Origin of the sequence: Pectobacterium brasiliense, assembly GCF_013449685.1 — a bacterium.
GTDB classification, from domain to species: domain Bacteria; phylum Pseudomonadota; class Gammaproteobacteria; order Enterobacterales; family Enterobacteriaceae; genus Pectobacterium; species Pectobacterium brasiliense_A.
This window is the reverse complement of record NZ_JACDSF010000028.1, coordinates 1-57,229: the sequence shown is the minus strand read 5'-3', so window position 1 is coordinate 57,229 and position 57,229 is coordinate 1. Positions and strand designations below refer to the sequence as shown.

The 57,229-nt window shown below is 52.4% G+C and carries 58 protein-coding genes, 1 tRNA gene and 1 riboswitch; of the genes, 18 read left to right on the top strand and 41 right to left on the bottom strand.

Annotated features, from left to right (window positions below; genetic code table 11):
- Nucleotides 1-172: 172 nt before the first annotated feature.
- The 3 genes from H0248_RS12225 to tesA form a co-directional block, all read right to left on the bottom strand.
- Complete coding sequence (locus tag H0248_RS12225; protein WP_180786136.1) at nt 173-1,033, bottom strand: co-chaperone YbbN; 861 nt, start codon at nt 1,031-1,033, stop codon at nt 173-175.
- Nucleotides 1,034-1,143: 110 nt separating this feature from the next.
- Nucleotides 1,144-1,914, bottom strand: a complete 771-nt coding sequence (locus H0248_RS12220; protein ID WP_180786135.1) for an SDR family oxidoreductase — start codon at nt 1,912-1,914, stop codon at nt 1,144-1,146.
- A 28-nt stretch (nt 1,915-1,942) separates the two neighbouring features.
- Nucleotides 1,943-2,626 (bottom strand): multifunctional acyl-CoA thioesterase I/protease I/lysophospholipase L1, encoded by a 684-nt coding sequence (tesA, locus tag H0248_RS12215; RefSeq protein WP_180786134.1) that lies wholly within the window; start codon nt 2,624-2,626, stop codon nt 1,943-1,945.
- Here tesA and ybbA point away from each other — a divergent pair.
- Both ybbA and ybbP read left to right on the top strand, forming a co-directional pair.
- A complete protein-coding gene (gene ybbA / locus H0248_RS12210; RefSeq protein WP_180786133.1) occupies nt 2,549-3,280 on the top strand; it encodes a putative ABC transporter ATP-binding protein YbbA in 732 nt (243 codons plus the stop codon). The two genes, tesA and ybbA, sit on opposite strands and share 78 nt — an antisense overlap.
- Complete coding sequence (gene ybbP, locus H0248_RS12205; protein ID WP_180786132.1) at nt 3,277-5,706, top strand: putative ABC transporter permease subunit YbbP; 2,430 nt, start codon at nt 3,277-3,279, stop codon at nt 5,704-5,706. Before ybbA ends, ybbP begins: the two co-directional genes overlap by 4 nt.
- A gap of 829 nt (nt 5,707-6,535) precedes the next feature.
- Here the strand turns inward: ybbP and purN are convergent.
- Together purN and purM are read right to left on the bottom strand one after the other, a co-directional pair.
- Nucleotides 6,536-7,174 carry a phosphoribosylglycinamide formyltransferase gene (gene purN / locus H0248_RS12200; RefSeq protein ID WP_180786131.1) on the bottom strand — a complete coding sequence of 213 codons (639 nt, stop codon included), beginning with the start codon at nt 7,172-7,174 and terminating at the stop codon, nt 6,536-6,538.
- The gene (purM, locus tag H0248_RS12195; protein WP_010286490.1) at nt 7,174-8,211 is read right to left on the bottom strand and encodes a phosphoribosylformylglycinamidine cyclo-ligase; all 1,038 of its coding nucleotides are present in this window, start codon (nt 8,209-8,211) and stop codon (nt 7,174-7,176) included. Before purM ends, purN begins: the two co-directional genes overlap by 1 nt.
- Nucleotides 8,212-8,549: 338 nt before the next feature.
- Here purM and upp point away from each other — a divergent pair, with 338 nt between their 5' ends.
- The 3 genes from upp to hda all read left to right on the top strand — a co-directional run bounded on the left by upp (nt 8,550) and on the right by hda (nt 11,503).
- Nucleotides 8,550-9,176, top strand: coding sequence for a uracil phosphoribosyltransferase (gene upp, locus H0248_RS12190; protein WP_010307474.1), 627 nt, complete (start codon nt 8,550-8,552; stop codon nt 9,174-9,176).
- Between the two features lie 229 nt (nt 9,177-9,405).
- Nucleotides 9,406-10,695: a uracil permease gene (gene uraA / locus H0248_RS12185; protein ID WP_039287998.1), complete on the top strand. Its 1,290-nt coding sequence runs from the start codon at nt 9,406-9,408 to the stop codon at nt 10,693-10,695.
- Between the two features lie 100 nt (nt 10,696-10,795).
- Nucleotides 10,796-11,503 carry a DnaA inactivator Hda gene (hda, locus tag H0248_RS12180; RefSeq protein ID WP_180786221.1) on the top strand — a complete coding sequence of 236 codons (708 nt, stop codon included), beginning with the start codon at nt 10,796-10,798 and terminating at the stop codon, nt 11,501-11,503.
- Nucleotides 11,504-11,564: 61 nt separating this feature from the next.
- Here hda and arsC read toward each other — a convergent pair whose 3' ends face one another.
- From arsC to H0248_RS12150, 6 genes are all read right to left on the bottom strand, one after another.
- Nucleotides 11,565-11,936, bottom strand: a complete 372-nt coding sequence (arsC, locus tag H0248_RS12175; RefSeq protein WP_180786130.1) for an arsenate reductase (glutaredoxin) — start codon at nt 11,934-11,936, stop codon at nt 11,565-11,567.
- Between the two features lie 14 nt (nt 11,937-11,950).
- A complete protein-coding gene (locus H0248_RS12170; RefSeq protein ID WP_374705273.1) occupies nt 11,951-13,387 on the bottom strand; it encodes a beta-barrel assembly-enhancing protease in 1,437 nt (478 codons plus the stop codon).
- Between the two features lie 178 nt (nt 13,388-13,565).
- The gene (locus H0248_RS12165) at nt 13,566-14,228 is read right to left on the bottom strand and encodes a DUF4276 family protein (protein ID WP_180786220.1); all 663 of its coding nucleotides are present in this window, start codon (nt 14,226-14,228) and stop codon (nt 13,566-13,568) included.
- A 2-nt stretch (nt 14,229-14,230) separates the two neighbouring features.
- Nucleotides 14,231-15,397, bottom strand: a complete 1,167-nt coding sequence (locus H0248_RS12160; protein ID WP_180786128.1) for an AAA family ATPase — start codon at nt 15,395-15,397, stop codon at nt 14,231-14,233.
- Between the two features lie 199 nt (nt 15,398-15,596).
- Nucleotides 15,597-16,064: a thioredoxin-dependent thiol peroxidase gene (gene bcp / locus H0248_RS12155; RefSeq protein ID WP_010286501.1), complete on the bottom strand. Its 468-nt coding sequence runs from the start codon at nt 16,062-16,064 to the stop codon at nt 15,597-15,599.
- A 91-nt stretch (nt 16,065-16,155) separates the two neighbouring features.
- On the bottom strand, nt 16,156-16,707 hold the full coding sequence (locus tag H0248_RS12150) for a glycine cleavage system transcriptional repressor (protein WP_180786219.1): 552 nt from the start codon (nt 16,705-16,707) through the stop codon (nt 16,156-16,158).
- Between the two features lie 300 nt (nt 16,708-17,007).
- Here H0248_RS12150 and dapA point away from each other — a divergent pair, with 300 nt between their 5' ends.
- The 8 genes from dapA to H0248_RS12110 all read left to right on the top strand — a co-directional run bounded on the left by dapA (nt 17,008) and on the right by H0248_RS12110 (nt 25,531).
- Nucleotides 17,008-17,886 (top strand): 4-hydroxy-tetrahydrodipicolinate synthase, encoded by an 879-nt coding sequence (gene dapA, locus H0248_RS12145; protein ID WP_039516493.1) that lies wholly within the window; start codon nt 17,008-17,010, stop codon nt 17,884-17,886.
- A 16-nt stretch (nt 17,887-17,902) separates the two neighbouring features.
- A complete protein-coding gene (bamC, locus tag H0248_RS12140) occupies nt 17,903-18,940 on the top strand; it encodes an outer membrane protein assembly factor BamC (RefSeq protein WP_180786127.1) in 1,038 nt (345 codons plus the stop codon).
- Nucleotides 18,941-19,087: 147 nt separating this feature from the next.
- A complete protein-coding gene (purC, locus tag H0248_RS12135; RefSeq protein ID WP_010286515.1) occupies nt 19,088-19,801 on the top strand; it encodes a phosphoribosylaminoimidazolesuccinocarboxamide synthase in 714 nt (237 codons plus the stop codon).
- A 219-nt stretch (nt 19,802-20,020) separates the two neighbouring features.
- Nucleotides 20,021-20,473, top strand: coding sequence for a DUF441 domain-containing protein (locus H0248_RS12130; protein WP_039482881.1), 453 nt, complete (start codon nt 20,021-20,023; stop codon nt 20,471-20,473).
- A gap of 17 nt (nt 20,474-20,490) precedes the next feature.
- The gene (locus H0248_RS12125) at nt 20,491-22,533 is read left to right on the top strand and encodes a tRNA(Met) cytidine acetyltransferase TmcA (RefSeq protein WP_180786126.1); all 2,043 of its coding nucleotides are present in this window, start codon (nt 20,491-20,493) and stop codon (nt 22,531-22,533) included.
- A gap of 47 nt (nt 22,534-22,580) precedes the next feature.
- A complete protein-coding gene (locus tag H0248_RS12120; RefSeq protein ID WP_180786125.1) occupies nt 22,581-22,808 on the top strand; it encodes a DUF1272 domain-containing protein in 228 nt (75 codons plus the stop codon).
- Nucleotides 22,809-22,971: 163 nt separating this feature from the next.
- A complete protein-coding gene (ypfH, locus tag H0248_RS12115; RefSeq protein WP_180786124.1) occupies nt 22,972-23,589 on the top strand; it encodes an esterase in 618 nt (205 codons plus the stop codon).
- Nucleotides 23,590-23,860: 271 nt separating this feature from the next.
- The gene (locus H0248_RS12110; RefSeq protein WP_180786123.1) at nt 23,861-25,531 is read left to right on the top strand and encodes a methyl-accepting chemotaxis protein; all 1,671 of its coding nucleotides are present in this window, start codon (nt 23,861-23,863) and stop codon (nt 25,529-25,531) included.
- Between the two features lie 87 nt (nt 25,532-25,618).
- Here the strand turns inward: H0248_RS12110 and H0248_RS12105 are convergent, their stop codons facing one another.
- Genes H0248_RS12105 through H0248_RS12090 form a run of 4 tightly spaced genes read right to left on the bottom strand, consistent with a single transcriptional unit; the run spans nt 25,619 to nt 27,990 of the window.
- The gene (locus H0248_RS12105; RefSeq protein ID WP_039275306.1) at nt 25,619-25,810 is read right to left on the bottom strand and encodes a YpfN family protein; all 192 of its coding nucleotides are present in this window, start codon (nt 25,808-25,810) and stop codon (nt 25,619-25,621) included.
- A 2-nt stretch (nt 25,811-25,812) separates the two neighbouring features.
- Nucleotides 25,813-26,487 (bottom strand): M15 family metallopeptidase, encoded by a 675-nt coding sequence (locus H0248_RS12100; RefSeq protein WP_014914614.1) that lies wholly within the window; start codon nt 26,485-26,487, stop codon nt 25,813-25,815.
- On the bottom strand, nt 26,484-27,611 hold the full coding sequence (dapE, locus tag H0248_RS12095; RefSeq protein ID WP_180786122.1) for a succinyl-diaminopimelate desuccinylase: 1,128 nt from the start codon (nt 27,609-27,611) through the stop codon (nt 26,484-26,486). The genes H0248_RS12100 and dapE overlap by 4 nt, the downstream gene beginning before the upstream one ends.
- Before the next feature lies 1 nt (nt 27,612).
- Nucleotides 27,613-27,990 (bottom strand): ArsC family reductase, encoded by a 378-nt coding sequence (locus tag H0248_RS12090; RefSeq protein WP_180786121.1) that lies wholly within the window; start codon nt 27,988-27,990, stop codon nt 27,613-27,615.
- Nucleotides 27,991-28,223: 233 nt separating this feature from the next.
- Here H0248_RS12090 and ypfM point away from each other — a divergent pair, with 233 nt between their 5' ends.
- The gene (ypfM, locus tag H0248_RS22495) at nt 28,224-28,283 is read left to right on the top strand and encodes a protein YpfM (protein ID WP_145962348.1); all 60 of its coding nucleotides are present in this window, start codon (nt 28,224-28,226) and stop codon (nt 28,281-28,283) included.
- 175 nt (nt 28,284-28,458) lie between these two features.
- Here ypfM and H0248_RS12080 read toward each other — a convergent pair whose 3' ends face one another.
- Entirely contained in the window at nt 28,459-29,163 is a 705-nt protein-coding gene (locus H0248_RS12080; RefSeq protein ID WP_180786120.1) for an aspartate/glutamate racemase family protein, read from the bottom strand.
- Nucleotides 29,164-29,380: 217 nt separating this feature from the next.
- Here H0248_RS12080 and cspE point away from each other — a divergent pair, with 217 nt between their 5' ends.
- A complete protein-coding gene (gene cspE, locus H0248_RS12075; protein WP_005976270.1) occupies nt 29,381-29,590 on the top strand; it encodes a transcription antiterminator/RNA stability regulator CspE in 210 nt (69 codons plus the stop codon).
- Nucleotides 29,591-29,683: 93 nt separating this feature from the next.
- On the opposite strand, the gene crcB is transcribed toward cspE, so the two are convergent.
- On the bottom strand, nt 29,684-30,067 hold the full coding sequence (gene crcB, locus H0248_RS12070; protein ID WP_180786119.1) for a fluoride efflux transporter CrcB: 384 nt from the start codon (nt 30,065-30,067) through the stop codon (nt 29,684-29,686).
- An 84-nt stretch (nt 30,068-30,151) separates the two neighbouring features.
- Nucleotides 30,152-30,256, bottom strand: a riboswitch (Fluoride riboswitch).
- A gap of 243 nt (nt 30,257-30,499) precedes the next feature.
- On the opposite strand from crcB, the gene tatA reads away from it, so the two are divergent.
- Nucleotides 30,500-30,697: a Sec-independent protein translocase subunit TatA gene (gene tatA / locus H0248_RS12065; RefSeq protein ID WP_180786118.1), complete on the top strand. Its 198-nt coding sequence runs from the start codon at nt 30,500-30,502 to the stop codon at nt 30,695-30,697.
- A gap of 82 nt (nt 30,698-30,779) precedes the next feature.
- On the opposite strand, the gene lipA is transcribed toward tatA, so the two are convergent.
- The 13 genes from lipA to leuS form a co-directional block, all read right to left on the bottom strand.
- Nucleotides 30,780-31,745: a lipoyl synthase gene (gene lipA, locus H0248_RS12060; protein ID WP_180786117.1), complete on the bottom strand. Its 966-nt coding sequence runs from the start codon at nt 31,743-31,745 to the stop codon at nt 30,780-30,782.
- 227 nt (nt 31,746-31,972) lie between these two features.
- Nucleotides 31,973-32,656 carry a lipoyl(octanoyl) transferase LipB gene (gene lipB / locus H0248_RS12055; RefSeq protein ID WP_180786116.1) on the bottom strand — a complete coding sequence of 228 codons (684 nt, stop codon included), beginning with the start codon at nt 32,654-32,656 and terminating at the stop codon, nt 31,973-31,975.
- Between the two features lie 159 nt (nt 32,657-32,815).
- A complete protein-coding gene (gene ybeD / locus H0248_RS12050) occupies nt 32,816-33,079 on the bottom strand; it encodes a DUF493 family protein YbeD (protein ID WP_005976281.1) in 264 nt (87 codons plus the stop codon).
- Between the two features lie 150 nt (nt 33,080-33,229).
- A complete protein-coding gene (dacA, locus tag H0248_RS12045; protein WP_180786115.1) occupies nt 33,230-34,441 on the bottom strand; it encodes a D-alanyl-D-alanine carboxypeptidase DacA in 1,212 nt (403 codons plus the stop codon).
- 166 nt (nt 34,442-34,607) lie between these two features.
- Nucleotides 34,608-35,732 carry an endolytic peptidoglycan transglycosylase RlpA gene (rlpA, locus tag H0248_RS12040; RefSeq protein WP_180786114.1) on the bottom strand — a complete coding sequence of 375 codons (1,125 nt, stop codon included), beginning with the start codon at nt 35,730-35,732 and terminating at the stop codon, nt 34,608-34,610.
- A gap of 13 nt (nt 35,733-35,745) precedes the next feature.
- Nucleotides 35,746-36,858 (bottom strand): peptidoglycan glycosyltransferase MrdB, encoded by a 1,113-nt coding sequence (gene mrdB, locus H0248_RS12035; protein ID WP_180786113.1) that lies wholly within the window; start codon nt 36,856-36,858, stop codon nt 35,746-35,748.
- A 9-nt stretch (nt 36,859-36,867) separates the two neighbouring features.
- Complete coding sequence (gene mrdA, locus H0248_RS12030; protein WP_180786112.1) at nt 36,868-38,772, bottom strand: peptidoglycan DD-transpeptidase MrdA; 1,905 nt, start codon at nt 38,770-38,772, stop codon at nt 36,868-36,870.
- 33 nt (nt 38,773-38,805) lie between these two features.
- On the bottom strand, nt 38,806-39,276 hold the full coding sequence (rlmH, locus tag H0248_RS12025; RefSeq protein WP_005976291.1) for a 23S rRNA (pseudouridine(1915)-N(3))-methyltransferase RlmH: 471 nt from the start codon (nt 39,274-39,276) through the stop codon (nt 38,806-38,808).
- A gap of 1 nt (nt 39,277) precedes the next feature.
- Entirely contained in the window at nt 39,278-39,595 is a 318-nt protein-coding gene (rsfS, locus tag H0248_RS12020; protein ID WP_010284049.1) for a ribosome silencing factor, read from the bottom strand.
- A 194-nt stretch (nt 39,596-39,789) separates the two neighbouring features.
- On the bottom strand, nt 39,790-40,479 hold the full coding sequence (gene nadD, locus H0248_RS12015; RefSeq protein WP_180786111.1) for a nicotinate-nucleotide adenylyltransferase: 690 nt from the start codon (nt 40,477-40,479) through the stop codon (nt 39,790-39,792).
- Nucleotides 40,446-41,471 (bottom strand): DNA polymerase III subunit delta, encoded by a 1,026-nt coding sequence (gene holA / locus H0248_RS12010; RefSeq protein ID WP_180786110.1) that lies wholly within the window; start codon nt 41,469-41,471, stop codon nt 40,446-40,448. Before holA ends, nadD begins: the two co-directional genes overlap by 34 nt.
- Nucleotides 41,468-42,022: an LPS assembly lipoprotein LptE gene (lptE, locus tag H0248_RS12005; protein WP_180786109.1), complete on the bottom strand. Its 555-nt coding sequence runs from the start codon at nt 42,020-42,022 to the stop codon at nt 41,468-41,470. Before lptE ends, holA begins: the two co-directional genes overlap by 4 nt.
- Nucleotides 42,023-42,036: 14 nt before the next feature.
- Complete coding sequence (leuS, locus tag H0248_RS12000; RefSeq protein ID WP_039275330.1) at nt 42,037-44,619, bottom strand: leucine--tRNA ligase; 2,583 nt, start codon at nt 44,617-44,619, stop codon at nt 42,037-42,039.
- A 310-nt stretch (nt 44,620-44,929) separates the two neighbouring features.
- Between leuS and H0248_RS11995 the strand changes: the two genes are divergently transcribed.
- On the top strand, nt 44,930-45,412 hold the full coding sequence (locus H0248_RS11995) for a zinc ribbon-containing protein (protein ID WP_180786108.1): 483 nt from the start codon (nt 44,930-44,932) through the stop codon (nt 45,410-45,412).
- A 51-nt stretch (nt 45,413-45,463) separates the two neighbouring features.
- Here the strand turns inward: H0248_RS11995 and H0248_RS11990 are convergent, their stop codons facing one another.
- The 9 genes from H0248_RS11990 to miaB form a co-directional block, all read right to left on the bottom strand.
- Nucleotides 45,464-46,189, bottom strand: a complete 726-nt coding sequence (locus H0248_RS11990; protein WP_180786107.1) for an amino acid ABC transporter ATP-binding protein — start codon at nt 46,187-46,189, stop codon at nt 45,464-45,466.
- Nucleotides 46,189-46,863 (bottom strand): glutamate/aspartate ABC transporter permease GltK, encoded by a 675-nt coding sequence (gene gltK / locus H0248_RS11985; protein WP_014914631.1) that lies wholly within the window; start codon nt 46,861-46,863, stop codon nt 46,189-46,191. Before gltK ends, H0248_RS11990 begins: the two co-directional genes overlap by 1 nt.
- 3 nt (nt 46,864-46,866) lie before the next feature.
- Complete coding sequence (locus H0248_RS11980; protein ID WP_010285409.1) at nt 46,867-47,607, bottom strand: amino acid ABC transporter permease; 741 nt, start codon at nt 47,605-47,607, stop codon at nt 46,867-46,869.
- 219 nt (nt 47,608-47,826) lie between these two features.
- Nucleotides 47,827-48,723: an amino acid ABC transporter substrate-binding protein gene (locus H0248_RS11975; RefSeq protein WP_010298785.1), complete on the bottom strand. Its 897-nt coding sequence runs from the start codon at nt 48,721-48,723 to the stop codon at nt 47,827-47,829.
- Between the two features lie 406 nt (nt 48,724-49,129).
- Nucleotides 49,130-50,659 (bottom strand): apolipoprotein N-acyltransferase, encoded by a 1,530-nt coding sequence (lnt, locus tag H0248_RS11970; protein ID WP_180786106.1) that lies wholly within the window; start codon nt 50,657-50,659, stop codon nt 49,130-49,132.
- 7 nt (nt 50,660-50,666) lie between these two features.
- Complete coding sequence (gene corC, locus H0248_RS11965) at nt 50,667-51,545, bottom strand: CNNM family magnesium/cobalt transport protein CorC (RefSeq protein ID WP_010285415.1); 879 nt, start codon at nt 51,543-51,545, stop codon at nt 50,667-50,669.
- 128 nt (nt 51,546-51,673) lie between these two features.
- Nucleotides 51,674-52,153 (bottom strand): rRNA maturation RNase YbeY, encoded by a 480-nt coding sequence (ybeY, locus tag H0248_RS11960; protein ID WP_039275337.1) that lies wholly within the window; start codon nt 52,151-52,153, stop codon nt 51,674-51,676.
- Complete coding sequence (locus tag H0248_RS11955; RefSeq protein ID WP_014914633.1) at nt 52,150-53,208, bottom strand: PhoH family protein; 1,059 nt, start codon at nt 53,206-53,208, stop codon at nt 52,150-52,152. Before H0248_RS11955 ends, ybeY begins: the two co-directional genes overlap by 4 nt.
- 342 nt (nt 53,209-53,550) lie before the next feature.
- The gene (miaB, locus tag H0248_RS11950) at nt 53,551-54,975 is read right to left on the bottom strand and encodes a tRNA (N6-isopentenyl adenosine(37)-C2)-methylthiotransferase MiaB (protein WP_180786105.1); all 1,425 of its coding nucleotides are present in this window, start codon (nt 54,973-54,975) and stop codon (nt 53,551-53,553) included.
- A 227-nt stretch (nt 54,976-55,202) separates the two neighbouring features.
- On the opposite strand from miaB, the gene ubiF reads away from it, so the two are divergent.
- A complete protein-coding gene (ubiF, locus tag H0248_RS11945) occupies nt 55,203-56,369 on the top strand; it encodes a 3-demethoxyubiquinol 3-hydroxylase (protein ID WP_180786104.1) in 1,167 nt (388 codons plus the stop codon).
- A gap of 22 nt (nt 56,370-56,391) precedes the next feature.
- On the opposite strand, the gene H0248_RS11940 is transcribed toward ubiF, so the two are convergent.
- Nucleotides 56,392-56,991, bottom strand: a complete 600-nt coding sequence (locus tag H0248_RS11940) for a hypothetical protein (RefSeq protein WP_180786103.1) — start codon at nt 56,989-56,991, stop codon at nt 56,392-56,394.
- A 134-nt stretch (nt 56,992-57,125) separates the two neighbouring features.
- Nucleotides 57,126-57,200, bottom strand: a tRNA-Gln gene (locus H0248_RS11935).
- Nucleotides 57,201-57,229: the final 29 nt, after the last annotated feature.

Genomic DNA, 57,229 nt, shown 5'->3' with positions numbered 1-57,229 from the left:
GGCATCCATGCCGCTCACTCGGCGGTAACGATCACCTCAGCGCAATTTTTACGCCGGGTTAGCACGCCCGAAACCATCACATCAATCTAGCATAAGCCTATAACCCGATGGCTAATACTCGCCTGCAAATAAAAAGGCCAGAATCAACGTTCTGGCCTTTTCCACAAGAGAATCAATACAGCAACGAGTAGAGCTGTCGACGGTAACGGGCGGCGAGGGCGTCGCTGGTGCCGAGGGCGGCCATGATGTCCATGAGCGTTTTACGTGCGCTGCCGTTAGCGACGGCCAGATCTTTCTTCAGGAAGCCCATCAGCAGTTCGAGCGCTTCTTCGTTACGCCCAACCTGATGCAGTTGCAGCGCCAGCTGTACCGCTAGCTCCGCATTTTGCGGGTCGGCGTCCAACTGCTGCTGTAGATGCTGAATTTCTGGCGTATCTGCTGCCTGTTTCAGTAATTCAATCTGGGCAACAAGGCTGTGATAGCGGGTATCCCTGTCTTGCAAAGGAATAGTGGCCAACACGGCTTCCGCATCTTCACTGCGGTTGAGCTGAATCTGCACTTCTGCCAGCATCAGACCGATGTCGCTGCGCTGCTGGCTGAGTTGCCAGGCGTCTTTCAGCAGTTGCATCGCTTCCGGTAGTTTGTCTTCCTGAATCAGCTGCTGCGCCTGTGCGACTTTCAGCTCTTCTTCTTTCGGCAGCGCGCGTTTCAGCAGTTCACGAATCGCTTCTTCCGGCTGTGGCCCCTGAAAACCGTCCAGCGGTTGCCCGTCTTTAAACAGATACACGGTTGGGATTGAGCGCAAGCCAAACTGGGCGGCTACGCGCTGTTCTGCATCACAGTCAACCTTCGCCAGAACAAACTGCCCGGCGTATTCCTGCGCCAGCTTGTCCAGCACCGGTTCCAGTTCCAGGCAGTGCTGGCTACGCCCCGACCAGAAGTAAAACAGGACTGGCAGTGTCGTGGAGTGTTCCAACACCTGATGCAGGTTGGATTCATTGACGTCAACGATAGTCGCTTGTTGTTCTAACATGAGTAGTCTCTCTTACTTCTTGAATTCATTTGACTCTTAGATGGGGCCTGTCGGTGTCACTTACAAGCCTTGTGCAGAGGTGAGTGCGCAATACACCACCCTCTGCGACCTTATCCTCGTAATACCTTATCCAGAAGACACCCCGGTAGCAAACGACGCAGCCAGGTTAAGGCGTGAGCCACCAGCGTCACGGGATAGCGTAATTTAGGCCGTGAGCTTTCCAGCGCATGATGGAGCTTCGGTAATATCGCTTCCGGCGGCAGCGTGAAGCGCTTGGCGATGCCGGGGTTGGTCACCGGTTTGTCCGTCTGCGTCTGTGCGACATTGTTGGTAAAGCGCGTACTGATCGGGCCGGGCTCGATCAGGCTGACGTGCAGGCCGCTGCCGTGTAATTCCATACGCAACGCATCTGACCAGGCTTCCAGCGCATATTTGCTGGCGGCATACGCACCGCGACCCGGCGTTGACACCAGTCCCAGTACGGAACTGGTCTGGATGATGCGGCCTTCGCCGTGCGGCAGCATCGCAGGCAATAACAGTTGCGTGAGCTGATGCGTGCCGAACAGGTTGCTGGAAAACTGCCGTTCAAGCTGCTGGCGCGAAATGGTATTCAACGGGCCATACAGGCCGTATCCGGCGTTATTAAACAAACCGTACAGGCGGTTATCGGTCAGCCTGATCACCTCCGCAGCGGCTTGTTCCACGCTGGCGCTGTCATCCAGATCGAGCGTAATCGCTTCCAGGCCTAGCGCAGTCAGGCGAGCGACATCCTCTATACGGCGGCAGGCTGCAATCACGCGATAGCCACGTTTTTTCAGATCCTGAGCGGCAATCAGGCCAATGCCGCTGGAGCAACCGGTAATGAAAACCGTTTTTTGCATAACTTTACCTAATTCAAAAGCCTATTTATTAAGACTCATGGTTAACTAAGGGTTCCAACTGCTTCGCCATCCATTCTGCGATAAACGGTTGGGCATCCCGGGTTGGATGGATGCCATCTTCCATCATCCACTCCGGTTTAAGATACACCTGCTCCATAAAGAAAGGCAGCAGAGGAAGCGCAAACTGCTCCGCCAATTTGGGGTAGATATTGCTGAATGACTCGGTGTAGCGACGGCCATAGTTGGTTGGCAAACGGATCTGCATGAGCAACGGCTGGGCGTTAGCCTGTTTGACCAGCGTGATGATTTTCGTCAGATCCTGCTCGATATTGGCTGCCGGAAATCCCCGGAGCCCATCATTGCCGCCCAGTTCAATCAATACCCAACGCGGCTGATGCTGTTTAAGCAGGGCAGGAAGACGCGCCAGCCCTTGTGCGGTGGTGTCACCGCTAATACTGGCGTTAACCACCGTGATGCCTTTTTTCTGCGTTTGCCACTGTGTGTTCAAGAGCGTTGGCCACGCGTTAGCGGCCGGCATCTGGTAGCCTGCACTGAGGCTATCGCCCAGAATTAATAATGTGTCAGCGGCGAAAGCGCGTACGCTGCATAATCCCAGAAGCAAAAGGACGAAAACATGTTTGCGAAGACCAGCCCAGCGAGTGCTACGCCAAGCCAAACTGCGCACGTAGAAAACATTCTTGAAGTTCATCATCTTAGTAAGCACGTTGGTCAGGGAGAAAATCGGCTTTCCATCCTTACCGGAGTTGAGCTTATTGTCAAACCTGCGCAGACAATTGCCCTGATTGGGGAATCTGGTTCGGGGAAATCGACCTTACTGGGGATTTTGGCCGGGCTGGATGATGGCACGGAAGGCGACGTGAGCCTGATGGGCAAATCACTCAACGCATTGGATGAAGAAGGCCGTGCGGCGCTGCGTGCTCAGCATGTTGGTTTTGTCTTTCAGTCTTTCATGCTGGTGCCGACGCTGAATGCGTTGGAGAACGTGCAATTACCCGCGTTGCTGCGCGGTGAAAGCGACAGCCACAGCCGTGGTCAGGCCGAGCAGCTGTTACAGCAGCTTGGCCTGGGGGAGCGCTTACATCATCTTCCCGCTCAGCTTTCCGGCGGTGAGCAGCAGCGTGTGGCGCTGGCACGCGCGTTCAGCGGTCGTCCTAACGTCTTGTTTGCCGATGAACCTACCGGGAATCTGGATCGTAAAACCGGTGAACGCATCGTTGATCTGCTGTTTTCCCTCAATCGCGATTATGCCACGACGCTGATTCTGGTGACGCACGATGAACAGCTGGCGGCGCGCTGCGAGCGGCGTCTGCGGTTAGTCGACGGCAAGCTGCGGGAGGACGCATGATCTGGCGGTGGTTCTGGCGCGAATGGCGCTCTCCTTCCTTATTAATTGTCTGGCTTGCGCTAACGCTGGCGGTGGCTTGTGTGCTGGCGTTGGGCACGATCAGCGACCGCATGGAAAAAGGGCTTAGCCAGCAGAGTAGAGATTTTCTGGCAGGCGACCGCGTGCTGCGTGCATCGCGGCCTGTCGCGGACACCTGGCTTCAGGAAGCGGAACAGCGCGGGCTGACGCTTAGCCGCCAAATTTCTTTCATGACCATGACATTTGCGGGCGATACGCCACAGCTGGCGCAGGTTAAAGCCACTGACCAACGCTATCCGCTGTACGGTAATTTGCAGACGCGCCCCGAAGGGCTGCATGCGGAAGCGGGAACGGTACTGGTGGCTCCACGCCTGCTGGCGTTACTTGGGCTGAAAGTGGGTGACATGCTGGACGTCGGCGATACCTCGCTGCGCATCAGCGGTGAACTGATTCAGGAACCGGATGCCGGCTTTAATCCGTTTGAGACCGCGCCACGTATTCTGATGAATCTGGACGATGTCGAGAAAACGGGGGCGATTCAGCCGGGGGGCCGCATTACCTGGCGCTACATGTTTTCTGGCAATGAGAAGCAAATTAGTGAATTCAGCAATTTCATCAAGCCACAGCTTAAGCCCGATCAGCGCTGGTATGGAATGGAAGATTCCGAAGGCGCGCTGAGCCAGTCGTTAAAAAGGTCGCAGCAGTTCCTGTTGCTGTCGGCGTTGCTGACGCTGCTGTTGTCTATTGCCGCGGTCGCAGTGGCGATGGGGCACTACTGCCGCAGCCGCTATGATTTGGTCGCTATTCTAAAAACGCTGGGCGCAGGTAAACAGGCGCTGAGGCGGTTAATCATCGGGCAGTGGCTTTCCGTGCTTGGTTTGGCGGCGGTGTGCGGCAGCGTGCTCGGCCTGGGGTTTGAGGCGCTGTTAATGAAAATGCTGGCGCCGGTGCTGCCTGCGACACTGCCAGCCTCTGGGCTGTGGCCGTGGGGATGGGCGCTGGGATCGCTGGTGCTGATCTCACTGCTGGTTGGGCTGCGGCCGTATCGACTGCTGCTGGCGACACAGCCGCTGCGCGTGTTGCGTCAGGATGTGGTGGCGAACGTGTGGCCGCTGCGCTATTACCTGCCGATCGTCCTGATTATTGTCGTCGGGCTGCTAGCCGTGTTGTCCGGTGGCGGCGTACTGCTGTGGTCGCTGCTTGGCGGCGTGGCGGTGCTGTCGCTACTGCTAGGCGTTATCGGTTGGGGCGGGCTGCTGCTGCTACGGCGTTTGACGGTTAAACGACTGGCGTTACGTCTGGCGATTAATCGCCTGCTGCGCCAGCCGTGGTCGACGCTCAGTCAACTGGCTGCGTTTTCGCTGTCCTTCATGCTATTGGCGCTGCTGCTGGTGATGCGCGGTGATTTACTGGAACGCTGGCAGCAGCAGTTGCCGCCGGGTAGCCCGAACTATTTCCTGCTGAATATCACGGCAGATCAGGTACCACAGATAAGGGATTTCCTCTCTCAGCATGAGGTGATGCCGGAGCAGTTCTTCCCCATTATTCGTGCGCGCCTGACGGAGATTAATCAGCAGGTTGCGACGGAAGTGATCCACGAGGACGATCCGGGGGGGAACACGGTGAACCGTGAGCTGAACCTGACCTGGATGAACGGGATCCCGCAACACAATGTGTTGGTAGAGGGCGAAGCGCCGAAGACGGGCGAAGTCTCAATGGAAGAGAAAGAAGCCAAAGAGATGGGGATCAAGATTGGTGATACGCTGACCTTCACCGGCGACACGCAGCCATTTAGCGCTACGGTGACCAGTTTCCGTCAGGTGGATTGGGAAAGTCTGCGCCCGAATTTCTTCTTTATTTTCCCTGTGGGGGCGTTGGATAACCAGCCGCAGTCCTGGCTGACCAGCTTCCGCTACGATGGCGACGAGAAGATGATTACGCAACTGAATCGCCAGTTCCCGACGGTGAGCGTGCTGGATATCGGCAGTATTCTGCGTCAGGTTGGGCAGGTCTTGCAGCAGGTAAGTCGCGCGCTGGAGATTATGGTCATCCTGGTCCTGTTCTGTGGCGTGCTGCTGTTGCTGGCTCAGATTCAGGTCGGGATGCGTCAGCGACGTCAGGAACTGATGGTGTATCGAACGCTGGGGGCCGGGTTGCGCTTGCTGCGTACCACGCTGTGGTGTGAGTTCGCGGTGCTGGGTTTAGTTGCGGGAACGGCGGCGGCGATTGGCGCAGAGTCGGCCCTGTGGCTGTTGCAGCGCAAGGTCTTTAATTTTGCCTGGGAACCGAATATCGGGATGTGGATAGCACTGCCGTTAATCGCGGCGTTCCTTTTGTCGCTCTGCGGCGGCTGGCTGGGACTGCGGCTGTTACGTGGTAAAGCACTGTTCCGGCAGTTCGCGGGGTAATATTTATTTACTGAGTGAGTCTCTAGCAATAAGCACAATAGCATGATGATGTTGCTCATCATCCGGCGTAAAAAATTATGCTGAGGAGATAGCAGGCTTAGGATGAGCCGCATGGACGCGGCTCAAGCTTGCGCCACGTCGGGAGCGTGTCGCAAGCGGTCCGTTTAAGCCTGATACCGACGAGGGCATCGCGCAGCGGCATAATTTAGCCGGAAGCCTGGGTTCGCAGGGCGGCGGCGATTGAGCGCCCTGCGTCGTGCGCGTGCTACGAGGTAGCATGAGAATAGCGGTATTGTGGCGCACGAAACCGTCTCCAAGCCTACATAAACGAACTTAAGAGACAGGGCTAAAGGATCAATAAATCGATTTAGGCCAGCGAGCTGGCCTTTTTACCTCACTGACTAATAGAACTTCCCGGTGCTTCGCCGCCGGTTCCCGTCACGGTTTTGTGTTTCGCCAGATAGTAAAGTGAGATTGTCCCGCCCCAGCGGTCGTAGCCGAACGGAATTGCTCGTACCGGACATAGTGAATCCTTAATCGATAAAAGGGACGTGAACCGTGGTTACTGAGGTCACGCTGGCATGAGTATGCCAACGCTAGTATAGCGGCGGGGAGGCTGGTGCTGAACGCTGAATGAAATATTCTTTTTTATCTGAGTCTTAGTGATTATTTCGTAAAGATTAGTAAATATTTAAAGTGCAGAGAGGGAAGGGAAAAGGGTGATGATTAATGAGTGGATGTAGAAAAGAAGACGTAATAAGAAGACGTAATAAAAAGTAAGGCTCCACAGGGGAACCTTACTCTATGATGAAGCGATGAGCTGACAATATCACTCGGCAGCGTAGCCCTGTGGTGGAATACGCACACTGTCCAGCCAGGCTTCATTATCACGCATCACCAGTCTGCCATTCAGGAACCAGTTGATGACCATCGGATAAATCGTATGCTCGTGCGTCTTCACGCGCTCGCTCAGGCTTTCTTCCGTGTCGTCACTGAATACAGGCACTTTCGCTTGCAGAATCAGTGGGCCGCCATCCAGTTCATCAGTGACGAAATGGACGGATGTTCCATGTTCCCGATCGCCATTTTCCAGCGCCTTGCGATGTGTATGCAGGCCGGGATATTTGGGCAGCAGGGAAGGGTGAATGTTCAGCATTTTGCCGGCAAACTGGGCAACAAATTCCGGGCTAAGAATCCGCATGTAGCCTGCTAGGATCACCAGCGCCGGTTCATATTGCTCAATTTCATTTGCCAGTGCGGCATCAAATGCAGCACGGTCGGCAAAGTCTTCAGGGTTCAGGACGCACGTAGGAATATCCGCATCCTGTGCGCGTTCTAGCCCGTAAGCCTCCGCATTATTACTGAATACGGCGACGATCTTTCCTTTAAGGCGTCCGTTCTTACAGGCGTCAATCAACGCCTGTAAGTTGCTTCCATGACCTGAAATCAGCACAACGATGTTTTTCATCAGTTAATAACCACTGCGTCTCCGGCATCGGTTTGAGTAATGACGCCGATTTTCCATGCGTTTTCGCCGCTGCTGTTGAGTAATGCAACGGCCTCGTCTGCCTGTTCGGCTGGCAGTGCGATGATCATACCAACACCGCAGTTGAAAGTACGATACATTTCGTGACGGCTGACATTACCGGCCTGTTGCAGCCAGTTGAAAACGGCAGGCCATTGCCAGCTGGATTCGTCGATCGTCGCCTGCATGCCTTCTGGCAGTACGCGCGGGATATTTTCCCAGAAGCCGCCGCCAGTCAGGTGAGAAATGGCGTGGACATCGACTTTCTCAATCAGGGACAGTATAGATTTCACGTAGATTTTGGTCGGGGCCAGCAGGTGATCGGCCAGTGATTTACCTTCCAACTCGAACTGTTCTGGATCGGTCTTGCTGACTTCGAGCACTTTGCGCACCAGAGAATAACCGTTTGAATGCGGGCCGCTGGAAGCGAGGGCAACCAGAACATCGCCGTTCTGCACTTTGCTGCCGTCAATAATTTCTGATTTTTCTACGACACCGACGCAGAAGCCGGCAACGTCGTAGTCTTCACCGTGATACATCCCCGGCATTTCGGCGGTTTCACCACCGACCAGTGCACAGCCTGATTGCTTACAGCCTTCCGCGATACCGGTAATCACACTGGCAGCGGTGTCAACATCCAGCTTGCCTGTAGCGTAATAGTCGAGGAAGAACAGCGGTTCAGCGCCCTGAACGACCAGATCGTTCACACACATCGCAACCAGATCGATACCAATGGTATCGTGGCGTTTCAGGTCCATCGCCAGGCGCAGTTTGGTGCCGACTCCGTCAGTGCCGGAAACCAGAATCGGTTCGCGGTATTTTTGCGGTAAGGCGCACAAGGCACCGAAACCACCCAATCCACCCATAACTTCCGGGCGACGGGTCTGTTTCACTACACCTTTGATACGGTCTACCAATGCATTACCCGCATCGATATCCACGCCTGCGTCTTTATAGCTGAGAGAGGTTTTGTCGGTCACTGCTGAGTCCCCACGAAGGTTACGGGTCGTATTCAGAAAACACGGTATTTAGAAAACATACTGTGGTAAAAATAATGCGCGCTAATTCTAACAGTGTAGGCAATCGTTTGCGAGTGATGAGTCATCGGCTGGCTATTTTTCGTTAATGGCGACAATTTCTTTCCTCGGTTGATCTGGATCAGGCTTAATCATATGGCGCTAAGTAAAAAAGGCGGTATAATCCCGCGATTTTTTTTACGACGGGCTCTCATGCCCGCCGCCCTGCGGGCCGCCGCAAGCGGTGTTTAAAAACGCGCTTGGCGTTTTTGTCCGTCCACTTAGCCGATGGGGAGATAATGATGAAGATCGTCGAGGTGAAACACCCACTCGTCAAACACAAACTGGGTTTGATGCGTGAGAACGATATTAGCACGAAGCGTTTTCGTGAGCTGGCTTCCGAAGTGGGAAGTTTGCTGACTTACGAAGCGACGGCTGACCTGGCAACCGAAAAAGTCACCATTGATGGCTGGTGCGGTCCGGTTGAAGTCGATCAGATCAAAGGCAAGAAAATTACCGTCGTACCGATTCTGCGTGCAGGGTTGGGGATGATGGACGGCGTGCTGGAAAATGTGCCTAGCGCGCGTATCAGCGTTGTCGGCATATACCGTGATGAAGAGACGCTGGAGCCTGTTCCTTATTTCCAGAAGCTGGTTTCCAATATCGAAGAGCGCATGGCGCTGGTGGTTGACCCCATGCTGGCAACCGGTGGCTCAATGATTGCGACGATCGATCTGCTGAAAAAAGCAGGTTGTCACAGCATTAAGGTACTGGTATTGGTCGCGGCGCCAGAAGGGATTGCCGCACTGGAAAAAGCCCACCCAGATGTCGAACTTTACACGGCATCCATCGATAAAGGCCTCAACGAGCAGGGTTACATCATGCCGGGCCTGGGTGATGCGGGCGATAAAATATTTGGTACGAAATAACAGGTAAGCCGACTTGATAGTCGGCTTTTTTTTGGCGTAAACCTAAGTATTTCCTATGGTGTGCCACGGCCTGTGTTACGTCACACGCGGTTCTTTTATACATCAGCAGTCACCATTCTCCTGCTTCGCTACGGTGGGGTGGGATGCGTCTGGCTGTGATAATAAGTGCGGGTCGACCTGCACACATAAATAGCAACACTAGATAACAACACTACAGAGGATATTGAAGATGACTCGTCGCGCCATCGGGGTAAGTGAACGACCACCCTTGTTACAAACCATCCCGTTGAGTTTCCAGCATCTGTTCGCGATGTTTGGCGCTACCGTTCTGGTACCCATTCTGTTCAAGATCAATCCGGCAACCGTACTGTTATTCAACGGTGTGGGCACGCTGCTTTATTTATTCATTTGTAAGGGCAAAATCCCGGCGTATTTGGGGTCGAGCTTCGCGTTTATTTCCCCGGTTTTGCTGCTGTTGCCGCTGGGGTATGAAGTTGCACTGGGTGGCTTCATTATGTGCGGCGTGTTGTTCTGTCTGGTGGCGCTGATTGTTAAGAAAGCGGGCACTGGCTGGCTGAATGTGCTGTTCCCCCCTGCGGCGATGGGGGCGATTGTCGCCGTTATCGGTCTTGAACTGGCCGGTGTTGCGGCGGGAATGGCTGGGCTACTGCCTGCCGATGGCGCTTCTGTCGATTCTACCGCGGTGACGATTTCACTGGCGACGCTGGCAATCACCATTCTGGGCTCGGTGCTGTTTCGCGGTTTTCTGGCGATCATCCCGATTCTAATCGGGGTACTGGCAGGCTATGCGCTGTCGTTCGCACTGGGCGTGGTGGATTTGACGCCGATTCGTGAAGCGCACTGGTTTGCGATGCCGACATTCTATACGCCACGTTTTGAGTGGTTTGCCATTCTGGCGATTCTGCCTGCGGCGCTGGTGGTGATCGCGGAACACGTTGGTCACCTGGTGGTGACGGCGAATATCGTGAAGAAAGATCTGATGCGTGAACCGGGGCTGCACCGCTCTATGTTCGCCAACGGCATTTCTACCGTGTTGTCTGGCTTCTTCGGTTCCACACCGAACACAACCTACGGTGAAAACATCGGTGTGCTGGCGATTACCAAAGTGTACAGCACCTGGGTGATCGGCGGTGCGGCGATCCTGGCGATTCTGCTTTCCTGCGTGGGCAAACTGGCGGCGGCGATTCAGGCTGTACCGGTTCCCGTTATGGGCGGCGTGTCGCTGCTGCTGTACGGCGTAATTGGTGCATCTGGTATTCGCGTGCTGATTGAATCCAAAGTGGATTACAACAAAGCGCAGAACCTGATCCTGACCTCCGTGATTCTGATCATCGGTGTCAGCGGCGCCAAAGTGCATCTGGGCTCGACTGAACTGAAGGGCATGGCGCTGGCGACGGTTGTCGGTATCGGCATGAGTCTGGTGTTTAAGGTCATCAGCCTGTTCCGCAAAGAGGAAGAGATCCTCGATGCGCCGGAAGAGAACGACGCGCGTTCATAACCGCGTCATTCCTCCCCTGTTGAGGCCGTGCGTATCGCGTCCTCAACAGGGGCCGGTTTCTGTGATAAACTCGATCCGTTTCCTGCACGTTTTGCTTGAGGTGATTCTGAACACGCCGGCACAGCTTTCATTGCCACTCTACTTACCCGATGACGAAACATTTGCCAGTTTCTATCCGGGTGAAAACGCGTCTCTTCTTGCCGCCGTCAATAATGCTTTGTATCAGGAGCATGGTAGCTACATCTATTTCTGGTCACGCGAAGGGGGCGGGCGCAGCCATCTGCTGCATGCTGCCTGCGCCGAATTGTCGCGTCAGGAACGTGCGGTGGGCTATGTGCCGTTGGATAAACGTGCCTACTTTGTACCCGATGTGCTGGAAGGGATGGAGCAACTGGCGCTGGTGTGTATCGATAATATCGAATCTATCGCAGGTGATGAAGAGTGGGAAATGGCGGTGTTTAATCTGTATAACCGCATTCAGGAAACAGGGCGTGCCCGACTGTTGATTACTGGCGATCGTCCGCCGCGTCAGTTGAATTTACGTCTGCCCGATCTGGCTTCTCGCCTTGATTGGGGACAAATCTACAAGCTGCAACCATTGTCGGATGACGAAAAAGGGGAAGCGCTACAGCTGCGTGCCAGACTGCGCGGATTCGAATTGCCGGAAGACGTCAGCCGTTTTCTGCTTAAGCGTCTTGATCGGGAAATGCGCACGTTATTTATGACGCTCGATCAGCTCGACCGTGCTTCCATCACCGCACAGCGCAAGCTGACCATTCCTTTTGTGAAAGAGATCCTCGGGCTGTAGTTAACGATCGTTATTAACGATCGTCGTTGAGGATCGCTTACGGCTATCGTTTTACCTACAACTACAGTATTTCCAGCACCTGTTCCGGCGGACGACCAATACGTGCCTGACCCTGTGCCACGACGATAGGTCGCTCGATGAGCTTCGGGTTATCGATCATCGCCTGAATCAGCTGTGCTTCCGTTAGTGCGGTGTTGGACAGCCCCAACTGCTGATAACTCTCTTCTTTGGTTCTCATCAATTCGCGCGCGCTAGTCAAGCCCAACTGCTTGATAAGCTGAGCCAGCGTTACGGCGTCGGGCGGCGTGTCGAGATAGAGCACGACGTTGGGCGTAATATTGTGTTCCTGTAGCAGCGCCAGCGTTTCACGGCTCTTGGAACAGCGCGGGTTGTGGTAAATCGTCACAGGTGTTTGGGTTGAGGACGGTGTCATCGTCATGCTCCTTATCAGGATTTCTGGTACTGGCGGAAGCGTTGCTGCAACTGGCGGAGCTGGTCAATGCGGGCGTCGTAACGCGCCTGTTCCAGACTCCCCAATTTAACCAGTGAACTCGCGTTGCTCAGTAACCGAATAGATTGATCGAGCTGACCGCTGAGGGCCAGACTCTCCGCTCGCGCGGCCAGTTCTTCTGCCCGCTGTCCTTGTGCTGCTGCGGCTTGTGCCAGCAGATCCCAGCCGTTCGAATCGTCAGGGTGCGCGTAGGTGTAGCGATAGAGTATTTTGCTGGCGGCAGCGGGCTGTTTCCCTTCCACATAGGCATTCGCCAGATTAAGCTGAAGTACCGGGTTCGCCTGCATTCCGGGCACGTTTTGTAAACGGGCGATAGCCTGTGTCGCGCGGCTTTGTCCTATATCGATATCCGTCATCATATCCAGAAACCACGGATTTTCAGGCGCACTGCTTAGCAGCGGTTGCAGCACATTACGGGCTTCATCGTACTTCTTCGCCTGATAAAGCTGTATCGCGCGGCCATATTTCGCGGCCAGTTGCTCTCGCACGTTGCCTTTTTCCCATTGCTCCAGCAGATCGTTGTTCAGCGGGCGCTCCGGTAAGCCATACATACCAAAGGTGCGTATTTTGGCGAACAGGAAATCCTGAGAAGATTGTACTGGCGTTGAGCGCATCTGGTTGGCGCGGTTGCGGGCATCGGACAGACGGCTTTCCGGCAAGGGGTGAGTCAGCAACATTTCCGGCGGTCTGGAAGCATAGCGTGATTGATCCGCCAGCTTTTGCAGGAAGTTCGGCATGGCCTGTGGATCAAAGCCCGCGCGCTGCAATACCTGAATACCGATGCGGTCGGCTTCCTGCTCGTTCGCCTGCGTGAACGTAATCATGCCCTGCTGCGCGCCCGCCAGCGTGCCGCTGAGCGCCGCCATTCCCAACTGTGGATTGGCCATTGCCAGAAGAATAGAACCGAGCGCACCGACCCAGGTGAGCGGGGCGCTACGCTGCTGTGATTCCATGCTGCGTGCCAGATGGCGTTGGGTAACGTGAGAGATTTCATGTGCCAGCACCGAGGCCAGCTCGCTCTCGCTATCGGCATAACGGAACAGCGCGGAATGCAGCACGACGTTGCCGCCGAAGAAGGCGAAGGCGTTGATGTCGTCATTGCGGATTAGGTAAAAATGGAACGGTGTACGCACCGAATCAGCCTGTTTGACCAATCTGTTACCGAGCTGATTAATGTAATTGGACAGCAGCGGATCGTTGATAAGCGGCGCACCCGCCCGCAGTTGGCGGACGTAAAAATCGCCCATTTCCAGCTCCTGATTGATACTGAGCGTACCGCCTGCGGTGGTGCCGATATCCGGCAGCCGATCCTGCGTGTCGGCCTGAGCAGGAAGCAGGTTGCCAGCCAGTAATGTCCCAAACAGGACGGACATGACCGTTTTTCTTAACCGAATAGACATAACGGAAGATAACCTTATCAACAGCTAACATGAAAACATTCTGCTGACTATCTTAGCCAGCGATGGCAGACAAAGAAATGCCCGAGCGGGAAAAACGTGGTGAAGGTGGAAGTCTGCATGGAAGATATCTTATCGCACAGAGATAAATCCATCAGGGCTGAGGCGGTTTCAATGCTTCCAGACGCTGTAGCCAGCCTTCAAAGTGAGGACATTGCCGACGAATCGTATCCAGCCCGATATCAGCGGCAATCAGCGGCCCATGCAGTGTCTTTTGATATTCCGGTATCGCCGCAAGAATACGTTTTGAAGGGGCGGTTTGTGGGCTATTGTTAATAGATTCTGGAGAATCGAATGCCAGTTTAATAGTATTAAGTTCGGCTATTGGCCTTTTGTCTTCAAGCCAGTCTGCGAATTTTTCTGGATCACAAAATAGCAACGCTTCAAATTCATGTAATAAAAAATTGGCGATAAAATTAGGCTGAGCAATATCGGCATCAAAGGCATTTTCCACATCTTCGATCCACGAATATATATCTTCATTAACAGGTTTGCCTTGCCCAACCATTGGGAAATCAGTCGGAAGACCATAATAATCAATCAGCGTGGTTACCCAGGCTTTCTTATCTTGCTGACACAGCCTGGTTATTTGATGTTTCACTTTTCCATAGCTGACAATTCCACCTTTATGCCCTCGGCTGGTTTGTGCCAGAATCGCATTAAGGTAAATACCTTGCCGCACAAAGTAAGGAGCCAACGTATCGCGAACGAATGTTTCTTCCGTTTGTCCTTCAACAAAAACATTAATCCTCGTCATGATTATTGTTGTGGCCTCCCGCCAAGTATGTTTTTCTTCCACAGATCTCCTAAACTGTAATCTTCCAGCCACTCTTGCAGTGAATCTTGATCCAAACGTTTAAACGTAGAGGCACCAAGATGTTTATCCACGACGATCAGGTCTTCGGCTTCGAATTCATTAACCAACTCAACAGATTGTGTTGAAACAATAAGTTGGTGCTGTTCGCTTGTACTTCTGATGAGTGCAGCGAGCACGTTGATGGCATAAGGGTGCAGGCCTAATTCAGGTTCATCGATGATGATAGCGCTGGGCATGTAAGTTTCAGGTTGGAGCAGTACTGTCGCCAGCAGAATAAAACGTAGCGTGCCATCGGACAGTTCATGGGCGTTAAAGGGCATATCCTGATCTTTTTCGACCCATTCAAGCTGAATACTGTCGGGGTTATCCGGCGTAGGACGGAGATAAAAATCGCCAAAGAAAGGAGCGACCATCTGAATCGTTTTCACAATACGCTGATAATGTGCCGTGTGATTCTTTTGCAGACGAAATAGAAATGCGGCTAAATTGGCACCGTCTTCTCGTAAATAGTCATTATCATTAATGCGGTGAATCTGTTTGACTCTGGCGCTCTCGCTGGTGTCATGGAAATGGTATACCCGCCAGCGACGCATAGCAGGAAGCGTGTATTTTTCTATCCTGGAATGATCGTCTTCGTTTAAAGGATCAAAATAATGTGAACGATCATCTCCTGCTACGGATTCAAAATGACCAGAACGATTATCTTGTTCACTTGTTACAATATTGCCTGAACGGGGAGTCTTCTCATCATTATTCATTTCCCACCGTAGAGTTTCCTTCTGAAACATCATACGGTTGTCGTTGGTGGGTTCTAGTGCGAATTTATACCCGTTATTTCCGAAATAGAGTTCGCCTTTCAGCACTTCCGTTTTTTTACGGCCAAAATGTAATAACGCATCAGGGCCACCAGACTTACTGATTAACAGTTGTAAACGCAGATCCAATAACGTAGCGATGAGTCTGAAAAAGCCAATGAAATTCGACTTTCCCGCACCATTTGCGCCAATCAGCACATTCAGGCAGCCCATGCGCAGATCGCAGCTAGCAATTGATTTATATCCTTCAATTACTATATGGCTTAGATGATCGCTTTTGGTTACCGTTTTCATGATGATTTGATTGCCTTATTTGACTGAGTTACTCGCATCTCACGATGACGTTGTATGTTGGTCTACTGTGGTATAGCAGAAAGAGAAGGTGAGGTCTTGTGCCGCATATCTGATTTAACGAACTATTGTGAGCGTTTTTCCTGATTCTGGAAAAACCGGCACGTATGACGGTGCCGGTGGACGCGCTGAAAACCGCGAATCAGGCGTTTTTCAGATAATCGAGAACGATGTCGTGGTGGTTACTGGTTTTGAAGTCGTCAAAAACCTTCTCTACCTTGCCGTTTTCGTCGATCAAGAAGCTGATACGATGAATACCGTCATAGGTTTTCCCCATGAAGGTTTTTTCTCCCCAAACGCCAAATCCTTCTGAAACCTGATGATCTTCATCAGAAAGCAGCGTGAAATTTAAGACTTCTTTCTCGACGAAGCGGGACAGTTTTTCTGATTTGTCCGTGCTAATACCGAGAACTTCAACGCCATGTTTTTTCAAATCGTCCATATTATCGCGCAGGCCGCAGGCCTGAACGGTGCATCCTGGCGTCATCGCTTTAGGGTAGAAATACACCAACACTTTCTGTCCCTGGAAGTCGGTTAAATTTACTTGTTCGCCATCTTGGTCGGGCAAGCTAAATTTCGGTGCGATATCACCGGCTTTCAGTGTGTTCATCACGACTCTCCGTCTTATTTCTCTTCATGCTGTGGATATACCCATGCTATTTGCAATAATAATGGCAGCGTTATGCTATTGGGCACAAATACTACTGGGCATAGTTAACGACGCTAATACTGCCTTGTGCGTGCAGTTCTGTACATAGCTGATGAAAGGCTGGCTCAATAATTGAGCTATCCAGCGTGGCAGAGCTGTGTGCGGCAATCTGAATATACAGCTGCGGCGGCTTATCACCCTCGGCGGGCTGGGTTTTTGAAACCAGCTCAGCAATGTTGAGCTGGTGAGAATCGAACAAATCGGTAAAACGCTCGATGATGTGAGGGGAGTCGGCAACGTCAACCTTCACCCAGACGGTAGAAGGCGTTGGCTGGCGGGCCTGTGACTCCGTCCGCTTCATCACGATCAGCAAATCCATCTCCGCGCCTTTCAGCGGCAGGGTTGATTCAATCAGCGTTATCGCGTTCCAGCTACCGGACAGCAGCATAATGAAGGTGAACTCTTTGCCCAGCATAGCAAGACGGCTATCTTCGATGTTGCAGCCACAGCTACTGACGTGGCGGGTAATCGCATTGACAATACCGGGGCGATCGACTCCCAGTGCGGTAATAACCAGATAGTGTTCTTGCGAGCTTGGCAACATCATGCTTCCTGTCTTTTTTCCCATTAATCACATGGTAAACATAAAAAATTGCCTGGAGCAATTTTTAACGCCGCTCGCGGCGGCCCGAAGGGTGGCGGGCAGGGATAGCCCGCCATAAAAAACTGGAGCAATGTTGGCTATCCTTACTAGCCTATTTCCCAAAAACATCAGAAGCATTTTTAATTTCGTTTACTGCGTCATAAAAAAACCTGCGTCAGGCACCTACAACGCCCTTGTCCGCTTGCTTTTGCATAGAAGTCAAAAGTACCATGAAGCACTTGTTTGTGGAGGGGATGGCCAATGTTTACGGGAAGTATTGTTGCGCTAGTTACGCCGATGGACGCCAAAGGCGCCGTCGATCGGGCGAGCTTGAAAAAACTGATTGATTATCATGTCGCTAGCGGTACATCGGCGATTGTCTCTGTCGGCACAACGGGCGAATCCGCCACGCTGAGCCACGACGAGCATGGCGATGTCGTGCTGTTGACGCTGGAACTGAGCGACGGACGTATTCCTGTCATCGCTGGAACCGGTGCGAATGCTACCGCTGAAGGCGTTTCACTGACTAAACGCTTCCATGGCACCGGTGTTGTTGGCTGCCTGACGGTCACACCGTACTACAATAAACCGACGCAGGAAGGCTTGTACCAGCACTTCAAAGCGATTGCCGAGCATACCGATCTGCCGCAAATCCTGTATAACGTACCTTCCCGCACCGGCTGCGACATGCTGCCGGAAACCGTTGCCCGTTTGTCCGAAGTGAAAAATATTGTCGCAATTAAAGAAGCGACGGGGAACTTAAGTCGGGTAAGCCAGATCCAAGAGCTGGTTAGTGAAGACTTCATTTTGCTGAGCGGCGATGACGCCAGCGGTCTGGACTTTATGCAACTCGGTGGTAACGGTGTGATTTCCGTAACGGCGAACATTGCTGCGCGTGAAATGGCGGAACTTTGCAAGCTGGCGGCACAGGGCAATTTTGTTGAAGCGCGCCGTTTAAATCAGCGCCTGATGCCACTGCATCAGAAATTATTTGTTGAACCCAATCCTATCCCAGTGAAGTGGGCCTGTAAGGAATTGGGACTCATGGCGACCGATACGCTGCGCCTGCCGATGACACCGCTGACCGATTCCGGTCGTACGGTGATGAGGCAAGCACTTAAGCAAGCGGGTTTGCTGTAATCGTTAGGGAGATTTAATGAGTTATTCATTACAAAAGTCGATGGTGGCGAAAGTTGTTGGCATATCACTTGTGATGTTGCTGGCGGCTTGTTCCAGCGATCAGCGCTATAAGCGTCAGGTCAGTGGCGATGAATCCTATCTGAAGGCTCCGGCGCTGCACGCGCTGAATACGCCTGCCGGGATGATTTTACCGGTGCAGAACGGGGATTTTGAGATACCGCCAGTTACCCTGAATGGTGCGGTCGGCAAGGAGCTGGATATCCGTCCTCCAGTGCAGCCATTGGCTTTGTTGAATGGTTCCCGCACCCAGATCTCAGGAAATACGGCAACGCTGTTGTTAGAAAATAGCGCACAAAACAGCCAGCTCTGGTCTCAGGTTATCCGTGTGTTGCAAGACAAGGCGTTTACTATTGCCAGCCGTCAGGATGCCAGCCAAACGCTGACGACTGACTGGATCTCATGGCCGCGTGAAGATGAAGACGTCCCGTATCAGGGGCGTTATCAGATCTCCGTGCAGCAGCAGGGTTATCAGGTCGCACTGATCGTGAAACTGTTGGGGTTACAGCTGAACGGTCAGCCGGTAACGGCGGGCGATCAGGCTCAGCGCTACACCGGCCTGATGCTGAATGTGCTCAGTAATGGTCTGGATACTCAGGCAACCGCACGCGAAAACGCACTAGCAAACCGCACTATTGGTTCGCTGGATGTGCAGAGCGGGGCGGATGACACTGGCCTGCCACTGTTGATTGTACGTGGCCCGTATACCGTGGTGTGGGATCGTCTGCCTGTCGCGTTGGACAAAATCGGCATGAAGGTTAACGATCGCAGCCGTCCGCAGGGTTCTGTCTCCGTGACGTATCGTGCACCGAGCGGTGGAACCTGGGATGACCTGGGTGCGAAAAACCCTGAACTGCCTAACGGCGATTACAAATTGCAGGTCGGCGATTTAGATAACCGCAGCAGTCTGCAATTTATCGACTCCAAAGGGCATACGCTAACCCAGTCTCAGAACGATGCACTGGTGGCCGTATTCCAGGCGGCGTTCAGTAAATAACGCATAAATAAACCAAGGGTCGGATTATCCGGCCCTTCTTCATTCAACAATCTCTACCCGAATTGACGGGCGCTATCGGCAACCGTTCGGGGAAGCGTTAAATATCGGGTCGTACTTGTTGACCCTCACTGTGTGGAGTAATTAAAGATGCAAAAGCTAGCTGAGCTGTATCGTGGAAAGGCGAAAACCGTCTACACCACCGAAGATCCCGATCTACTGGTGCTGGAGTTCCGCAATGATACATCAGCAGGAGACGGTGCACGCATTGAGCAGTTTGACCGTAAAGGAATGGTGAATAACAAATTCAACCATTTCATCATGAGCAAACTGGAAGAAGCTGGAATCCCAACGCAAATGGTGAGCCTGCTGTCTGACAATGAAGTGTTGGTTAAGAAACTGGACATGGTGCCGGTCGAGTGTGTCGTGCGCAACCGTGCGGCGGGATCGCTGGTAAAACGTCTGGGTATCGAAGAAGGCATCGAGCTGAACCCGCCGTTGTTCGATCTGTTCCTGAAAAACGATGAGATGCATGACCCGATGGTGAACGAATCTTACTGCAAGACGTTCGGCTGGGTGAATGAAGAGAATCTGGCTCGCATGAAAGAGCTGAGCTACAAGGCGAACGACGTGCTGAGCAAACTGTTTGGCGACGCCGGGCTGATTCTGGTCGATTTCAAGCTGGAGTTCGGTCTGTTCAAAGGTGAAGTTGTGCTGGGTGATGAGTTCTCACCAGACGGTAGCCGCCTGTGGGACAAAGAAACGCTGAACAAAATGGATAAAGACCGTTTCCGTCAGAGCCTCGGTGGCTTGATTGAAGCGTATGAAGAAGTTGCGCACCGTATTGGCGTAAAATTAGACTAACTGCGCAATCGTTTACGTTCAGGTCGCCGGTCAGCTATAGGCTGACGGCCTGAATGTTTTGCCCATTTCTCTCTCGAAAAGCTGCCTTTCTATTCTCGTCTCTGCCCGAATCATTTGCTCACGTGGCCTTTACTTCGATTCCTGCCCCTGACCCTGATTAATGCTATCATCGCGGTTTGCTTAACGCACAACCTGACTACTTTCGACAGACTCGCATCCATGACTTATCTCGATCCAACATTGTTAATTCTGCTCGTCCTGGCGGGGCTGGGTATCATCAGCCACAACATGACTGTCACGCTGGCAATTCTGGTTCTGCTGGCGATACGTATCACACCGTTGAACAGCTATTTTCCGTGGGTGGAAAAATACGGCCTGAGCATCGGTATCGTCATTCTGACGATTGGCGTGATGGCACCGATTGCCAGCGGAAAAATTACCGCCAGTGAAGTCATGCATTCCTTCCTGCACTGGAAATCTCTGTTGGCGATTCTCATTGGCGTTGCCGTGTCCTGGCTTGGCGGACGCGGCGTGTCGCTGATGAGCAATCAACCCTCTGTGGTTGCGGGGCTGCTGGTGGGTACGGTCATGGGCGTGGCGCTGTTTCGCGGCGTTCCCGTTGGTCCGCTGATCGCCGCAGGGCTGCTTTCCCTGCTGATTGGCAAGACCTGATTGATTCGGCGCGTGTGATGATGTTGCGTGATTTTCTCCACAGCCAACGCCAGCAGCAGCGCTATGGCGTCCGGCGATTGCTGGTGCTGAGTGGTGAACCGAGCTGGTGTGAAGAACAGGCGCTGGCGCTCAGCCACCAATTGTCTGGTGACTGGCTGTGGATCGGCGAGTCCGCGCCTGATTCCGTCACCGCGTTGCCAGCCAGTCGAGTGCGGACGCTGCTGGGGCGGGAGTTTCTTCACGCGGTGTTTGATGCGCGCAAAGGCGTGGACGTCGAAGCGCTGGCGATGCTGTCAGGCACGCTACAGGTCGGTAGCTGGCTGATTATGCTGGTGCCGTCGTGGCAGACATGGCCGACGCTGCCGGATGAAGATAGCCTGCGCTGGAGCGAGCAAGACCAGCCGATTGCTACCCCGCACTTTATCCAGCATTTTCAGCGCCAACTGCTGGCCGATGAGGACGTGGTGCTCTGGCAGCAGGGTCAGGAAGTCGTGATTCTGCCACTGGCCGCGCGATCTGACTGGCAGCCTGCGAACGGTGAACCGACAGCGCAACAGCAGCAGATTCTGCATGAGCTGAATGCCGCAGAATCTGGCGTGTTTGTGATTACCGCACTGCGTGGGCGGGGGAAATCAGCGCTGGCGGGAATGCTGACTCAGCGTAGTCGGGGTGCCTGCTGGATTACCGCACCTTCCCGTGCCGCGGCGGAGATTCTGCAACAGCACGCACGTACCGAGACGCAGTTCTGGGCACCGGATGCGCTGCTGGCACATTGCCGCCTTCATGGCGCTCCCAATGTCGACTGGCTGTTAATTGATGAAGCGGCGGCGATTCCGTCTTCCGTGCTCTCCGCGCTGTTACCGTATTTTCCCCGCATTCTGATGACCACGACGGTACAGGGGTACGAAGGCACCGGACGGGGATTTCTGCTGAAATTTTGTGCGACGCTGCCGCAGTGGCGGGCGTTTACGCTGAAAGAGCCTCTGCGCTGGGCCGCGAACGATCCGTTGGAACGAGTGCTGGATCAGGCGCTGCTATTCAACGAGCCCGACGCGTTTCATTCCCCGCCACAGCCCGATCGACCTATTCCCTCTTCTGCGCTGGAAAGTCGAACCGAATGTGCCGACGACTGGCTAATACACCCTGAGCGTCTGGCATGGTGCTACGCGCTTTTGTGCAGCGCGCATTACCGTACTTCACCGCTGGATTTGCGCCGCCTGATGGATGCGTCGGGCATGCATATTGCCAGCGCACAGGTGGCGGGCGAGATGTGTGGTGTGGTGTGGCTGGTGGAGGAAGGGGGACTGTCGGACTCGCTGGCTCATGAGGTGTGGGCAGGGCGGCGACGCCCGCGCGGTAATCTGGTGGCGCAGTCGCTAGCGGCACACGCTGGTTTATGGTATGCGCCGACGCTGCGTGCACGCCGCGTGAGCCGGATTGCAGTGGCATCGTCATGTCGCCGACAAGGGATTGGCCGGGCGCTCATTGCAGAACAGAGGCGTGAGGCACAGCGACAAGCGTTGGATTACCTGTCGGTTAGCTTCGGTTATCAGCCGGAGCTGTGGGCGTTCTGGCAGTCGTGTGGGTTTCAACTGGTGCGTATTGGCAGCCATCTTGAAGCCAGCAGCGGCTGTTACAGCGCGATGGCGGTGCTGCCGCTGAGTGAAGCAGGGCATAGACTGGCGGAGCAGGGAAGCCAGCAATTGGCGCGTGACTGGCATTGGTTACAGCGTTTGATTCCGCTTAATCTCGCACTGCCACAGACAGGAAATACCGAGCTGGATGAAGGCGACTGGCGTGAATTAGCAGGTTTTGCGTTTGCGCATCGGCCGATGGAGGCCAGCTTCGCCGCGCTTTGCCGCCTGCTGGTTCACACCGCATTACCGCTGCCTGTGCTACGCCTGTTGGCGGAAACACCGGGTGAAGGCGAGCAGATAGCCATGACGCTGGGGCTGACCGGTAGGAAAGCACTTCTGAAACGCTGGCGCGCAGAAGCCGCCAGCGCACTGGTCGATCTCGATGCGCAGCGGTGCCGTGGATGGGTTTCCCAAATTTTGTGAAATCTGATAAGTTGTAATAATCACTCTGTGCCTTTCAGGATAAGCCGATGCTGGAATTACGCCCCAACTGTGAGCACTGCGATTGTGATTTGCTGCCGGACGCTGAAACGTATATCTGTTCCTACGAATGCACGTTCTGTCCTGACTGTGCGGATGCCGTGTTTCACCACGCCTGCCCGAATTGCGGTGGCGAACTGGTTAAACGGCCGGTGCGTCCGGCAGATTGTCTGGTGAACGATCCGGCTTCAACGATCCGTATTATCAAACCGCACTGACAGGGTGGGCTGGATATCCCCTTTGTCGTTGCAAAAAATGGAACATCTCATTCAGTAATTCCCGATTTCTCCTGTTATTGCGCGGCGTATAGTGAGAGCTAACCGTACTTTATGACGACTATCGGCAGGTGGCGTGTTCGGCGCATGCCTTCAGGAGAGAAATGTGAATCAAGATTATGTTGTTGTTCAGCAGCCTTCGGAAGCGAATCGGTTAATCCTACTATTTCATGGCGTGGGTGATACCGCCGCAGGCATGGCGCAGATTGGGCGCTATTTTGCTGCCGCCTTACCGCAGGCGATGGTGGTCAGTATTGCTGGGCCGTTCGGTACTGGCTATGGCGATGGGCGGCAGTGGTTCTCTGTTCAAGGTGTCACGGAAGAGAATCGGTTATCTCGTATTGAAGCAAACCTGCCGCGTTTTATTGAGACGGTGCGCCACTGGCAGGTGCAAAGCGGCGTGAATGCGGAACAAACCGTTCTGGTGGGTTTCTCGCAAGGCAGCATTATGTCGCTGGAGGCGTTGAAGTCTGAATCCTTGCTGGCTGGGCACATTATCGCGTTCAGCGGTCGCTTTGCTGTGCTGCCAGAAAAAGCCTTTGCGGATGTTGCAGTGCACCTGATTCACGGTGAAGCAGACGGCGTGATTGTGGTTGGACATGCGTATGCTGCCGCGCAGCGCTTTCAGGAACTGGGTACGTCATTTACGTTAGATGTTGCGCCCGCTGTCGGGCACGGCATTGATGAACACATGCTGAAGCAGGCTTTGGCCTATCTGAAATAAACCTATTCCATCAGATTATCTTATTGGTGATTTTTGATGTGGCAGTGTTCGTTATCATTACGTATGGTGTGTAATGATTTTTCGGTGCTGCCGCTATTTGATTTAGCTAATATATTTTCTGGAATGAGAATTTATCCATATTAAAAAGAATATAATCCATATTTGAATGTTAAATAATATAGACAATGTTTTTATTTGTGTTGAGTGTTCAATATTTATCTTATTTTTTCAGATATAAATATCGCATCCTTATGGAAAAAGAGGGTGTGCCATGTTTAAACGTATTAAAGTCATTACCATTCTTGTTATCTTATTGTTTGTGATGGGAGTATCTCAATTTTTAACCGGTGCGCTATCCGTTCGTGCATTGACTAACGACAGAGACGGATTCCTAGTTTCTCAAAGCTCTAACCAGAATGTAGCGGCCTTTACTGATGCATGGATTATGATGAATCAGACGCGCATCGCTATCGGTTCTATTATACAAAACATGATGATGGGGAATGCGGATAAAGAGGCTATGCAGGCTCTTTTACAGCAAGCAAAATCGCAATTGGCCGCCTCAGAGAGTAGTTATAAACACTATTTGTCTCTGCCTAATACGCCTGGGTTGGATGAAGCATTATCCAAAAAACTTGAGGCGAGCTACACCGCTTACGACAAGCTATTGAATGATATTGTGGATTCGCTTTCTGGTGGGTTAGCGGGGGCGGCGATGAAATTGAGTAGCGGTGCCACGCCGCTGAATGTGGCCATGCAGGACACCTATATTACGTGGCGAGAGGCGCAAAACCAGCTATCGGATGACGGGCTACAGGCAAACCATGCAGCATTTGAAACGATGCTGTGGCTTCTGGGCGCACTTTCCGTCGTCGTCGTGCTGGTGATTATCCTCAGTTGGATCGGGTTGCAGCGTATTCTTTTGCATCCGTTGCGTACGCTCATGCAGCATATCAGCGCGATTGCCGAGGGCAATCTGACACATGCCATTGATACGACTGGACGCAATGAGATGAGCCAGCTTGCGGCGGGGCTACATCATATGCAGCAGTCATTGATCCGTACTGTCAGTCTGGTGCGCGACAGCTCCCACTCCATCCACTCTGGGGCCAGTGAAATCTCGGTGGGCAGCAACGATCTGTCTTCGCGCACGGAGCAGCAGGCCGCATCGCTACAGGAAACCGCGGCTAGCATGGAGCAACTGACCTCAACGGTGAAGCAGAACTCAGATAATGCGCGTCAGGCTACGCTGCTGGCAAAAAATGCGTCGGAGACGGCCAATAAAGGCGGTACTGTCGTCGATAATGTCGTGAAGACGATGAATGAGATCGCCGACAGTTCACAAAAAATCGCCCACATTACCAGCGTGATTGATAGCATTGCCTTCCAAACCAATATTCTGGCGCTGAATGCTGCGGTAGAAGCGGCGCGCGCTGGGGAGCAAGGGCGAGGCTTTGCCGTGGTGGCAGGGGAAGTGAGAACGCTGGCACAGCGCAGTGCTCAGGCTGCCAAAGAGATCAAATCGCTGATTGATGATTCGGTTAGCCGCACCAATACCGGCTCTTTGCAGGTTAAAGACGCGGGTGACACGATGAAAGAAATCGTCGGTGCGGTGAGCCGGGTAACGGATATCATGGGGGAAATCGCCTCGGCGTCCGATGAGCAAAGTCGGGGAATCGATCAGGTTGGGCAGGCGGTCAATGAAATGGATCGCGTTACTCAGCAAAACGCCTCGCTGGTGGAAGAATCCGCGTCTGCCGCTGCGGCATTGGAAGAGCAGGCCAGATATTTACAAAACGCGGTGGCAGTGTTCAAGATTAATCAGTCAGGAACGCAGGAACACCGTGCCGAGAGCGCGCCGTCGCTTGCTGCATTACCAACGTCACTGTTGCCTAAACCCACTCATGGCAGGCCATCGAATGCGAATTGGGAAACGTTTTAGTGGAAATGCATGTTTAACGGAAGTGTAAGCATCCAAACCGCCTGCGCGGGGCTTAGCTCGCGTGCAGGCGGTCTGTGAGGAGAGGTGTCAGGGTTTTTTCTTCGGCCAGTCGTCGTCTTCATTGTCCCACTTGTCGTTGTTGTCACGGTGTGGGGGCAATTTCGGTTTATTGAGCAGAAAACGCGTATGGTCAACGTTGCGCAATTCTTTGATGCCGTTAATCAGCATGCCTATCAGGACAATCAGAATTATCCACCAGTAATCAGCCAGCCATGCCATGGTTACGCCTCATCAACATTATGAATATAACGGGTAAACAGCTGCGGCAAGTTCTGGCTGAGCCAGTGGTAGCCTGCAATGTCTTCATCTTGCCAAGCGGCAAGAATGAGGTCGGGTGTAAGCTGTTCTTCCGCATACTGTGCGAGTGGATAATAGCTGATATGCCAGAGTTCGGCTGCGACACCGCCGAGATCGTGCGCATAAGGGCGATAAAAACCGTATTCATGCATGTGCGCACTCAGCCACGTATTCAGTGCGGCAAAGTAACCGCCTTCCTCATATTCCCACGGCTCCAACTGGAGCGAACGGCCTGCGGGTAATAAATCGGGGTCGTAGATATCGAGATCGCTCCCCCAATGGTGGCGGCTGGAACCGGGCATAGCGGACCAGCGCAGAATCGCTTCACAGCGCTCGCCTTCGTCCAGAGAGTGCACGTCCAGCGGCTGGCTGTTGGCATCCATAACGGGCCGCTCGCCGCGAAATTTGCCATTCCAAATCTGACGCTGGCGCTCGAAGTCACGAAACGTGCTAGCGGGCTGTAGGTTAAATCCCGCCGTTTTTGCCGCCTGCTGTAGCGCCAGAAACGCGGTTACCGCCTCCGGTTGAAGACGATGACGACCCTGTAAAGCGACTAGGTGCTGGTCGCTTTTACCGGTTAACGTAGCTGGTGTCATCATGCGATGAGCTGCTCCATAATGCGCTGGTACATGCGGCTCAGCAGTTGCAGGTCTGCCGCGCTGACGCATTCATCCACTTTATGGATCGTGGCGTTCACGGGGCCCAGTTCAACGACCTGTGCACCCATGCGGGCAATGAAACGGCCATCGGAGGTACCGCCGGTGGTCAGCAGCTCTGGGGTAACTTCGTTGTAATGTTTGACGGCATTCACCACGGCATCGACCAGTTCGCCGCGTGCGGTCAGGAATGGCTGGCCGGAGAGCTTCCAGTCGATGGTGTAATTAAGCTGGTGGCGATCCAGTAATTCTGCCACGCGTTGCTGGATTAACACATCCGTCAATTCGGTGCTGAAGCGGAAATTGAACTGCACAAATAACTCGCCGGGGATGACGTTATTGCTGCCGGTGCCTGCCTGAATATTGGCGATTTGCATCGTGGTCGGTGGGAAGAAGGCATTGCCCTGATCCCACTCGGTGGCGATCAGTTCGTTAAGCGCCGGTGCTGCGCGATGAACGGGGTTGTCCGCCAGATGAGGATAAGCCACGTGCCCTTGCACACCGTGCACGCGCAGATTCGCGGTAATAGAACCACGACGGCCATTTTTGACGACATCACCTACAACATGCGTACTGGACGGCTCGCCGACCAGACAGTAGTCCAATCGCTCGTTACGTGCCATCAGCGCCTCAACCACTTTTACGGTGCCATTAACGGCGCTGGCTTCTTCGTCCGCGGTAATCAGGAACGCCAGACGCCCTTGGTGATTAGGATGGGCGGCGACAAAGCGCTCAGCGGCAATCACCATTGCAGCCAGTGAACCCTTCATGTCCGCCGCGCCGCGCCCGTACAGCATGCCGTCACGAATGATGGGTTCAAACGGTGGATGCTGCCAGTGGCTTTCATCGCCGCTGGGAACCACATCGGTGTGTCCGGCGAAGGCCAGTGTTTTCCCTGTGCCGCGCCATGCCCAGAAATTCTGGGTATCGCCAAAATCCATCGCTTCGACGGTAAAGCCAATCGCCTTCAGGCGTTCAATCATGAGCGCCTGGCAACCCTCGTCATTCGGGCTGAGGGAAGGGCGTTTAATTAACTGTTGAGCGAGCTCTATGACTGGGCAAGACACGTTATTTGTTCTCCGCAATAAATTTCTGGTAGCTGTCGATACTGAAACCAAGCAGCGCGTGGCCGTCATCGGTTATCAGCAACGGCCGTTTAATCACCGCTGGCTGTTCCAACATTAGGTTTTTGGCGGCCTGTAGGCTGTCGCTGGTATCGCTGTTGATCCGTTCACGCAGTTCTTCACTGAGTTTACGCCAGGTCGTTCCGCGTGTGTTGAGTAAGGCCTGAAACCCCAGTTGGTCGATAAAACGCTGTAGCCGCTGTTCATCCAGACCGTCGATACGGTAATCATGGAAGCGATACGCCACTTGTTGATCGTCCAGCCAGCGGCGCGCTCTCTTTATAGTGTCACAGTTTTTGATGCCGTACATGGTCAGCGCCATAGGGATAAAATCCTTTCTGCTTATTGGGTTGCATGACGATTGTTGTTCAGGACAACATGGCCTGACTGAGCCTAATCGTGCGATAGCCCAGCATGCCGAAAAAAGGCGGGGAGATCTACTGTGAACTGTGTAGCAGAAATAAATATTAGTACGCTTTTTATACTGTCACGGTACTTTCACTTGATTAAAAAGTGTGCGTATAATATGTTGCCGTTAATCACCAAGAGGTTCGTATGGTAGAAGTAGAAGTGAGTACTTGGAAAGATTTTATTGAAACAATGCTACGTAAATAATAACGAGAAGTACTGTTAGTCATTCCATACCAGGAATAAAATCATGTGAAAAAGCAGTATTGGGTCTCTCATCTCAATACTGCTTTTTTTCTTTGCGAAAAGAGGAAACTTGAGTAAATAAAAGAGGCTATTACTAGTTTGCGTATGAATTTTATTTTATCGAATTAATTCATAATCATGCCTGGTTAAGCGCAAATTTCGCAGCGGCAATCGCATGGAGCCTGCTGGTATCAAAAAGAGGAACTTCCGCATCCTGGGCGCCGATTAACAACGGGATCTCCGTACACCCCAGAATGATGCCTTCTGCACCTTGCTGTTCAAGCTGCTGGATAATGTCCCGATAGACCTGCCGCGATGCGTCGTTAATGTTTCCCAGACACAGTTCATCGTAAATGATGCGATTAACAGCCTCTTTTCCCTCATGGTCAGGAATTATCACCTCCACGCCAAATCGTTCCTGAATGCGCTGGCGATAGAACTCCTGCTCCATGGTATAGCGGGTTCCAAGCAAACCGACTTTCTTCAATTTGTGCTGTTTCAGGCTGGTACCCGTGGCATCGGCAATATGTAAAAGAGGAAGCTGGCAGGCGCGTTCAACGTCATCGGCCACTTTATGCATGGTGTTGGTACAGATGACGATCGCTTCTGCTCCCGCCTGACGCAACCCTACTGCGATATTACTGAGTACAGCAGCTGACTGCTCCCAATCACCTTGTGACTGCAACCGTTCGATCTCGTGGAAATCGACGCTGTGCAGGATGATTTTGGCGGAGTGCAGGCCGCCAAGTTTGTTTTTAACATACTCGTTGATAATGCGGTAATACGGGATGGTAGATTCCCAACTCATGCCCCCGATCAGACCCAGCGTTTTGCTTACCATTATGCCTTCCTTCATATCGTAAAAAGTGATGAATTGGCCAGAACTGAACTCTCTGCGTTCTGCATCGGGTTAAAATAGGACACCAGAGTTGCGCGGTATACATTTTTAGCGACTTTTATCACTTTTTATCCAACTTCAACTGGACAAAAGGCCAATCTATTGTTGTACTGTACCTGACACAGATTTTGTGTCTTTCATTCATGTAAAGGTAAGTTTGATGTCTAAGATTAAAGGTAGTGTTAAGTGGTTCAATGAGTCTAAAGGCTTCGGTTTCATCACTCCTGAAGATGGTAGCAAAGATGTGTTCGTACACTTCTCTGCCATTCAGAGCAATGGTTTCAAAACTCTGGCTGAAGGTCAGCGTGTAGAGTTCGAAATCACTGACGGTGCCAAAGGTCCTTCAGCTGCTAACGTTAACGCTATTTAATTATACCGATTTCGTGAAAACCCGCCTATGGCGGGTTTTTTTTGCTTCATTTTCTACGTGCTATTTCCACGTGCTATCAATTTTCACGTTATCTCAGTGTGTTGTCACCCACGTGACCAGCGCAAACGCCAGTGCGGTCATAAGCAACGACCCCGCCAGATTCAACAGGAGGTGTAGCCCCGCTGCCGCCAACTGCCCACTTTGCAGGAACATGACGACTTCTGCGGAAAAGGTCGAAAACGTCGTCAAACCGCCGCACAGCCCAGTGGTAATCAATATTTTCCAGTCCTGATCGAGATGAGGATGGCGTAGGAAGAAAGCGAGTGCGCCACCAATAACAAAAGCCCCGATCATGTTGGCAAGCAGCGTGCCCAGCGGCAGCGTTGGATACAGATTATTAAACTTCATGCCAAGCTGCCAGCGTGCCACGCTACCGACTCCGCCACCAATAAATACCGCGAGTAATGTACTAAACATAGAAACCTTTCTTGGGTTGTTTTGCCTGAGTTGCTTTTGTAGTCCCGGAGAGTATCGGGCAAGATGCTACGCCCTCTCTGCGAGGTGGACGTAGACATCATTAGCAGAGTGGCGGTTGTACCCTGTGTTTAAGGCTGTCAGCGTTTTAGCTGTGCGAGGGTAGGGAGGAATGTCATCTCCGCTTTAGTAGGGAAAGTTTACGCCGTCAGAAGGGAGTTTTGTAGTGGTGCCGAGGCGAAAGTTGTAAAGCAATCTGAATGTAGGTGAAAGTGTTTTTGCCGCATCTTACTTTGTTATAGATGCAATTTGTTACAGATGCAAATTGTGTCGTGCCGCATAAGGTCTTAGATAGAACATAGAGTAAAAGAATTATTTTAATAAAAATTGTTCTCGTTCGCTGGCGTCTCCAGCATCTAAATCAGGTAGGTTTGTATGGAAGGTATCAGTATTACCAAGCTGTTGGTGATTGGCGCGTTAATTATTCTGCTGTTCGGTACGAATAAACTTCGTAGCCTCGGCGGTGACTTGGGCGCGGCGATTAAAGGCTTCAAGAAGGCGATGAGTGACGAGCAGCCGGCAAAGACGGATGATACGGTAGCGCTGCATGATTCATCTCGCAAAGAACCCTGATCGCATCTCACACAGCAAAACGGACGGCAATTGCCGTCCGTTTTTTATTCCACATAAAAAATGTGTAAATATGTATGAGCGCTTATTTTACTTCAATGCCCTTTGCCTGTAAGTCGGCATGGTAGGACGAGCGAACAAATGGACCGCAGGCAGCGTGGGTAAAGCCCATTGCCATCGCTTCGGCCTTCATCTCATCGAATTCATCCGGGCTGACGTAGCGCTGTACTGGCAGGTGATGGCGGCTCGGCTGTAAATATTGTCCCAGCGTTAGCATCGTCACACCGTGGCGACGCAGGTCACGCATCACTTCCACGATTTCCGCGTTGGTTTCCCCCAATCCAACCATCAGGCCAGATTTGGTTGGAATATCTGGATGCGCGTTCTTGAAGTTTTCCAGCAGCTTCAGTGACCACTCATAGTTCGCACCAGGGCGGACCTGACGGTAAACGCGTGGTACGTTTTCCAGATTGTGGTTGAACACATCTGGCGGCGTGGTGGTCAGGATCTCTAATGCGCGATCCATACGGCCACGGAAGTCTGGCACCAGCGTTTCGATGCGGATATTCGGGTTTTTGCGGCGAATAGCGCTAATGCAGTCTGCAAAGTGCTGGGCTCCACCGTCGCGCAGATCATCACGGTCAACGGAGGTAATCACGACATAGCGTAAACCCATGTCATGGATAGTCTGTGCCAGTTTCTCAGGCTCATTGGCATCCGGCGTAAGCGGGCGGCCGTGGGCAACGTCACAGAACGGGCAGCGACGGGTACAAATGGCACCCAGAATCATGAAGGTGGCGGTACCGTGGTTGAAACATTCCGCCAGATTCGGACAGGACGCTTCTTCGCAAACTGAGTGCAACCCGTTTTTGCGCATGGCCGCTTTGATTCCCTGAATACGGCTTGAATCTGCCGGAAGTTTAATCTTCATCCATTCAGGTTTGCGCAGAAGCTCCTGGCGTTCGGTGACGACGGTACGTACTGGGATTAGCGCCATCTTATCGGCATCGCGGTATTTAACGCCGCGTTCGATCTGAATCGGTTTACTCATGTTTGCGTAAGTTCCAGTTCTGAATCGTTTCTTTAAATTTGTAATTCAAATTCAAAGGATTATGTTTTTAGTTAAACTTTTTTTTAAAAAACTATAAAAATTATATCATCTTGCCTAACCACAATCAGCTTTTGCGCGATCAAAATGAAGAAATTATGTGAATAAAATGTAATTTATCAAAAAATGATCGTCTACCTGACTGATTTTTATTAACAGGATGAAATGCGTTAACCAGGAAGCGGCTCACCCTGAACGTTCAGATTCCACGAAACAAATTCGGGGGTGGAGTAGCCGACTAACTGCAAAAAGGTGTTCACCAGCACAGGAGCGGTGTCATCCACCGTGACGCCCAGCACCAGATCGCTGAGTTGCGTCATCTCCATTCCGGCGTAACCACACGGGTTGATACGCAGGAAAGGGGAGAGATCCATGGCAATATTGAGTGCCAGCCCGTGGAAAGAGCAGCCTTTGCGAATACGCAGCCCTAGCGAACAGATTTTACGCTCTACTACGTAAACACCGGGCGCATCAGGGCGCGCATAGGCCTCAATCTGGAAATGTGCCAGTGTGCCAATCACGGTATTTTCGATGGCGGTGACGAGCTGACGAACGCCGAGCTTGCGACGCTTCAGGTCAATCAACACGTACATGACCTGCTGACCGGGGCCGTGGTAGGTCACCTGACCGCCTCTGTCGCTCTGAATCACGGGAATATCACCGGGCATGAGGACATGTTCGGCTTTGCCTGCCTGACCCTGCGTAAATACGCGAGGGTGCTGAACCAGCCAGATTTCATCTGGGGTTTTATCATCACGTCGGTCGGTGAAATTATGCATCGCCAGAGAGACGGGTTCATACGGCTGTACGTCAAATTGGCGTACGATGATCTTATCCTGTAGCAAGTGTGTCATCTTCAGGTTAAGGAAAGGTAGGGGGATTATAACGGCGGGAAGCCTCAGCGAACAGCACTTTGCAACATCACAAAACCCTGCCGCACTCGCCAGTTTCCCCGCCCGTTTTTATTACAGTATGACTTTTACAGAACCCTAGGTCTTACAGAACTCTATGCTTTACAGAACCATACGCACGATGTCGATGTTGCCCAGTTCTTCGTACAGCGTTTCCACTTGCTCAATGTGTGTCGCAGTGATGGTGATGGAAACGGAGTGATAATTCCCTTTGCTGCTGGGTTTGATCTGCGGCGTGTAGTCGCCTGGCGCATGACGCTGTACCACTTCAACGACCAGATCGACTAACTCTGGTTTTGCCTCACCCATGACCTTGTAGGTAAAAACACAGGGGAATTCAAGCAGTTCGTTTAATTTGGTTTTCATTTGCGCTCCAGAGAGGGTAATACGTCGGCATTATTCCGACGGTATTAGCACTGACATCAGTACAGTATACTAAAAAAGCATAACTCCCGCGTTCTGCGGGAGTTATAGATGGTATCTATATGGGGACGTTTTGGCCCCACACAAGGGGGATTAACCGAACCAGTGATGGAACATCAGTTTGATGTAGTCGATCATGCGGCCAAAGATCCCGCCTTCTTTCACTTCGTTCATGACCACCAGCGGGCGCTGATCGATGGTTTTGCCATCCAGTTGGAAGTTGATGGAACCCACAACCTGATTTTTGGCTAACGGTGCATGCAGTTCCGTGTTGTCCAGAACATAGCTGGCTTTCAGATCTTTCATACGGCCGCGCGGAATGGTCAGGTAGGCATCTTTCTCAACACCCAGCGCAACGCGGTCGCTGTCGCCAAACCAGACGGGCTCAGAAGCGAATTCTTTGCCTGCTTTCAATGGCGCGACGGTTTCAAAGAAGCGGAAGCCCCAGGTCAGCAGTTTCTTACTTTCTGATTCGCGGCCTTTAGCGTTACGTCCACCCAGTACCGCAGAAATCAGGCGCATCTGGCCTTCTGTTGCCGAGGCGACCAGATTAAAGCCCGCTGATGACGTATGGCCCGTTTTGATGCCGTCAACATTCAGGCTGGAATCCCACAGCAAACCGTTGCGGTTAGGCTGGCGAATATTGTTGAATGTAAACTCTTTCTCTTTGTAGGTCGCGTATTCTTCTGGCACATCGCGGATCAGCGCCTGACCGATCAGAGCCATATCGCGTGCCGAACTGAACTGGCCCGGCGCATCAAGGCCGTGCACGGTTTCAAAATTGGTATTTTTCAGCCCCAGAGCTTTCACGTAACCGTTCATCAGGTTAACGAAGGCATCCTGACTGCCAGCAACGTAGTCGGCCATCGCGACGCAGGCATCGTTACCGGATTGCAGAATGATGCCGCGGTTTAACTGGGAGACAGGAACGCGGTCGCCCGGCTTCAGGAACATCAGGGAAGAGCCTTGGAAGGTCGGGTTGCCGGTTGCCCAAGCATCTTTACCGACGGTAACAATGTCGTTCGGGCTGATTTTTCCTGATTTAATGGCCTGACCAATTACGTAGCTGGTCATCATTTTCGTTAAGCTGGCCGGATCGCGGCGCGTGTCGGCATTCATTTCCGCCAACACTTTCCCAGAGTTGTAATCAATCAGGATGTAGGATTCAGCATCGATTTGCGGGACGCCGGGGATCATCGTTTTAAGATTGACATCTTCGGCATAGGCAAAGGAAGAGGCGCTAATGGCGAGCAGTGCGCCAAGCGCAGTACGTTTAGTAAAACGAGACGTGTTTACAGTATTCATGATTGGAACAACAACATCCGTGGGTATGAGTTAAAAAACGAGCCACACTATAGCAGATGGCAAATAGGCAGGCATCAGACATTACGTTACGTGATTTTGCAAAAGGGCGCTATGTTCAATGCCATAGCCGCCATTTTTGCTGCGTGAGTCTGCCGATTATCTGTTACTAGAGGGTGCTGGGTGCGGCGGTAATAAACGACTGCTGCTGAGCTTCGACTGACAAACGTTGTTGAAGTTCAGCGGCTTGCTGACGATTCTGGAATGGCCCCAGTTGAATACGATACAGGCCGCCGCTCGCCGTGACTTTCCCAGCGACGCGGAAGCGTTCGCTCAGGCTACGTTGCCAGGTTTGCGCGCGCTGTTGATCGCTCAATGCACCCACCTGAACCACATAGCGACCTGTGGCAGATGGTGTTGCAGTCGCGGGCGCGGCAACTGTTGCAGCTGCAACTGGCGCGGCGTGCATTGGTGCTGCGGATGACGATGGCGCTACCGCTGGCGTCATGCTGGACTCAACTACGCCAGCACGCAGGGCGGAAGGCGCCCCCAGAAAACCACCGCTGTGCGACGGCGCGCTGCTCTGCGGCTGTGTGCTTTCTGCTGGTGCACTCAGGCTGCTATTGCTGATCGGGTGCACGGCGCTGTTGGGCGTTGGCGACGTCGTTTCCATCATCGGTGTGCCCAGCCCGCTGGCACCGAAGCTCGGACGTTCCGGCAGGGCGAAGCTTTGCTTAGCGACGGTGGTGCCCACGGTTCCGGGACCGGATAGCGTGCCGTCTGGCGCGACGTTGATGAAGTCCACTTTTACTTTGGTATTGTTCGAGATATTCAGCCGATCGCCTGCGGCCTTGGACAGATCGATAATTCTGCCCGGCGTATACGGCCCGCGATCGTTTACGCGTACAACCAGACGGCGACCGTTACTCAGGTTAGTTACGCGGACATAGCTTGGCAGAGGCAGTGTTGGGTGGGCGGCGGTTATCGCATTAGGATCAAATGTTTCGCCGATTGACGTGCGGTTGCCGCTTGCTTCTTCGCCGTACCATGCGGCTAAACCTGTCTCGCTAAAATTTTGCGGATTTTTGACAATCTTATAGCTCTTGCCTTTGATGCTGTAGTCTTGCAGCGTCCCCTGATTGTAGGGTTCATAACGCGGTTCTGCGCCACCGATTTCTTCCGTCGGGCCGCTGTAAACCTGAGTCACGGGCGGCGCAGGCTGCCGCTGTTCCGTTGTGGTACAGGCCGCAAGCGCCAGAGTTGCTACGCCGACCCAAAGCCAATCCTTACGCATTGCTCACCTCGTGTTATAAATTCTTAGATAGCAGTTTGCGGTGAGTATGTATCGACATGACGATACCGAACCCCGCCATTAAGACGACCAGCGCCGAGCCACCGTAGCTGACTAGCGGTAGCGGCACGCCAACGACGGGAAGTATACCGCTGACCATCCCGATATTGACGAACACATAGAAAAACAGAATCAACATCAGCCCGCCGACCATCACCCGGCCGAACGAGGTTTGCGCATTTGCGGCGATGACCAAGCCACGCATAATCATGAATAGATACATGACGAGCAGAATCAACACACCGATTAACCCAAGCTCTTCAGACAGCACGGCAAAGATAAAGTCGGTGTGGCGCTCTGGCAGAAACTCTAACTGAGACTGCGTGCCGTGCAACCAGCCTTTTCCAGACAGCCCGCCTGAGCCTATCGCAATTTTCGACTGAATAATATGGTACCCGGCTCCGAGTGGATCGCTTTCTGGATCGAGCAGCATCATGACCCTAGCGCGCTGATAATCATGCATCAGGAAAAACCAGAGTATAGGAATAAAAGCGGCGAGTAGCAGGACGGCGATGCCAATCAAGCGCCAACTCATACCGGCGAGGAAAAGCACAAATAGCCCTGATAGCGCGATCAGAATTGAGGTGCCTAAGTCGGGCTGCGCGGCAACCAGCAGCGTAGGGACAAAAATCAGCACCAGTGCAATGGCCGTATTTTTTAACGACGGTGGACACATATCACGGTTGATAAAACGCGCGACCATCAGAGGTACAGCGATTTTGGCAATTTCTGACGGCTGAAAACGGACAAAGCCCAGATCCAGCCAGCGCTGTGCGCCTTTACTGATTTGCCCAAAAATATCCACGATGAGCAGCAAAATCACGCAGACGATATAGAGGTAGGGTGCCCAGCCTTCATACACGCGTGGGGGGATTTGTGCCATCACGATCATCACCGTAAACCCCAACACGATTTGAACGACTTTGCGTTCCATCATGCCGATGTCTTGCCCGCTGGCACTCCATAAAACAAATAGGCTATAGCCTAGCAGTGCCAGGATGCAGAGAAGGAATGGCAGATCGATGTGGATTTTCGCCCAGAACGATCCCTTTTGTTGGCTATCGGTCATGACTGTCTGTTACTCACTCTCGCTACCCGGCGGCGCAGGAGGCGCGCTAGGTAAATCGGTATTGTTATCACCCAGCAGGATATGATCAAGGATCTGGCGAGTGATAGCACCCACGGTCGGGCCTGCTCCACCGTTTTCCAGAATAATCGACATCGCGACTTTTGGGTCCTTATACGGGGCAAACGCAACCATTAATTTATGGTCACGCAGATGCTCTGCGATCTTGTGCGCATTATAAGTTTCGTTTTCTTTCAGGCCGAAAACCTGCGCCGTACCGGATTTTGCCGCAATTTTATAAGGTGCATCATCGAAACTCTTGTGTGCGGTGCCGTTAGCGCGGTTAGCCACACCATACATTCCGTCCTTCGCCACTTCCCAATAGCCAGAGTGGATATTACCAATCTGTAGATTCTCAGTCTGTCGGAAAGGCACGATAACACCATTTTCCCGAGAACTATAAAGCAGGTGTGGCGTTTTGACCTGACCGTCGTTGATGAGCGTGACCAATGCCTTATTCATCTGGATAGGGGTTGCCGTCCAGTAACCTTGGCCGATCCCGACGGGAATGGTGTCTCCCTGATACCAGGGTTTCTTAAATCGCCTGAGTTTCCACTCACGGGTTGGCATGTTGCCGGCACTTTCTTCCGAAATATCGATGCCAGTTTTCTCACCATAACCAAATTTATTCATCCATTCGGATAGGCGATCGATGCCCATGTCATAAGCAACCTGATAGAAGAACGTATCTGCGGACTCTTCCAGCGATTTGGTGAGGTTAAGACGGCCATGTCCCCATTTTTTCCAGTCGCGGAAGCGCTTTTCGGAGCCCGGTAATTGCCACCAGCCGGGATCGAACAGGCTCGTGTTCGTGGTGATCACGCCCGCCGTCAGGGCGGAAACCGCGATATAAGGTTTAACGGTGGAGGCGGGGGGGTAAATCCCCTGCGTTGCGCGATTGATCAGCGGACGATCGGGATCGCTTTGGAGTTTTGCGTAATTCTTGGTGGAAATCCCGTCGACAAAGAGGTTGGGATCGTAACTGGGCGTGGAAACCATCGCCAGAATACCGCCGTCGCGTGGATCGGTGACAATCACGGCCGCACGGCTGTCTTCCAGCAGTTTCTCGATGTAGATTTGCAGGCTTAGATCCAGCGTCAGATAAATATCACGCCCGGCCTGCGGTGGCTGTTCATGGAGTTGGCGGATCACGCGGCCACGGTTGTTAACCTCAACTTCTTCATAACCGGGTTTACCATGTAGCAGGTCTTCGTAATGACGTTCAATCCCGAGCTTACCAATGTCACGCGTGGCGGCATAGTCGGCAATTTTTTCTTCTTTGGTCAGCCGCTCTACTTCTTTATCGGTTATTTTGGAAACATAGCCGATAACGTGCGTCAGCGCAGAACCATAGGGATAGTAGCGGCGCTGGTAGCCTTTAACTTCAACGCCGGGGAAGCGGTATTGGTTGACGGCAAAACGGGCGACCTGAATCTCATCGAGCCCAGTTTTTACCGGAATGGAGGTAAAGCGGCGTGAGCGCTTGCGCTCTTTTTCAAAATTTTCCAGATCGCTATCGGTCAGATCGACGACAGGGCGCAGCGCTTCCAGCGTATCTTTAAGGTTGTCGACTTTGTCGGGTACCAGTTCTAACTGATAGATAGTGCGGTTCAGCGCCAGCGGAGTGCCGTTACGGTCATAGATGATGCCGCGGCTGGGCGCGATAGGAACCAGTTTAATGCGGTTCTCATTAGAGCGTGTGCGGTAGTCATCAACGCGCACAATTTGCAGATGATAAAGATTAGCGACTAATACACCAGAAAGCAGCAAAATGCCCAGAAAGGCCACCAAAGCACGGCGCACAAACAGGGCGGACTCAGCCGTATAATCACGAAAGGGTTTACGTTCTACTTTCATCCAGCGTTATTTCACAGGTTTCATCGTATCGCCTTACTCCCGATGGTAAGGGTGATTGGTCGTAATGCTCCATGCACGGTACAGACTCTCCGCCACCAGTACACGAACAAGTGGGTGCGGCAGCGTTAATGGCGAGAGTGACCAGCTTTGTTCCGCTGCGGCTTTGCACTCCGGCGAAAGTCCTTCCGGTCCGCCAATCAGCAAACTGACGTCGCGCCCGTCCTGTTTCCAGCGCTCTAGCTGTTGCGCCAACTGCGGTGTCTCCCAGCGAGTCCCTGGAATGTCCAGCGTAACAATGCGGTTGCCTTTCCCTACTGCGGCTAGCATCTGTTCGCCTTCGCGCTCCAGAATGCGTTTGATGTCCGCATTTTTACCCCGTTTCCCCGCCGGAATTTCGAGCAATTCGAAAGGCATGTCCTTTGGGAAACGGCGCAGATAATCGGTGAAACCAGTCTGCACCCAGTCTGGCATTTTGGTGCCAACGGCGACCAGTTGCAGTTTCATACTAGCCCCACAGCTTTTCTAATTCGTACAACTGGCGGCTTTCTTCTTGCATGACATGAACCATCACGTCACCTAAATCGACAACAACCCAGTCAGCCGCGCTTTCGCCCTCGACACCGAGTGGAATCAGACCTGCGGCACGTGAAGACTGCACGACGTGATCGGCGATAGAAGCGACATGACGCGTAGAGGTACCCGTACAGATAACCATGTAATCGGTGATGCTGGACTTACCCTGCACGTTAAGTGCAACAATATCCTGGGCTTTTAAGTCATCGACCTTATCAATAACGAAGTCTTGGAGTGCTTGACCTTGCAAAGGTTCCCCCTCAATGGCGTTTTGTCAGCAACTGACGAACGCGTGTGGCGCTGAATTGTTTAGGAAAAAGGTGAATCACCGAGTAATTGCCGAGAATTTTCGTGTTTCCCGGTGATTGAAACCAGCCGCGGAGTATATCACGCACTTTTACCGAGTGGTATAAAGCCCGTGGCTGATGGGCAGGAAAAGCGGTGTTATTGGTACAGGCCGCTTTCGTCGATATAGCTGAGCACGGCGGGAGGTAATAAATCGCGACAGTCCAGACCTTGCTGGCGACGCTGGCGAATGTCCGTGGCGGAAATGGTGACCAGCGGCGTGTCTGCTAAAAAGATCCGTCCTTGCGGTTGCTGATGAAGATCGTCCGGCGTGTGGGTCAGATGATCGTCCAGCCACTGCTGTAGTTCGGGTGTTTCCAGCGTTGAGCGATAGCCGGGCCGAGCGCATACCAGCAAATGACAGACGCTAAGCAGATCCTGCCAGCGGTGCCAGTGGTGCAGCGTTAGCAGCGAATCTTGCCCGATGATAAAGCCCAGTGGCACATCTCGGCCTTTTTCAGCCCGCAGCGCTTCCAGCGTATCGATGGTATAGGAGGGCGTTTGCCGTTGCAGTTCACGATCGTCCACGGTAAATAGCGGGTTGCCTTCCACGGCCAGTTCAGCCATATGAAAACGCTGCCAGGAACTGGCTTCGGGCTGCTGCCGGTGCGGCGGAACGTTATTGGGCATCAGGACGACGTGAGTCAGCCCCACGAGCTTTGCCAGTGCGGTTACTGGCTGAAGGTGACCGTAATGAATCGGGTCAAACGTGCCGCCAAAAAACGCGGTCAGGGATGGCGCCGCGGGTGATGTATTCAAATGAATGCCTCCGGCAAGGCTTTGCCGCACAGAAGCATGGCAAGCGATTCCAGTTCAGACCAAACGGACTGACCATAGTCTTGCTTTAAGGTTATTTCTACCTGCGTAAGCAATCGTACGGCCTGCTGTAGCTGCTGAAGAGAAAGCCGCTGCAGTGCCTGAGTGAGCAGGTCACGCCGGTTTTGCCACACTTTTTGCTGATCGAAGAGCGTACGCAGCGGTGTATCTGACATACGCCGTTTTAGCACCAGCAGTTGTAGCAGTTCACGCTGTAGCGTGCGCAGTAAAATGACAGGCTCGCAATCTTCCTGTTTTAACTGCTGCAAAATGTGCCAGGCGCGTTTGCCTTTGCCTGCCAGCAGCGCATCAAGCCAGTGGAACGGGGTGAAGTGAGCGGCATCATTGACCGCACTTTCCACGCGCGGCAGGGTCAGCTTACCATCGGGATAAAGCAGTGCCAGCCGCTCTAACGCCTGAGACAGCGCGAGCAAGTTGCCTTCATAGCAATAGCAAATGAGCTGCGTGGCCTGGTCATCCAGCGTCAACTTCATGGATTTGGCACGCTGAGCAACCCAACGAGGGAGCTGGGCCTGTTCCGGCGTCAGACAATTGATATAGACGCTGTCTTGCGCCAGCGCTTTAAACCAGGTGCTGTTTTCCTGCGCTTTGGTCAGCTTATGACCGCGCAGAATCAGCAAAATATCGGGGTGCAATAATCCAGAGAGCTTAACCAGATTTTCACCCATCGCGGCGTTTGGGCCGTTTTCCGGCAAAACCAGTAAGAGCGATTGGCGCGAGGCGAATAGGCTGAGCGCCTGACAGGTGCTGAAAATCGCATCCCAGTCGGTATGAAGATCCAGAATGAAGCTGAAATGCTCGCTGAATTCGTGCTGTTGAGCGACCCGTTTGATGCTGTCGAGACTTTCCTGCAGCAGCAGCGGGTCTGAACCAAAGACCAAATAACAACCGCGCAGCCCCTCATGGAGCTGCGCGGTGAGTTGTTCGGGGTAAAGCCGAATCATGAACGCGTGGCGGCAGCGGTGGAAGCGGTAGACTGCAACCGATTTTTGACTTCCTGACTACCGTTGACGGTCAGCAATTTACGCACCAACTGCTGGGCAGCCTGCTCACGCATTTCCTGACGGACGATGTCCTGTTCGGCATCTTTCGCCAGTGCAGCCAGCGGGTTATCAAAGAACGTGCGGAATACCGTCACGCTGAGCGGATAAATATCTTCACCCGGCATCAGCACCTGCGCCTGCAACGTCAGCACCATCTGGTACTCCGCTGTTTTACCGTCCTGAAAAATAGAGACGGTATCGCGCGTTTCGCTTGAGCCCAGTACCCGCAGAGACGGGATATCCTGACGCGTCGCATCGTCAACGATTTTCACATCGCTGAGACGGAGCTGCTCACGTACTGCACGCGTTAGCGGACCATACGGATCGCTGCTGTCGAGCACCAGTGTTTGTAACTGCGCAGGCACTTGTGTCGTGCCGCGCAGATGAAAACCGCAGCCAGCGGTGATTAACACCGCCAGCCCCAGCAACAACGTGAATAGACGATGTCGCACAGTTCCTCCTTGCCTTAACCCACAACCAGGTTAAGCAGTTTGCCAGGGACATAAATCACTTTACGAACCGTGACGCCGTCCAGATATTTCGCGACCAGCGGTTCCTGTGCAGCGCGTTCGCGAACCTGTTCTTCGCTTGCGTCAGCGGCAACGGTGATTTTACCACGTACTTTACCGTTAACCTGAACAACGACCAGCTTGGAATCTTCAACCATCGCGTTCTCATCTGCAACCGGCCACGGCGCAGTATCAACGTCGCCTTCACCTTGCAGCGCCTGCCACAGCGTGAAGCAAACGTGCGGCGTGAACGGATACAGCATACGAACGACGGCCAGCATGGTTTCCTGCGTCAGTGCGCGATCCTGATCGCTGTCCTGCGGCGCTTTCGCCAGCTTGTTCATCAGCTCCATGATGGCGGCGATCGCGGTGTTGAAGGTCTGACGACGGCCGATATCATCGGTCACTTTAGCAATCGTTTTGTGCAGATCGCGACGCAGTGATTTCTGATCTTCCGTCAGTGTAGCGATATCCAGAGCCGTTACCGCACCTTTCTCGGTATGTTCGAAGGCTTGTCTCCAGACGCGTTTCAGGAAGCGGTTTGCGCCCTCTACGCCGGATTCCTGCCATTCCAGCGTCATTTCCGCCGGAGAAGCAAACATCATGAACAGACGCACGGTATCTGCACCGTATTTCTCTACCATGACCTGCGGGTCGATGCCGTTGTTTTTAGACTTCGACATTTTGCTCATGCCAGCGTAAACCACGTCACGGCCTTCGTTATCGACGGCTTTGACGATGCGTCCTTTCTCATCACGCTCAACGGTTACGTCGGTCGGAGACACCCAGATGCGTTCGCCGTTATTGCCCAGATAGTAGAAGGCATCAGCCAGCACCATGCCCTGACACAGCAGGCGTTTGGCGGGTTCATCAGAGGTCACCAGACCAGCGTCGCGCATCAGTTTGTGGAAAAAGCGGAAATACATCAGGTGCATGATGGCGTGTTCGATACCGCCAACGTATTGGTCAACGGGCAGCCAGTAGTTGGCGGCAGCCGGATCCAACATTCCCTGATCGTACTGTGGGCAGGTGTAGCGTGCGTAGTACCAGGAAGATTCCATAAAGGTGTCGAACGTGTCGGTTTCACGCAGCGCTGGCTGACCGTTAACGGTTGTCTTCGCCCATTCTGGGTTAGATTTCAGCGGGCTGGTGATGCCATCCATCACGACATCTTCCGGCAGGATCACCGGCAGTTGATCTTCTGGCGTTGGGATGACGGTGCCGTCTTCCAGCGTCACCATTGGGATTGGTGCGCCCCAGTAACGCTGACGGGAGACGCCCCAGTCACGCAGGCGATAGTTGACTTTACGCTCGCCGATGCCTTTTTCTACCAGCTTATCGGCAATAGCGTTGAATCCAGCCTCGAAATCCAGACCGTCAAACTCACCAGAGTTGAACAGGCTGCCTTTTTCTGTCATCGCCTGAGCGGACAGATCGGGCTCGCTGCCATCGGCGTTCAGAATAACGGGCTTGATGGACAGATCGTATTTGGTGGCAAATTCCCAGTCACGTTGGTCGTGGCCTGGAACGGCCATCACTGCGCCCGTACCGTATTCCATCAGGACGAAGTTGGCGACCCAGATAGCGACTTTCTCACCGTTCAGCGGGTGAATCGCATACAGGCCAGTGGCCATGCCTTTTTTCTCCATCGTCGCCATATCGGCTTCGGCAACTTTGGTATTACGGCATTCTGCAATGAAATCGGCCAGTGCTGGGTTGGTTGCAGCAGCCTGCGCAGCGAGAGGGTGACCAGCGGCAACGGCAACGTAGGTCACGCCCATGAACGTATCCGGGCGCGTAGTGTAAACGGTCAGTTTCTCGTCGCTGTCTGCCACGTCAAAGGTGATTTCCACACCTTCAGAACGGCCAATCCAGTTACGCTGCATGGTTTTGACCTGCTCAGGCCAGCTTTCCAGCGTATCCAGATCGTTCAGCAGTTGGTCTGCGTAAGCGGTGATTTTGATAAACCACTGTGGAATTTCTTTGCGTTCGACTTTGGTGTCACAACGCCAGCAGCAGCCATCGATAACCTGTTCGTTCGCCAGTACGGTCTGGTCGTTCGGGCACCAGTTAACGGCGGAGGTTTTTTTATAAACCAGACCTTTCTCGTACAGCTTGGTGAAGAACCACTGTTCCCAGCGGTAGTAGTCTGGTTTGCAGGTCGCGACTTCACGATCCCAGTCATAGCCAAAGCCCAGCAGTTTGAGCTGGTTTTTCATGTAGTCGATATTGGCGTAGGTCCAGGGGGCTGGCGCGGTGTTGTTTTTAACCGCTGCGCCTTCTGCCGGCAGGCCAAAGGCATCCCAACCGATCGGTTGCAGAACGTTCTTGCCCAGCATGCGCTGATAACGGGAGATCACGTCGCCGATGGTGTAATTACGGACATGGCCCATATGTAGTCGGCCAGAAGGGTAAGGCAGCATGGAAAGGCAATAGTATTTTTCCTTGCCGGGCTGTTCGGTGACTTTAAATGTCTGCTTCTCTTGCCAGTGAAGCTGGACGTCCGCTTCTATCTCTTCTGGGCGGTATTGCTCTTGCATGGCTGCCAGGGGTCCTGTTTAGTGAAGAATCGCTACGTGAGTAGCCTGTTCTGATTCATAACAAAAGATCCGCATAGCATAGCCGTAAGCGGCGCGGGCAACAACACCCAGCGCCCGACTGAGGAATATTTCTGATCGGTGAGCGACATACTGCGAGGCGTTGCGCAAATTGGCGACAATTTATCAGGTGTACCGAAAAAATAATCTAAAATAGAGAGAGATAGGCAACGTATCGGTTTTTGGCCCAGAGTGCCAGACAGCGAATAGTCGTGCTTTATCACCTTTCAACCCGCTTAATTCAGGAGGAAGCATGAATAAACTAGCCCGCTATTACCGCGAGTTAATGGCTTCAGTGACGGATCGGCTGAACAATGGTGAACGCGATCTCGACAGTCTGGTGCAGAGCGCCCGCAAAACCTTGCAGGAAAGCTCGGAACTGACGCAGAAAGAAATCGAGCAGGTGATTCAGGCTGTTCAGCGCGATCTGGAAGAATTTGCCCGCAGCTATAACGAAAGTCAGGATGAGTTTACCGACAGCGTGTTTATGCGAGTCATCAAGGAAAGCCTGTGGCAGGAGCTGGCGGATATTACGGATAAAACGCAGCTAGAGTGGCGTGAGATCTTCAAAGATGTGAATCATCACGGGGTGTATCACAGCGGTGAAGTGGTGGGGCTAGGTAATTTGGTGTGTGAGAACTGCCATCATCATATTGCATTCTACACGCCGGAGGTTTTACCACTCTGCCCGAAATGCTCACATGACCTGTTCCACCGCCAGCCGTTTCAGCCGTAAGGCTGTAGGAGCAGTAAATAAGCGTGCCTTGCGGCACGCTGTATCTGATTATTAATGCAGGATTTTTGCTAGGAAGTCTTTCGCGCGTTCGGACTGTGGGTTATTGAAGAAATCATCCTTACGGGTGTCTTCAACGATTTTGCCCTCATCCATAAAGATCACGCGGTGCGCCACTTTACGGGCAAAGCCCATTTCATGCGTAACGACCATCATGGTCATGCCTTCCTGCGCCAATTCAACCATAACGTCCAACACTTCGTTGATCATCTCTGGATCAAGTGCGGATGTCGGTTCGTCAAATAGCATCGCGATAGGATCCATGCACAGTGCACGCGCGATGGCGACACGCTGTTGCTGACCGCCGGAAAGCTGTCCTGGGTATTTGTTGGCGTGTGCCGCCAGCCCTACGCGTTCCAACAGCTTCTGCGCTTTAGCTTTGGCGTCTTCACGCTTACGTTTCAGCACTTTCACCTGCGCCAGCGTCAGGTTCTCGATAATGGATAAATGCGGGAACAGTTCAAAGTGTTGGAACACCATCCCGACTTTGGAACGCAACTGGGCCAGATTGGTTTTCTTATCGTTAACGGCGATGCCATTGACGGTAATTTCACCTTGTTGGATCGGTTCCAGACCGTTTACGGTTTTGATCAGGGTTGATTTACCAGAGCCAGAGGGCCCGCAGACGACCACGACTTCACCTTTTTTTACTTCTGTGGAGCAGTCGGCTAGCACCTGAAATTGGCCGTACCATTTAGAAACATTTTTCAGGGAAATCATCAAACCGTCCTTTTTTTCAGGTAACTGACCAGCATTGAGGCAGTAATGCTGAAGAGAAAATAAATGAACCCAGCAAACAGGATCATTTCAACTTGTGTTCCGTCACGCTCGCCGATGGTTGAGGCGGTACGGAAGAAATCAGCGAGGCTGAGCACGTAAACCAGTGAGGTATCCTGGAACAGAACAATCCCCTGCGTCAGCAGCAGCGGCACCATCGCGCGGAATGCCTGCGGCAGAATAACCAGCTTCATGGATTGCCAGTGCGTCATGCCTAATGCTAACGCCGCGGAAGATTGACCGCGTGACACGCTGAGAATACCCGCACGAATGATTTCCGAATAATAGGCTGCCTCGAACAGCGAGAAGGCTACCATAGCTGAAATCAGTCGAATATCGGTTTTCGGCGATAACCCAAGCACATTTTGTAATAAGCTAGGAACCACCAGATAGAACCACAGCAGCACCATGACGAGCGGAACGGAGCGGAACAGGTTCACATACAGCTTGGCGAACCAACTGATAGGCTTGATCGGCGACAAGCGCATCACCGCCAGAATCGTACCCCAGACAATCCCGAAGACCACCGCCGTTAGCGTAATTTTGAGTGTGACGACCATCCCCTGAATCAGGTACGGCATGCTTGGCCCAATTGAGCTCCAGTCAAATTCATGCATGATTTATTTGCTCCCCATATTGCCCGGCAAACGGGTTTTTCGCTCAACGACCTGCATAATCAACATAATGATGGCATTGATGCCAACGTACGCCAGCGTGATGGCGGTAAAGGATTCATACGCGTGGGCGGAATAGTCCAACAGTTTCCCTGCCTGTGCCGCCATATCAACCAGACCAATCGTGGAGGCGATGGCTGAGTTTTTTACCAGGTTCAGCATCTCTGAGGTTAACGGCGGAACAATCACACGGTACGCATTCGGCAGTAACACATAGCGGTAGGTTTGCGGCAGCGTCAGGCCCATCGCCAGCCCAGCGGCTTTCTGGCCGCGTGGTAGTGATTGAATCCCTGCACGCACCTGCTCACAAACGCGCGCTGCGGTGAAGAGCCCCAGACAAATCATTGAGGACAGGAAGAATTGAATATTGGGATCGAGTTCGGCTTTAAACCACATACCGATGTTGACGGGAAGCAGTTCAGGAACCACCAGATACCAGGTAAAGAACTGGACAATCAGTGGGACGTTGCGAAATAGTTCGACGTAGCAGGTACCAATGCCCGCAAGGAAACGATTTGGGACGGTACGCAGGATTCCAAATAAAGAACCAATAAGAAAGGCGATAATCCAGGCACAGATAGATAATGTGACGGTGACTTGCAGACCGGACAAAATCCACCCGAGGTAGGTTGTGTTGCCGAAGGGGGCGGCTTGTAGAAATATGCCCCAGTTCCAATCTATTGACATAACGAACTCCGGTAAAAAAAGGGTAGCGAAGCTACCCTGAAGATTGATGAGCGGCCATATTCCCGTTCTGTTTCAAACTACAGGTGTATTGTTTATTTTCCTGTTTATCGAAATTTCTCGGGGCAACATGTGATGGGGAACGACCATCACATGCCTGTCTGCCCTGCCACGAATCAGCAATCAGAGGGCAGATAGCTCTGCCCTTATTCTCATTATTAATTAGTTTAGTGCTTTGTCATTTGGCGCTTTGAACAGCGCTTTCATTTCGTCTGACAGTGCAAAGTTCAGGTTAAGATCTTTTGGTGGGATCGGTTGTTTGAACCAGCGATCGAACCATTTTTCAGCTTCACCGGAGGTCTGAACTTCAGCGATGGTGTCATCAACCAGTTTCTTGAATTGCGGATCGTCTTTACGCAGCATACAGCCGTAGGCTTCTTCAGACTGCGCTTTGCCGACGATATCCCACTGATCGGCGTTTTTCGCTTTCGCACGTTCACCCGCCAGCAGTGCATCATCCATCATAAAGGCGACAGCTCGGCCGCTTTCCAGCGTACGGAAGGAGTCGCCGTGGTCTTTCGCACTGATGATACGCATTTTCAGCTGTTTTTCTTCATTCAGCTTGTTCAGCAGAACTTCAGAGGTGGTGCCGGAAGTCACTACGACGGTTTTACCCGCCAGATCCGGGAAGTCTTTTACGCCGGAATCTTTTTTGGTTAACAGACGCGTACCGACCACGAAAATGGTGTTAGAGAACGCGGCTTGTTTCTGACGTTCCAGGTTGTTAGTCGTTGAACCACATTCAAAATCAAAGGTACCGTTCTGCAACAGTGGGATACGGTTCTGAGAGGTGATAGGGAGTAGCTTGACCTGCAGATTAGGCGCATCCAGTTTTTTCTTAACCGCTTCGACAATTTTGTCAGAGTAGGCTTGAGAGTAGCCGACCACTTTTTGCGTGTTGTCATAGTAAGAGAAAGGCACGGACGATTCGCGGTGTCCAATGACGATCACGCCATTATCTTTGACCTTTTTCAATGTACCGGCCAGATCTTCAGCCTGAGCTACGCTGGCGGCGGTGCCAAGCAGAAGCAGTGATAATGCCAGTTTACGCATTTGCATGTTCTAACTCCTTTGCTGTCGTTATATACCCGTCATCTTCAAGTAACATTGTCTTCAAGCTAACATCGTATTGCGGTATCACTCATAATGCTTTGCGACTTCTCTGTGATAACGCTGCACCGTTAAAGCGCGAAGTTACTGTCTATACAGTTAAAAAGTAGCTGATTGTAAATAGATTGAAATATAAATGTTTGTTTTTTGCGATATCCGCCGCACCAAATAACAGCAATGTCAGAGAGTGGCACCAATTTGGTGCGTTACTTGCCCCAATAGAGAGCTTTACGCCGACGTAATATCCAAAAAAATACAGAAACAACCCTTTACAGGGTAATAAGAGGCAAATACCGTGCCATAAATAAAAAAAGGCATGCAAAAGCATGCCCTTAGGGATGTGAAGAGGGGCTGGCTATCGGCGACGCAAACCGAAGAAAACGGCAGCGACACCGCCCAGTAACGTAATGATCCAGAGCGGCCAAGAACCGAAGCGCGCATAAGGCGTTATCCCCGTTGCTGGCACGACCTGCGTGCTCAGCACCGCACGCGTAAACTGCGGCAGACTGGCGCTGACATTGCCATCAGGGGTAATCACCGCAGTGACGCCGTTATTGGTACTACGAACCAGAGGGCGACCTAATTCCAGTGCGCGCATGCGTGCCATCTGGAAGTGTTGCCACGGGCCGATTGAATGGCCAAACCAAGCATCGTTCGAGATGGTCAGCAGCATATCGGTGTCTTGCCGGAAGTTATCACGCAACTGCTGGCCTAAGATGATTTCATAACAAATAGCGGCGTTGAGCTTGAAGCCGTGCACAGACAACTGAGGCTGAACGTAGTCTCCGCGGCTGAACGATGACATGGGGAGATCGAAGAACGGCGCTAGCGGGCGTAACAACGTTTCCAGCGGGACAAACTCGCCAAAAGGTACCAGATGGTTTTTGTTGTAACGGTTCGTTGTGGGGTAGTGATACGGATCTTTGTCACCCAAAACGATCACTGAGTTATAAAAATCGGTTTTATTCCCCTCACGCCGGATATCGACAATACCCGTAATCAGGCTGCTATTACGGCTATGCAGAATGTCGTCAATTTGCTTTAAATAGGCACCCTGACGGCTTTCAATATCAGGAATCGCCGTTTCTGGCCAGATAACGATAGGGGCCTTGTCCATATAGGGCAGGCTGTTATCCAGATAGATTTTCAGCGTGTTCAACAGCTCATCTTGTTCCCACTTCATGGCCTGAGGGATGTTGCCCTGAACCAGAGCGACATTGACGGCGCGTTCAGGTTGCAGGGTATACCACTGCACGTTGCGCAGCGGCCATGATAAAACGAAAACGCCGATGGCAATGGCTGCCAGTGCGATTTTTCGTTGATTGATGGCATAAACGAGCAGCCCGCTGAGGCTCATCAATAGGAAGGTAATGGTGTCAATGCCCAGAATAGGTGCGATACCTTTGAGCGGGCCGTCAATTTGGCTGTAGCCGAATTGCAGCCACGGAAAACCAGTGAGCACCCAGCCGCGCAAAAATTCAGTTAGCTGCCAGAGCACGGGAGCGGCAAGCGCCAGACGCCACAGCGTTGTTTTCGGCCAGAGGCGTGAGAGTAGGGCAGAAAACAGCAGAGGGTAGAGCGACAAATAGGCGGCGAGCAGAACGACCAGCGCAACATTGACAGGGCCCGGCATTCCGCCAAACTGCGCGATACTGACGTAAACCCAGTTAACGCCGCTACCGAACAGACCCAATCCCCAGCAAAATCCTATCCAGGCTGACTGACGACTCGTACGGTTGAGCGTCAGTGCCTGTAGGCCCATGAGCGAGATAATCGCCGCAGGCCAGAAATCAAAGGGAGAAAATGCCAGCGTGCCACAGGCACCAAATAAGAGCGCCAGCAGGGCTTTGACCTGCTGGCGTTGTAGAAAAGAAGCGACAACCATTGCCAAATTATTCTTCCAATTTTGGTTGAGGGGCATTGTCAGGGATTCTGACATGAACCTGAATAATACGGCGGCTGTCCGCCATCGCAACCTTAAACAGGTAACCTTCTATGTCGATGGTTTCGCCACGGGCAGGAAGATGGCCGAAAGACTGCATAACCAAGCCGCCAATGGTGTCGACCTCGTCATCGCTGAACCGCGTACCGAAAGCTTCGTTAAAATCTTCGATATCGGTTAATGCACGAACGGTGTAGGTTTGGCGATTAAGCTGACGAATATCTCTGTCTTCTTCATCGTCGTATTCGTCTTCAATTTCGCCGACAATCAACTCAAGAATATCTTCAATCGTGACCAGGCCGGATACGCCACCAAACTCATCGATGACAATCGCCATGTGATAGCGCAGTGAGCGGAACTCGTTCAGCATTCTATCAACGCGTTTACTTTCCGGCACAACCACGGCGGAACGCAGCACTTTATCCATACTGAAGGGCTCGGAATCGCTGCGCATAAACGGCAGCAAATCCTTCGCCATCAGGATGCCTTCAATGTGGTCTTTATCTTCGCTAATCACGGGGAAACGAGAATGGGCGGATTCGATAATCACGTCCAGACACTCTTCCAGCGTTTGATCGCGTTTGAGCGTAATCATCTGCGAGCGAGGGATCATGATGTCGCGTACACGCTGGTCGGCGATATCCATGACGCCTTCGAGCATATCTCGTGTTTCGGGATCGATCAGTTCATTCTGTTCGGAATCACGAATCAGAGTGAGTAAACCGTTACGATCTTTTGGCTCGCCGTGAAAAAGCTGATTAAGAATAAGAGAAAAGAAGCCCTTTTTGGGACTGGGTGCATCGCTGTTTTGAGAATGGTCGTCGCTCATGCGTTTTAATTAACATCACTCTTGTTATGGGATTATTACCAGCCGTTGGAATCGACACAGCGGCTGACGTGGAGCAGATTAGTACCCGATATCTTCCCGATCTCGGGCCAGATAAAATGTATTTCTATTTATTCGGTGAGGCCATCTTTTTCTGCAAGGTAAGGATCGGCATAGCCCATACTTTGCATAATTTCGGTTTCCAGCGCTTCCATTTCTTCGGCTTCGCTGTCTTCGATATGGTCATACCCTAGCAGATGCAGGCTACCATGGACAACCATGTGCGCCCAGTGCTCTTCTACGGTTTTTTCCTGCTCCGCGGCTTCACGTTCGACAACCTGACGACAGATGATTAAATCGCCAAGCAAAGGAAGCTCGACCTCAGGCGGTGCCTCGAAAGGAAACGACAGCACGTTGGTCGGCTTGTCTTTACCGCGATAGGTGTTATTCAGGTCGCGGCTTTCGGCCTCATCCACGATACGGATCGTGACTTCAGAGACTTCCTGAAACTGTGGCAGAACGCCTTCCAGCCAGCGCTGAAAGTCTTTTTCTTCCGGTAGCCCTTGTGCTTGCTCGCTGGCGATTTGTAAATCCAGAATCACCTGACTCATTTTTGCTCCTGATCTGATGCCGCAGCCTGTGCTTCACGCTTACGCTGTTCTGCTAAGGCGTCTTTACGTTTCTGTTCGGCATTTTCCCACGCTTCATAGGCATTCACAATCCGTGCAACCACTGGATGGCGCACTACGTCTTCGCTGTGGAAAAAGTTAAAACTGATCTCTTCCACATCGGCCAGCACTTCTATCGCGTGGCGTAAGCCGGATTTCAGATTCTTCGGCAGATCGATCTGCGTGACGTCACCAGTGATGACCGCTTTTGAGTTGAACCCGATGCGTGTCAGGAACATTTTCATCTGTTCGATGGTGGTGTTCTGGCTTTCATCCAGAATAATAAAGGCATCGTTCAGCGTTCGGCCACGCATGTAAGCCAGTGGCGCGACTTCAATGACGTTGCGTTCGATGAGCTTCTCTACGCGCTCAAAGCCCAGCATTTCAAACAGAGCATCATAAAGTGGGCGCAGGTAAGGATCGACTTTCTGGCTCAGGTCACCAGGCAGGAAGCCCAATTTCTCGCCAGCTTCGACTGCTGGGCGCGTTAACAGAATACGGCGAATATCCTGACGCTCCAGTGCATCCACGGCAGCAGCGACGGCTAAGTAGGTTTTCCCCGTTCCCGCTGGGCCAACACCGAATGTGATGTCGTGATCGAGGATATTGGCGACATACTGTGCCTGATTCGGCGTGCGTGGTTTGATCACGCCGCGTTTGGTGCGGATGTTGACCACTTTGCCATAGTCAGGAACGTGTTCTGCAGACTGTTCCAGCACGCGAGATTCTTTAATCGCTAGGTGGATTTGCTCAGGATCGATATCGCCGATGACGCCACGTACTGGGGCCGTATCGACATACAGACGTTGCAGGATATCGGCGGCAGCTTGCGTCAGCAGGTTTTTACCGACCAGCTTAAATTGGTTATCGCGGCGATTGATCTCGATGCCTAAGCGGCGCTCTAACTGCTTAATATTGTCATCAAACGGACCGCAAAGGCTGAGCAGGCGTTGGTTATCGGCGGGTTCAAGGGCAATCTCTTTTGTCGTTACGTTCAAATTATTCCTCTTGAGCGTTACTGCGCTGGCACTTTCTGCCTGCACAAAATGAATAGTTGTCAGACGGCCTGATGTGTCAGCCATATGAATGAATTATTCCTCGTGAATGCCTGATGGTGCAAGTCACAATCATGATATTGGGGTACCGCCTCGCAAAAGCAAAGGTAAGCTGCATGAAATTGAAGCGGATTATTGAATGATAATCCTGCCATAATAAAACGCAGGAACGTTTTTCAACGTTGCGAAGCAACGGCTCGGAGGGTGGCAGGCAGGGATAGCCTGCCATAAAAAATGGGTGGCAAAGCCACCCATCAATCACGCTGAGACTGAAACATACATCGATTACGGCTGATAGAACCCGACGCCGATCTCATTCTCTTTGCGGGTACGCGCAATCACGGAAGACGGTGATTCATGTACGCGCAGATCCATTTGATCTTCGGTGCGCACCACAATGCCGCGCAGCGAGTTGGTATAAACATCAACGATTTCCACATCGACGAATTTACCAATCATATCCGGTGTGCCTTCAAAGTTGACGACACGGTTGTTTTCCGTACGGCCAGACAGTTCCATCACGCTCTTACGTGAGGTGCCTTCTACCAGAATACGCTGGACGGTGCCCAACATGAGGCGGCTAAACCGCATTGCCTGCTGGGTGATGCGCTCTTGCAGAAGATACAGACGCTGTTTTTTCTCTTCTTCCGGTACGTCATCGACCATATCCGCAGCCGGTGTTCCCGGACGGGCAGAGTAGACAAAGCTATAGCTCATATCGAAATTCACATCGGTGATCAGCTTCATCGTCTGTTCAAAGTCAGCCTGCGTTTCGCCAGGGAAACCGACGATAAAGTCAGAACTGATTAGAATGCCCGGACGTGCGTTGTGTAGTTTACGGATGATCGCTTTGTATTCCAGCGCGGTATGACGACGTTTCATCATCGTCAGCACGCGGTCGGAACCGCTTTGTACTGGCAAATGCAGGAAGCTGACCAGTTCCGGCGTATCTTCATAGACGCTGATAATATCATCTGTGAATTCAATCGGATGGCTGGTGGTAAAGCGGACACGGTCAATCCCGTCAATAGCGGCAACCAGACGCAGCAGTTCAGCAAAGGAGCAGATTTCACCGTCATAGGTTTTGCCGCGATAGGCGTTGACGTTCTGTCCTAAAAGGTTAACTTCACGCACGCCTTGCGCGGCCAGTTGAGCGATTTCGAACAACACATCGTCGCACGGGCGGCTGACTTCTTCGCCGCGGGTATAAGGCACCACGCAGAATGTGCAATATTTATTGCAGCCTTCCATGATGGAGACGAAAGCGGTTGGCCCTTCGGCTCGCGGCTCTGGCAGGCGGTCGAATTTTTCGATTTCAGGGAAACTGATATCAACGATAGGGCTACGGGTGCCTTGAACGTGATTAATCATTTCCGGCAGGCGGTGCAAGGTTTGCGGGCCAAAAATAACGTCAACGTAGTGCGCACGTTCACGAATATGCGCGCCTTCCTGTGAGGCCACGCAGCCACCGACACCAATAATCAGGTTCGGATTGAGATCTTTCAGCGTTTTCCAACGGCCAAGTTGATGGAAGACCTTTTCCTGCGCCTTTTCACGGATCGAACAGGTATTGAGCAGCAGGACATCGGCTTCTTCAGCGATTTCAGTCAGCTCATAGCCGTGCGTACTTCCCAGTAAATCAGCCATCTTCGATGAATCGTACTCATTCATCTGACAGCCCCAGGTTTTAATATGCAGTTTTTTTGTCATCGACTTACCATTACTCAGTGCGGATAAGAAAGATTCCCCTTATTTGGGGTGGGTATTGTAATCGCTCGCCGACGTTGTGACCAGCGCCGGAAACCACGCTGATTTGATAACGCCTTACTTTCTATAAAAATGCGGCTTTTCTGAAAAGTTACCCGTAAATCCAGTACACTATTTTCATGCATTTTTACTGGTGTGAATAAACCAGAACCAGAGAGGATAAAGCCAATATGCATTACGATGCGATTGTGGTTGGCGGTGGCATGGTCGGCGCGGCTGCGGCGCTTGGGTTGGCACAGCAAGGATTTCAGGTTGCCGTGGTTGAGCAGGAAATGCCGACGCCGTTTGATGCCGCCAGTCCGCCTGATTTACGGATCTCGGCGATTGGCTATGCGTCGGTTGCGCTATTGAAAGAACTGGGCGCATGGCAGCGTGTGCAGCAGATGCGCAGCGCGCCTTACCGTCGCTTGGAAACCTGGGAATGGGCGAATGCCAGAGTCGTTTTTGATGCTGCCGACATTCACCTGCCCGAGCTGGGTTTTATGGTGGAAAACCGCGTGCTGCAACGGGCGCTCTGGGAAAGTTTGCAGGAAGAGGAACGCTGTCACTGTTATTGCCCGGCTACGCCGCAGAACCTGCAGCGCACCGATGATGGCTGGTGCTTACAGCTTGCCGATGGGCAGCAATTGACGGCTGCGCTGGTGGTGGGAGCCGATGGCGCAAATTCTCAGGTTCGCCAGTGGGCGGGGATTGGTATCAACGGCTGGCAGTACCGTCAGTCTTGTATGTTGATCGGCGTTGAGACCTCGCAGCCCCAGCAGGATGTGACCTGGCAACAATTTACGTCGAGCGGCCCACGTGCATTTTTGCCGCTGTTTGACCAGTGGGGATCGCTGGTGTGGTATGACAGTCCGCAGCGCATTCGTCAGCTTCAGGTGATGTCGCTTACACAGTTGGATAAAGAAATTGCGGCCGCGTTTCCTGAGCGATTGGGTACAGTCAAGGCGCTCTCCGCTGGGTCATTCCCGTTGGTCAGACGCCATGCACAAACCTATATCAAGCCAGGCTTGGTGCTGTTGGGTGATGCCGCGCATACCATCAATCCGTTGGCAGGGCAGGGGGTTAATCTGGGGTATCGCGACGTTGAGGCGCTGCTGGACGTGTTAATTAATGCGCGTAATGCAGGAGAAGGATGGGCTTCTGAGCGCGTGTTACGCCGCTATCAGTGCCGCCGTATGCCGGATAATCTGATGATGCAAAGCGGGATGGACCTCTTCTATAACGCGTTCAGTAATGCGTTACCGCCGCTGAGCTTTGCGCGCAATATGGCGCTGATGGTTGCACAGCGCGCTGGCGTGTTAAAACAGCGCGCATTGAAATATGCCATTGGCGTCTGATGAATAATGAGGACGCCGCCCGCTACAGCACGGGCTCGGCGGTGAAGATAATATCGGTGTCCTCATTAGTCGTTGCTGTAAAGCGAACATGTCCTATCTGCCGAACGCCTTTACCTGAGGCCTGACTGTCATGAAGCAGGCCGAACATCATCTCGGTCACTTCAGGGCTTTCGATACTATTTTCACCTGATGACGTGTTCTCACCCAATAGCGCAGAAAATGCGGCTGTAACGATTTGCAGATTCTGTCTTGTTGCTTCTGCGGATTCTGACGCGGCGTTGAGTAGCAAGATTCCATTAAGCTGTTGGCTTTTACTCTCTAACGACCCAATTAATCCAACATGCTCGTTAAAAATGTGCTGAAAGTCATCGACGGAACTTCCCTTTTCCAACTTAATGGTCAATGCGAGAGGGATATTGAGTTTCGTCAGATTGGCATTCATCCGGTCAGCGAACGTTTGCGATGACATCTTAAAAGAAGTGACATTGGCGGCATAAGTCGACGCGATGAAACAAAATGGCAACGCCACGCTGAGTAACAGTTTGCTTAACTGTGCACGCATCACGGATCGCCGCAATTGGCTGAAACCATGAATAACAGAGGATGTCGATAAAACCTTCATGCCCGCCCTTTTGGGAAAATCGAATCATTGGTTTGCATATGTTAGCACCGGATGATGTTAATACCAGACATAACAAAACGGGGCGACATCTTTCGATTGTCGCCCCGTTTCTTTGCTGCTTTACCAGCTTTATTTGGCTGGGGTACGAGGATTCGAACCTCGGAATGCCGGAATCAGAATCCGGTGCCTTACCGCTTGGCGATACCCCAAAAATATGGTGGCTACGACGGGAATCGAA

Coding starts and splice junctions, on each gene's coding strand:
- H0248_RS11940 (WP_180786103.1), bottom strand. CDS start 56,991: ATGAAGGTTTTATCGACATCCTCTGTTATTCATGGTTTCAGCCAATTG.
- mrdA (WP_180786112.1), bottom strand. CDS start 38,772: ATGAAAGTAGAACGTAAACCCTTTCGTGATTATACGGCTGAGTCCGCC.
- ybbP (WP_180786132.1), top strand. CDS start 3,277: ATGATCTGGCGGTGGTTCTGGCGCGAATGGCGCTCTCCTTCCTTATTA.
- H0248_RS11980 (WP_010285409.1), bottom strand. CDS start 47,607: ATGTCAATAGATTGGAACTGGGGCATATTTCTACAAGCCGCCCCCTTC.
- H0248_RS11990 (WP_180786107.1), bottom strand. CDS start 46,189: ATGATTTCCCTGAAAAATGTTTCTAAATGGTACGGCCAATTTCAGGTG.
- H0248_RS12090 (WP_180786121.1), bottom strand. CDS start 27,990: ATGGCGCTGACCATGTACGGCATCAAAAACTGTGACACTATAAAGAGA.
- purN (WP_180786131.1), bottom strand. CDS start 7,174: ATGAAAAACATCGTTGTGCTGATTTCAGGTCATGGAAGCAACTTACAG.
- gltK (WP_014914631.1), bottom strand. CDS start 46,863: ATGCATGAATTTGACTGGAGCTCAATTGGGCCAAGCATGCCGTACCTG.
- crcB (WP_180786119.1), bottom strand. CDS start 30,067: ATGTTTAGTACATTACTCGCGGTATTTATTGGTGGCGGAGTCGGTAGC.
- leuS (WP_039275330.1), bottom strand. CDS start 44,619: ATGCAAGAGCAATACCGCCCAGAAGAGATAGAAGCGGACGTCCAGCTT.
- holA (WP_180786110.1), bottom strand. CDS start 41,471: ATGATTCGGCTTTACCCCGAACAACTCACCGCGCAGCTCCATGAGGGG.
- dapA (WP_039516493.1), top strand. CDS start 17,008: ATGTTTACGGGAAGTATTGTTGCGCTAGTTACGCCGATGGACGCCAAA.
- H0248_RS11975 (WP_010298785.1), bottom strand. CDS start 48,723: ATGCAAATGCGTAAACTGGCATTATCACTGCTTCTGCTTGGCACCGCC.
- mrdB (WP_180786113.1), bottom strand. CDS start 36,858: ATGACCGATAGCCAACAAAAGGGATCGTTCTGGGCGAAAATCCACATC.
- H0248_RS12120 (WP_180786125.1), top strand. CDS start 22,581: ATGCTGGAATTACGCCCCAACTGTGAGCACTGCGATTGTGATTTGCTG.
- H0248_RS12170 (WP_374705273.1), bottom strand. CDS start 13,387: ATGTCCGTCCTGTTTGGGACATTACTGGCTGGCAACCTGCTTCCTGCT.
- lipB (WP_180786116.1), bottom strand. CDS start 32,656: ATGACACACTTGCTACAGGATAAGATCATCGTACGCCAATTTGACGTA.
- ybbA (WP_180786133.1), top strand. CDS start 2,549: ATGTTTGCGAAGACCAGCCCAGCGAGTGCTACGCCAAGCCAAACTGCG.
- H0248_RS12125 (WP_180786126.1), top strand. CDS start 20,491: ATGATGTTGCGTGATTTTCTCCACAGCCAACGCCAGCAGCAGCGCTAT.
- H0248_RS12165 (WP_180786220.1), bottom strand. CDS start 14,228: ATGACGAGGATTAATGTTTTTGTTGAAGGACAAACGGAAGAAACATTC.
- rlmH (WP_005976291.1), bottom strand. CDS start 39,276: ATGAAACTGCAACTGGTCGCCGTTGGCACCAAAATGCCAGACTGGGTG.
- bamC (WP_180786127.1), top strand. CDS start 17,903: ATGAGTTATTCATTACAAAAGTCGATGGTGGCGAAAGTTGTTGGCATA.
- cspE (WP_005976270.1), top strand. CDS start 29,381: ATGTCTAAGATTAAAGGTAGTGTTAAGTGGTTCAATGAGTCTAAAGGC.
- H0248_RS12105 (WP_039275306.1), bottom strand. CDS start 25,810: ATGGCATGGCTGGCTGATTACTGGTGGATAATTCTGATTGTCCTGATA.
- ybeD (WP_005976281.1), bottom strand. CDS start 33,079: ATGAAAACCAAATTAAACGAACTGCTTGAATTCCCCTGTGTTTTTACC.
- purC (WP_010286515.1), top strand. CDS start 19,088: ATGCAAAAGCTAGCTGAGCTGTATCGTGGAAAGGCGAAAACCGTCTAC.
- rlpA (WP_180786114.1), bottom strand. CDS start 35,732: ATGCGTAAGGATTGGCTTTGGGTCGGCGTAGCAACTCTGGCGCTTGCG.
- ubiF (WP_180786104.1), top strand. CDS start 55,203: ATGCATTACGATGCGATTGTGGTTGGCGGTGGCATGGTCGGCGCGGCT.
- tesA (WP_180786134.1), bottom strand. CDS start 2,626: ATGATGAACTTCAAGAATGTTTTCTACGTGCGCAGTTTGGCTTGGCGT.
- H0248_RS12100 (WP_014914614.1), bottom strand. CDS start 26,487: ATGATGACACCAGCTACGTTAACCGGTAAAAGCGACCAGCACCTAGTC.
- lnt (WP_180786106.1), bottom strand. CDS start 50,659: ATGGTTGTCGCTTCTTTTCTACAACGCCAGCAGGTCAAAGCCCTGCTG.
- H0248_RS12110 (WP_180786123.1), top strand. CDS start 23,861: ATGTTTAAACGTATTAAAGTCATTACCATTCTTGTTATCTTATTGTTT.
- dacA (WP_180786115.1), bottom strand. CDS start 34,441: ATGAATACTGTAAACACGTCTCGTTTTACTAAACGTACTGCGCTTGGC.
- corC (WP_010285415.1), bottom strand. CDS start 51,545: ATGAGCGACGACCATTCTCAAAACAGCGATGCACCCAGTCCCAAAAAG.
- tatA (WP_180786118.1), top strand. CDS start 30,500: ATGGAAGGTATCAGTATTACCAAGCTGTTGGTGATTGGCGCGTTAATT.
- H0248_RS11995 (WP_180786108.1), top strand. CDS start 44,930: ATGAATAAACTAGCCCGCTATTACCGCGAGTTAATGGCTTCAGTGACG.
- arsC (WP_180786130.1), bottom strand. CDS start 11,936: ATGACACCGTCCTCAACCCAAACACCTGTGACGATTTACCACAACCCG.
- H0248_RS12160 (WP_180786128.1), bottom strand. CDS start 15,397: ATGAAAACGGTAACCAAAAGCGATCATCTAAGCCATATAGTAATTGAA.
- H0248_RS12220 (WP_180786135.1), bottom strand. CDS start 1,914: ATGCAAAAAACGGTTTTCATTACCGGTTGCTCCAGCGGCATTGGCCTG.
- H0248_RS12080 (WP_180786120.1), bottom strand. CDS start 29,163: ATGGTAAGCAAAACGCTGGGTCTGATCGGGGGCATGAGTTGGGAATCT.
- H0248_RS12225 (WP_180786136.1), bottom strand. CDS start 1,033: ATGTTAGAACAACAAGCGACTATCGTTGACGTCAATGAATCCAACCTG.
- H0248_RS12150 (WP_180786219.1), bottom strand. CDS start 16,707: ATGTTGCCAAGCTCGCAAGAACACTATCTGGTTATTACCGCACTGGGA.
- upp (WP_010307474.1), top strand. CDS start 8,550: ATGAAGATCGTCGAGGTGAAACACCCACTCGTCAAACACAAACTGGGT.
- ybeY (WP_039275337.1), bottom strand. CDS start 52,153: ATGAGTCAGGTGATTCTGGATTTACAAATCGCCAGCGAGCAAGCACAA.
- lipA (WP_180786117.1), bottom strand. CDS start 31,745: ATGAGTAAACCGATTCAGATCGAACGCGGCGTTAAATACCGCGATGCC.
- uraA (WP_039287998.1), top strand. CDS start 9,406: ATGACTCGTCGCGCCATCGGGGTAAGTGAACGACCACCCTTGTTACAA.
- H0248_RS12130 (WP_039482881.1), top strand. CDS start 20,021: ATGACTTATCTCGATCCAACATTGTTAATTCTGCTCGTCCTGGCGGGG.
- bcp (WP_010286501.1), bottom strand. CDS start 16,064: ATGAACACACTGAAAGCCGGTGATATCGCACCGAAATTTAGCTTGCCC.
- miaB (WP_180786105.1), bottom strand. CDS start 54,975: ATGACAAAAAAACTGCATATTAAAACCTGGGGCTGTCAGATGAATGAG.